Annotated in this window: 52 protein-coding genes (1 of these 52 running past the window's edge); 31 read left to right on the forward strand and 21 right to left on the reverse strand. The window is 65.8% G+C overall.

Annotated features, from left to right (window positions below; translation table 11 throughout):
• Window positions 1-463, reverse strand: partial view of a TonB-dependent receptor gene (locus AC3WOS_RS10240; protein ID WP_492715825.1) — the 5' portion only. The gene continues 1,982 nt to the left of window position 1, outside the view; only the first 463 of its 2,445 coding nucleotides appear in the window; it begins with the start codon at window positions 461-463; the stop codon falls past the left edge of the window.
• Window positions 464-645: 182 nt separating this feature from the next.
• Here AC3WOS_RS10240 and AC3WOS_RS10245 point away from each other — a divergent pair, with 182 nt between their 5' ends.
• A complete protein-coding gene (locus tag AC3WOS_RS10245; protein ID WP_492715826.1) occupies window positions 646-969 on the forward strand; it encodes a hypothetical protein in 324 nt (107 codons plus the stop codon).
• A gap of 165 nt (window positions 970-1,134) precedes the next feature.
• On the opposite strand, the gene hslO is transcribed toward AC3WOS_RS10245, so the two are convergent.
• Window positions 1,135-2,097 (reverse strand): Hsp33 family molecular chaperone HslO, encoded by a 963-nt coding sequence (hslO, locus tag AC3WOS_RS10250; protein ID WP_492715827.1) that lies wholly within the window; start codon window positions 2,095-2,097, stop codon window positions 1,135-1,137.
• 5 nt (window positions 2,098-2,102) lie between these two features.
• Window positions 2,103-2,627 (reverse strand): gamma carbonic anhydrase family protein, encoded by a 525-nt coding sequence (locus tag AC3WOS_RS10255; RefSeq protein ID WP_492715829.1) that lies wholly within the window; start codon window positions 2,625-2,627, stop codon window positions 2,103-2,105.
• 190 nt (window positions 2,628-2,817) lie between these two features.
• On the opposite strand from AC3WOS_RS10255, the gene AC3WOS_RS10260 reads away from it, so the two are divergent.
• The 9 genes from AC3WOS_RS10260 to bamC all read left to right on the forward strand — a co-directional run bounded on the left by AC3WOS_RS10260 (window position 2,818) and on the right by bamC (window position 10,959).
• Window positions 2,818-3,696: an alpha/beta fold hydrolase gene (locus AC3WOS_RS10260; RefSeq protein ID WP_492715830.1), complete on the forward strand. Its 879-nt coding sequence runs from the start codon at window positions 2,818-2,820 to the stop codon at window positions 3,694-3,696.
• A 98-nt stretch (window positions 3,697-3,794) separates the two neighbouring features.
• Window positions 3,795-4,628: a 3',5'-nucleoside bisphosphate phosphatase gene (locus tag AC3WOS_RS10265; RefSeq protein ID WP_492715831.1), complete on the forward strand. Its 834-nt coding sequence runs from the start codon at window positions 3,795-3,797 to the stop codon at window positions 4,626-4,628.
• A gap of 79 nt (window positions 4,629-4,707) precedes the next feature.
• Window positions 4,708-5,589 (forward strand): protease HtpX, encoded by an 882-nt coding sequence (gene htpX, locus AC3WOS_RS10270; RefSeq protein ID WP_492715832.1) that lies wholly within the window; start codon window positions 4,708-4,710, stop codon window positions 5,587-5,589.
• Between the two features lie 43 nt (window positions 5,590-5,632).
• Window positions 5,633-6,256, forward strand: a complete 624-nt coding sequence (locus AC3WOS_RS10275) for an L-threonylcarbamoyladenylate synthase (protein WP_492715833.1) — start codon at window positions 5,633-5,635, stop codon at window positions 6,254-6,256.
• 95 nt (window positions 6,257-6,351) lie between these two features.
• Window positions 6,352-7,008 (forward strand): site-2 protease family protein, encoded by a 657-nt coding sequence (locus AC3WOS_RS10280; protein WP_492715834.1) that lies wholly within the window; start codon window positions 6,352-6,354, stop codon window positions 7,006-7,008.
• A gap of 6 nt (window positions 7,009-7,014) precedes the next feature.
• Window positions 7,015-8,214, forward strand: coding sequence for a tryptophan--tRNA ligase (locus tag AC3WOS_RS10285; protein WP_492715835.1), 1,200 nt, complete (start codon window positions 7,015-7,017; stop codon window positions 8,212-8,214).
• Entirely contained in the window at window positions 8,214-8,762 is a 549-nt protein-coding gene (locus AC3WOS_RS10290) for a class I SAM-dependent methyltransferase (RefSeq protein ID WP_492715836.1), read from the forward strand. Before AC3WOS_RS10285 ends, AC3WOS_RS10290 begins: the two co-directional genes overlap by 1 nt.
• An 85-nt stretch (window positions 8,763-8,847) precedes the next feature.
• Window positions 8,848-9,726 carry a 4-hydroxy-tetrahydrodipicolinate synthase gene (dapA, locus tag AC3WOS_RS10295; RefSeq protein WP_492715837.1) on the forward strand — a complete coding sequence of 293 codons (879 nt, stop codon included), beginning with the start codon at window positions 8,848-8,850 and terminating at the stop codon, window positions 9,724-9,726.
• Window positions 9,727-9,801: 75 nt separating this feature from the next.
• On the forward strand, window positions 9,802-10,959 hold the full coding sequence (bamC, locus tag AC3WOS_RS10300) for an NlpB/DapX family lipoprotein (protein ID WP_492715838.1): 1,158 nt from the start codon (window positions 9,802-9,804) through the stop codon (window positions 10,957-10,959).
• 259 nt (window positions 10,960-11,218) lie between these two features.
• On the opposite strand, the gene AC3WOS_RS10305 is transcribed toward bamC, so the two are convergent.
• The 3 genes from AC3WOS_RS10305 to AC3WOS_RS10315 all read right to left on the reverse strand — a co-directional run bounded on the left by AC3WOS_RS10305 (window position 11,219) and on the right by AC3WOS_RS10315 (window position 13,401).
• Complete coding sequence (locus AC3WOS_RS10305; RefSeq protein ID WP_492715839.1) at window positions 11,219-11,467, reverse strand: hypothetical protein; 249 nt, start codon at window positions 11,465-11,467, stop codon at window positions 11,219-11,221.
• A 296-nt stretch (window positions 11,468-11,763) separates the two neighbouring features.
• The gene (locus AC3WOS_RS10310) at window positions 11,764-12,252 is read right to left on the reverse strand and encodes a DUF7931 domain-containing protein (protein ID WP_492715840.1); all 489 of its coding nucleotides are present in this window, start codon (window positions 12,250-12,252) and stop codon (window positions 11,764-11,766) included.
• A 27-nt stretch (window positions 12,253-12,279) separates the two neighbouring features.
• Window positions 12,280-13,401 (reverse strand): JmjC domain-containing protein, encoded by a 1,122-nt coding sequence (locus AC3WOS_RS10315; protein ID WP_492715841.1) that lies wholly within the window; start codon window positions 13,399-13,401, stop codon window positions 12,280-12,282.
• Window positions 13,402-13,525: 124 nt separating this feature from the next.
• On the opposite strand from AC3WOS_RS10315, the gene AC3WOS_RS10320 reads away from it, so the two are divergent.
• Window positions 13,526-14,065 (forward strand): FKBP-type peptidyl-prolyl cis-trans isomerase, encoded by a 540-nt coding sequence (locus tag AC3WOS_RS10320; RefSeq protein WP_492715842.1) that lies wholly within the window; start codon window positions 13,526-13,528, stop codon window positions 14,063-14,065.
• A 54-nt stretch (window positions 14,066-14,119) separates the two neighbouring features.
• Here AC3WOS_RS10320 and AC3WOS_RS10325 read toward each other — a convergent pair whose 3' ends face one another.
• Both AC3WOS_RS10325 and mutS read right to left on the reverse strand, forming a co-directional pair.
• On the reverse strand, window positions 14,120-15,112 hold the full coding sequence (locus tag AC3WOS_RS10325; RefSeq protein WP_492715843.1) for a hypothetical protein: 993 nt from the start codon (window positions 15,110-15,112) through the stop codon (window positions 14,120-14,122).
• Window positions 15,113-15,153: 41 nt separating this feature from the next.
• Window positions 15,154-17,844, reverse strand: a complete 2,691-nt coding sequence (mutS, locus tag AC3WOS_RS10330; protein WP_492715844.1) for a DNA mismatch repair protein MutS — start codon at window positions 17,842-17,844, stop codon at window positions 15,154-15,156.
• A 225-nt stretch (window positions 17,845-18,069) separates the two neighbouring features.
• On the opposite strand from mutS, the gene AC3WOS_RS10335 reads away from it, so the two are divergent.
• Entirely contained in the window at window positions 18,070-18,399 is a 330-nt protein-coding gene (locus AC3WOS_RS10335) for a helix-turn-helix domain-containing protein (protein WP_492715845.1), read from the forward strand.
• 330 nt (window positions 18,400-18,729) lie between these two features.
• Here AC3WOS_RS10335 and AC3WOS_RS10340 read toward each other — a convergent pair whose 3' ends face one another.
• Window positions 18,730-19,590: an aldo/keto reductase family oxidoreductase gene (locus tag AC3WOS_RS10340; protein WP_492715846.1), complete on the reverse strand. Its 861-nt coding sequence runs from the start codon at window positions 19,588-19,590 to the stop codon at window positions 18,730-18,732.
• A 96-nt stretch (window positions 19,591-19,686) separates the two neighbouring features.
• On the opposite strand from AC3WOS_RS10340, the gene AC3WOS_RS10345 reads away from it, so the two are divergent.
• Complete coding sequence (locus AC3WOS_RS10345) at window positions 19,687-20,592, forward strand: LysR family transcriptional regulator (protein ID WP_492715847.1); 906 nt, start codon at window positions 19,687-19,689, stop codon at window positions 20,590-20,592.
• Between the two features lie 158 nt (window positions 20,593-20,750).
• A complete protein-coding gene (locus AC3WOS_RS10350) occupies window positions 20,751-21,044 on the forward strand; it encodes a hypothetical protein (RefSeq protein ID WP_492715848.1) in 294 nt (97 codons plus the stop codon).
• Between the two features lie 205 nt (window positions 21,045-21,249).
• Here AC3WOS_RS10350 and AC3WOS_RS10355 read toward each other — a convergent pair whose 3' ends face one another.
• Genes AC3WOS_RS10355 through AC3WOS_RS10365 form a run of 3 tightly spaced genes read right to left on the reverse strand, consistent with a single transcriptional unit; the run spans window position 21,250 to window position 24,867 of the window.
• Window positions 21,250-22,845 carry a sensor histidine kinase gene (locus tag AC3WOS_RS10355; protein ID WP_492715849.1) on the reverse strand — a complete coding sequence of 532 codons (1,596 nt, stop codon included), beginning with the start codon at window positions 22,843-22,845 and terminating at the stop codon, window positions 21,250-21,252.
• Between the two features lie 21 nt (window positions 22,846-22,866).
• Window positions 22,867-23,070, reverse strand: coding sequence for a hypothetical protein (locus AC3WOS_RS10360; RefSeq protein ID WP_492715850.1), 204 nt, complete (start codon window positions 23,068-23,070; stop codon window positions 22,867-22,869).
• Complete coding sequence (locus tag AC3WOS_RS10365; RefSeq protein ID WP_492715851.1) at window positions 23,071-24,867, reverse strand: methyl-accepting chemotaxis protein; 1,797 nt, start codon at window positions 24,865-24,867, stop codon at window positions 23,071-23,073.
• Between the two features lie 349 nt (window positions 24,868-25,216).
• Between AC3WOS_RS10365 and AC3WOS_RS10370 the strand changes: the two genes are divergently transcribed.
• The gene (locus AC3WOS_RS10370; protein WP_492715852.1) at window positions 25,217-25,921 is read left to right on the forward strand and encodes a Crp/Fnr family transcriptional regulator; all 705 of its coding nucleotides are present in this window, start codon (window positions 25,217-25,219) and stop codon (window positions 25,919-25,921) included.
• Window positions 25,922-25,991: 70 nt separating this feature from the next.
• On the opposite strand, the gene AC3WOS_RS10375 is transcribed toward AC3WOS_RS10370, so the two are convergent.
• The 5 genes from AC3WOS_RS10375 to AC3WOS_RS10395 form a co-directional block, all read right to left on the reverse strand.
• On the reverse strand, window positions 25,992-27,350 hold the full coding sequence (locus tag AC3WOS_RS10375) for a 3-oxoacyl-ACP reductase (protein WP_492715853.1): 1,359 nt from the start codon (window positions 27,348-27,350) through the stop codon (window positions 25,992-25,994).
• A gap of 50 nt (window positions 27,351-27,400) precedes the next feature.
• Entirely contained in the window at window positions 27,401-28,951 is a 1,551-nt protein-coding gene (locus AC3WOS_RS10380; protein ID WP_492715854.1) for a methyl-accepting chemotaxis protein, read from the reverse strand.
• Between the two features lie 73 nt (window positions 28,952-29,024).
• A complete protein-coding gene (locus AC3WOS_RS10385; protein WP_492715855.1) occupies window positions 29,025-30,179 on the reverse strand; it encodes a porin in 1,155 nt (384 codons plus the stop codon).
• Between the two features lie 36 nt (window positions 30,180-30,215).
• Window positions 30,216-31,637, reverse strand: coding sequence for a DUF1254 domain-containing protein (locus AC3WOS_RS10390; protein ID WP_492715856.1), 1,422 nt, complete (start codon window positions 31,635-31,637; stop codon window positions 30,216-30,218).
• Window positions 31,638-31,836: 199 nt separating this feature from the next.
• Entirely contained in the window at window positions 31,837-33,117 is a 1,281-nt protein-coding gene (locus tag AC3WOS_RS10395; RefSeq protein WP_492715857.1) for an MFS transporter, read from the reverse strand.
• A 201-nt stretch (window positions 33,118-33,318) separates the two neighbouring features.
• Between AC3WOS_RS10395 and AC3WOS_RS10400 the strand changes: the two genes are divergently transcribed.
• On the forward strand, window positions 33,319-34,653 hold the full coding sequence (locus tag AC3WOS_RS10400; RefSeq protein WP_492715858.1) for an amidohydrolase: 1,335 nt from the start codon (window positions 33,319-33,321) through the stop codon (window positions 34,651-34,653).
• A 59-nt stretch (window positions 34,654-34,712) separates the two neighbouring features.
• Entirely contained in the window at window positions 34,713-35,435 is a 723-nt protein-coding gene (locus tag AC3WOS_RS10405) for a TetR family transcriptional regulator (RefSeq protein WP_492715859.1), read from the forward strand.
• A gap of 61 nt (window positions 35,436-35,496) precedes the next feature.
• Here AC3WOS_RS10405 and AC3WOS_RS10410 read toward each other — a convergent pair whose 3' ends face one another.
• On the reverse strand, window positions 35,497-37,068 hold the full coding sequence (locus tag AC3WOS_RS10410) for a winged helix-turn-helix domain-containing tetratricopeptide repeat protein (protein WP_492715860.1): 1,572 nt from the start codon (window positions 37,066-37,068) through the stop codon (window positions 35,497-35,499).
• 166 nt (window positions 37,069-37,234) lie between these two features.
• Between AC3WOS_RS10410 and AC3WOS_RS10415 the strand changes: the two genes are divergently transcribed.
• The 3 genes from AC3WOS_RS10415 (at window position 37,235) to AC3WOS_RS10425 (ending at window position 39,001) form a co-directional block, all read left to right on the forward strand.
• On the forward strand, window positions 37,235-37,990 hold the full coding sequence (locus AC3WOS_RS10415) for an SDR family oxidoreductase (protein ID WP_492715861.1): 756 nt from the start codon (window positions 37,235-37,237) through the stop codon (window positions 37,988-37,990).
• 46 nt (window positions 37,991-38,036) lie between these two features.
• Window positions 38,037-38,516 carry a carboxymuconolactone decarboxylase family protein gene (locus tag AC3WOS_RS10420; RefSeq protein ID WP_492715862.1) on the forward strand — a complete coding sequence of 160 codons (480 nt, stop codon included), beginning with the start codon at window positions 38,037-38,039 and terminating at the stop codon, window positions 38,514-38,516.
• An 83-nt stretch (window positions 38,517-38,599) separates the two neighbouring features.
• Window positions 38,600-39,001: a cupin domain-containing protein gene (locus AC3WOS_RS10425; RefSeq protein ID WP_492715863.1), complete on the forward strand. Its 402-nt coding sequence runs from the start codon at window positions 38,600-38,602 to the stop codon at window positions 38,999-39,001.
• A 49-nt stretch (window positions 39,002-39,050) separates the two neighbouring features.
• On the opposite strand, the gene AC3WOS_RS10430 is transcribed toward AC3WOS_RS10425, so the two are convergent.
• Window positions 39,051-40,058 (reverse strand): NAD-dependent epimerase/dehydratase family protein, encoded by a 1,008-nt coding sequence (locus AC3WOS_RS10430; RefSeq protein ID WP_492715906.1) that lies wholly within the window; start codon window positions 40,056-40,058, stop codon window positions 39,051-39,053.
• Window positions 40,059-40,166: 108 nt separating this feature from the next.
• Here AC3WOS_RS10430 and AC3WOS_RS10435 point away from each other — a divergent pair, with 108 nt between their 5' ends.
• From AC3WOS_RS10435 to AC3WOS_RS10475, 9 genes are all read left to right on the forward strand, one after another.
• A complete protein-coding gene (locus AC3WOS_RS10435) occupies window positions 40,167-41,096 on the forward strand; it encodes a LysR family transcriptional regulator (RefSeq protein WP_492715864.1) in 930 nt (309 codons plus the stop codon).
• A gap of 167 nt (window positions 41,097-41,263) precedes the next feature.
• A complete protein-coding gene (locus tag AC3WOS_RS10440; RefSeq protein ID WP_492715865.1) occupies window positions 41,264-42,457 on the forward strand; it encodes a fumarylacetoacetate hydrolase family protein in 1,194 nt (397 codons plus the stop codon).
• A 139-nt stretch (window positions 42,458-42,596) separates the two neighbouring features.
• Window positions 42,597-43,364, forward strand: coding sequence for a D-xylose 1-dehydrogenase (gene xylB / locus AC3WOS_RS10445; RefSeq protein ID WP_492715866.1), 768 nt, complete (start codon window positions 42,597-42,599; stop codon window positions 43,362-43,364).
• Window positions 43,365-43,376: 12 nt separating this feature from the next.
• On the forward strand, window positions 43,377-45,212 hold the full coding sequence (locus tag AC3WOS_RS10450) for an IlvD/Edd family dehydratase (RefSeq protein WP_492715867.1): 1,836 nt from the start codon (window positions 43,377-43,379) through the stop codon (window positions 45,210-45,212).
• 104 nt (window positions 45,213-45,316) lie between these two features.
• Window positions 45,317-46,294 carry a D-xylose ABC transporter substrate-binding protein gene (xylF, locus tag AC3WOS_RS10455; protein WP_492715907.1) on the forward strand — a complete coding sequence of 326 codons (978 nt, stop codon included), beginning with the start codon at window positions 45,317-45,319 and terminating at the stop codon, window positions 46,292-46,294.
• 98 nt (window positions 46,295-46,392) lie between these two features.
• Entirely contained in the window at window positions 46,393-47,946 is a 1,554-nt protein-coding gene (gene xylG / locus AC3WOS_RS10460) for a D-xylose ABC transporter ATP-binding protein (protein WP_492715868.1), read from the forward strand.
• A complete protein-coding gene (locus AC3WOS_RS10465; protein WP_492715869.1) occupies window positions 47,943-49,085 on the forward strand; it encodes a sugar ABC transporter permease in 1,143 nt (380 codons plus the stop codon). Before xylG ends, AC3WOS_RS10465 begins: the two co-directional genes overlap by 4 nt.
• 33 nt (window positions 49,086-49,118) lie before the next feature.
• Window positions 49,119-50,327: a XylR family transcriptional regulator gene (locus AC3WOS_RS10470; RefSeq protein ID WP_492715870.1), complete on the forward strand. Its 1,209-nt coding sequence runs from the start codon at window positions 49,119-49,121 to the stop codon at window positions 50,325-50,327.
• A gap of 9 nt (window positions 50,328-50,336) precedes the next feature.
• On the forward strand, window positions 50,337-51,347 hold the full coding sequence (locus AC3WOS_RS10475) for an aldose epimerase family protein (protein WP_492715871.1): 1,011 nt from the start codon (window positions 50,337-50,339) through the stop codon (window positions 51,345-51,347).
• 10 nt (window positions 51,348-51,357) lie between these two features.
• Here the strand turns inward: AC3WOS_RS10475 and AC3WOS_RS10480 are convergent, their stop codons facing one another.
• Window positions 51,358-52,692 carry an MFS transporter gene (locus tag AC3WOS_RS10480; RefSeq protein ID WP_492715872.1) on the reverse strand — a complete coding sequence of 445 codons (1,335 nt, stop codon included), beginning with the start codon at window positions 52,690-52,692 and terminating at the stop codon, window positions 51,358-51,360.
• Window positions 52,689-53,573 (reverse strand): LysR substrate-binding domain-containing protein, encoded by an 885-nt coding sequence (locus tag AC3WOS_RS10485; protein WP_492715873.1) that lies wholly within the window; start codon window positions 53,571-53,573, stop codon window positions 52,689-52,691. Before AC3WOS_RS10485 ends, AC3WOS_RS10480 begins: the two co-directional genes overlap by 4 nt.
• A gap of 128 nt (window positions 53,574-53,701) precedes the next feature.
• Here AC3WOS_RS10485 and speB point away from each other — a divergent pair, with 128 nt between their 5' ends.
• On the forward strand, window positions 53,702-54,670 hold the full coding sequence (speB, locus tag AC3WOS_RS10490; RefSeq protein WP_492715874.1) for an agmatinase: 969 nt from the start codon (window positions 53,702-53,704) through the stop codon (window positions 54,668-54,670).
• 53 nt (window positions 54,671-54,723) lie between these two features.
• On the forward strand, window positions 54,724-55,869 hold the full coding sequence (locus tag AC3WOS_RS10495) for a polyamine ABC transporter substrate-binding protein (protein WP_492715875.1): 1,146 nt from the start codon (window positions 54,724-54,726) through the stop codon (window positions 55,867-55,869).
• Window positions 55,870-55,930: the final 61 nt, after the last annotated feature.

A 55,930-nucleotide genomic window follows, 5' to 3' on the forward strand; every position in this document is an offset into this window, starting at 1 on the left:
TGTAGTTGCCGTACTGCTGGTCGCCCAGCGGCACGCCATCCATCGTGTAGCCCAGCTGCTGGCCGCTGAAGCCGTGCACGAACAGCGACAGGTTCTGCTCGTTGTTGCCCCACGGGTCGGCCGTCTGGAAGCTCACGCCAGGCAGCGTATGCAGCGCCTTCAACGGATTCACGCCGGGCAGGATCTTCTGCATGTCGGCCTTGCCCAGGGCGACCGAGGAGCGGGTCTTGCGGGTGGCGATTTCGACCGTCGTGATGGGGCCGACGGTGGCGGCCGCCTCGGTGGCATAGTCGGCGGCGGCGGCCGAGCTGTCGGCGGCGATCAGGGCGGCGCTGTCGGGCGCGCCCATGTCGGCCACGGCGGCGGCCACGTTGGCGGCCATCGGCGCCAGCGGGAAACTGAGGATTGCCAGGCAGGCGGCCATGGCACTGTAGCGGGCGCGGGGAGTCGTGCGTATCATCATCAAGCCTTGAGTGGAATTCCGTTAGAGGGGGAACTGCGACGCGGCGGATGATAGGCAGTCTGTGTGACGCCTTGATGACGGGCGCTGGAGGCGGCATTCCAATCGGCGGTGCGCCCGGCTGGACAAGCGGGCAGGGCGCTCGTACACTGCCCTGACTACTATGCATGCGAGGCGGGGAAACGATGGGCAGACTGGGAATGACGGCAGCGGCGGTGGCAATGGCGGTTGCGCTGGCGGGTTGCTACACCGTCGACCAGAACCGTTTTTCCAGCTTCGTGGCCAGCACGGTGGCGCCCGGCATGCCGATGGAGCAGGCGCTGGTGCGCATGGCGGCCGAGGGATTCTATTGCGACAGCAAGACGGAAGCGCCAGCCATCGTCTGCACGCGCAGCCAGCAGCGGGTATTTCCCGGCAGCTGCATCGAGCGAGTAGACCTGAGGCGCAGCGGCTCAGGCAAGACGCTAGGCGCGGTCGACATCGCGCCCATCAAATGCGTGCACTGGTAAAACAGGCCCGCAAGTAGCCCCCACAAAAAAATGGGGACGTACCCCATTTCCGGGCCTGCGAGCCGACACAAGAGAAAATGCAGAAAATGGGGTACGTCCCCATTTTTGATGCAGAAAATGGGGTACGTCCCCATTTTTGGCCCCCCAATTTTCGGGGCCGGTGCCTTAGTGCTTGGCGTCGCCCACGGGGATCAGTACTTCGACCGGCACGTCGCTGGTGAACAGCTGGGCGCAATCGACTTTGTCGTAGTCGTAGTGCTGGCCGCAGAAGTCGCAGTTCACACCTACGTGGCCCAGCTCGGCGAGCACGCTGTCGACTTCCGCGCGGCCCAGCATCTTGAGCATGTTGCCCACTTTTTCGCGCGTGCAGGTGCAGTGGAACGAGGGGTGCACGGGGTCGAACACGCGTATCGTCTCTTCCCAGAACAGGCGCTGCATCAGTACGTCGATTTCCGTGTCCAGCAATTCCTGCTGTTTCAGGGTGGAGCCGAGGATGACGGCGCGGTTCCACGTTTCCAGCGCGTCTTCCTGCGACAGGGGCACCGCTTCCGCCTTGCCGCCATGGTAGGGCAGCTTTTGCAGCAGCAGGCCGCGCGCCACGTCGTCGCTGGCGGCCAGCCACAGCTTGGTGTCGAGCTGTTCGGAACGCAGCATGTAGTTCTCGATCACGGTCGAGACGTCGTCGCCGTCCAGCGGCACGATGCCCTGGTAGGGCTGCTGGCCCGGCACTTTGTCGGCCGGGTCCAGCGTGATGATGAAGCGGCCCTTGCCGTGCTCGTTGAGCAGCGCCATCAGGCCGGCGTCGTCGGCGATGGCGGCGTCCGGCGCCACCTTGGCCGTCGCCCGCAGGCGCAGTTCGGCGTCGCACTCGACCACCAGCAGGCGCACGGGACCGTCGCCATGGATCTGCATGATGATGGAGCCGTTGAACTTCAGGTTGGCCGACAGCAGGGCGGCGGCAGCCACCATTTCGCCCAGCACTTTCTTGACGGCGGCCGGGTAGTGGTGACGCGACAACACCTCGCGCCAGGTGGCGGAAACGTCGATGAACTCGCCGCGCACGGCGGCGTTTTCAAAGATGAATTTCTGCAGGGTGTCCGGGGTAGTGTTCATCGGGGTAGTGCTCATATTCCTTATCCGATCTTGTTAAGTTGCGTCTTGAACATCTGGCCGCGCTGGACATAGTTGTCCGCGTTGCCTTGCAGACGCTCGATTTCTTCCGCCGTCAGCGTGCGCACGGCCTTGGCCGGCGTGCCGATGATCAGCGAGTAATCCGGGAATTGCTTGCCTTCCGTGACGAGGGCGCCGGCGCCCACCAGGCAGCCCTTGCCGATCACGGCGCCGTTCAGGATCACGGCCTGGATGCCGATCAGGGCGCCGTCGCCGATGGTGCAGCCGTGCAGCATGGCCTGGTGGCCGATGGTGACGTTGCGGCCCACCGTCAGCGGATAGCCCATGTCCGTGTGCATCACGGTCGATTCCTGTACATTGCTGTTTTCACCTATCGTGATGCGCTCGTTGTCACCCCGTATCGTCACGCCGAACCAGACGGAAGCGTGGTCGTGCACGGTGACCTTGCCGATCACGTTGGCGGTGTCGGCAATGAAAGCGGATGCGGCGATGTCAGGCGCGTGTTCGCCCAGTTGGTAGATAGTCATGGGATACCTTGGTTGTGAGCAACGGGATGGCGCTATTTTACGCCCTGGCCGCCATTGCCTGCCATTGCCCGCCAAAAACGGCCGCCGCAGGTCAGTCGCACATTAATCGAACGGTCGTGCTATTATTTTGCTTTCTGGCCGGCAAGCCGCCTATATTGCGCCAAGCGCACCCATTTCAAGGCAGACCATCATGCATACAGCATCGCGTTCCGAATTCCTCACCGTGCGCGGCCTGCGCTATCACGTGCGCCACTGGGGCCGGGTGGGCGCGCCCAAGATCGTCATGGTGCATGGCTGGATGGATGTGTCGGCCTCGTTCCAGTTCGTGGTCGACGCGCTGCAGGGCGACTGGCACGTGATCGCACCGGACTGGCGCGGTTTCGGCCTGTCCGAACGCGCCGGCACCGATACCTACTGGTTCCCCGACTACCTGGCCGACCTGGACGCCATCCTGCGCCATTACGCGCCCGATGAAGCGATCAACCTGCTCGGCCACAGCATGGGCGGCAACGTGGTGGGGCTGTATGCGGGGGCGCGGCCGGAACGCATCCGCCGCCTGATCAATCTGGAAGGCTTCGGCCTGCGTGCCAACCGGCCCGAACAGGCCCCGCGCCGCTACGCCAAGTGGATGGATGAGCTGCAAGATCCGCCCACCATGCGCGGCTACCCCTCGCTGGAGGCGGTGGCGGCCCGCCTGCAAAAGACCAACCCGCGCCTGACGGACGCCCGCGCCGCCTTCCTGGCCCGGCACTGGTCGGCCCAGAATGCAGCGGGGCAATGGGAAATCCTGGGCGACCCGGCCCACAAACGCATGGGGCCGCTGCTGTACCACGTGGAGGAAGTCATGGCGTGCTGGAAGGCCATCACGGCGCCCGTGCTGTGGGTGGAGGCGGTCCACACCAATATGTGGGACTGGATGGGCCCCAAGCCGGAAGCGCGCCTCGAGATCGACCGCCGGCTGGGCCATCTGGCCGACGTACAGTGCAAGATGATGGACGATGCGGGCCATATGCTGCACCACGATCAGCCCGAGTTACTGGCCCGCATGATCGAGGAATTCCTGGGCTGACGCACAAGCTGGCAAGACTTAAGCCAGCTCTAACGGCTTGCAGGCAAGCAGCGTACAATGAACCTTTCCGTACTGCTGAAGCAAGGCCTGATTTGCGTATGTTAAAAGTCGATCTACACTGCCATTCCAATGTTTCCGACGGCGTGCTCGCGCCGCCCGTCGTGGCGCAGCATGCGCGTAAGGCGGGGGTGGATGTGTGGGCCCTGACCGACCATGACGAGGTGGGCGGGGTGGCCGCTGCCCGTGCCGCGGCCCGGGAGCTGGGCATGCAGTTCGTGTCGGGGGTCGAGATTTCCATTACCTGGGCCAAGGAGACGGTGCACATCGTCGGCCTGCAACTGGACGAAACCAATCCCGCCCTGCTGGCCGGCCTGGCCCGCACCCGTTCCGGGCGCGATGCCCGCGGGCGCGAAATGGCGGCCCAGCTGGCCGCTGTCGGCATTCCGGACGCCTACGAAGGGGCGCTCAAGTACGTGGGCAACCCGGACCTGATGTCGCGCACCCATTTCGCCCGCTACCTGATCGAAATCGGCGCCTGCGCCAACGTGCCCGACGTGTTCAAGAAATACCTGACCGAAGGCAAGCCGGGCTATGTGCCGCACAGCTGGGCCAGCCTGGCGGACGCCGTGGGCTGGATACGGGGCGCCGGCGGCATCGCCGTGATCGCCCACCCGGGCCGCTACAAGTTCAACCAGCTGGCCCAGGACGCGTTGTTCGATGAATTCAAGCAGCTGGGCGGCACGGCCATCGAAGTGGTGACGGGCAGCCACACGCCGGACCAGTATGCCGTCTATGCCCAGCTGGCCAACCAGTACGGCTTCCTGGCCTCGCGCGGCACGGACTTCCATGCGCCGGGCGAGGCGCGGGTCGATTTCGCGCTGCTGCCAGCGCTGCCGGCCAATGTGACACCGGTCTGGCACGACTGGTTCTGACTGCGCAACGCTCCTTGCTTGTAATTCCCGGCCGTTGCCCTTATCTTATGATTTCGGCATTGGCCTTTGGGAAACCTTCATGAAACGCATCTTCCTGTTTATCGCCACCAACCTCGCAGTGATGTTGGTGCTGTCCATCGTGCTGTCCGTGCTGGGCATCGGCCGTCCCGGCGTGAACGGCGGACTGGACCTGGGCAACCTGCTGGCGTTCTCGCTGGTGGTGGGCTTTACGGGCGCCATCATTTCCCTCTTGATCAGCAAGCCCATGGCCAAGTGGAGCACGGGCGCGCGCGTGATCGACACGCCATCCAATTCCACCGAGCTATGGCTGGTTAACACCGTCAAGGCGCTGGCCGAGCGGGCCGGGGTGGCCATGCCGGAAGTGGCCATCTACCAGGGCGAGCCGAACGCCTTCGCCACGGGCGCGTTCAAGAACTCGGCCCTGGTGGCCGTTTCCACCGGCCTGCTCGAGAGCATGAACCGGGACGAGGTGGAAGCCGTGCTGGGCCACGAACTGGCCCACGTGGCCAATGGCGACATGGTGACCATGACCCTGATCCAGGGCGTGGTCAACACCTTCGTCGTATTCCTGGCGCGGGTGGTGGGCTATTTCGTCGACCGCGTGCTGCTCAAGGGCGATGGCGAGCGGCGCGGCCCCGGCATTGGCTACACGGTCACCGTGTTCGCCTGCGAAATCGTGTTCGGCCTGGCCGCCTCGCTGATCGTGGCCTGGTTCTCGCGCCAGCGCGAATTCCGTGCCGACGCCGGTTCGGCCCGCCTGCTCGGTTCCAGCCTGCCCATGCAACATGCGCTGGCCCGCCTGGGCGGCCTGGAGCCGGGCGCCTTGCCGCAGTCGCTGTCGGCGTCCGGCATCACGGCCGGCGGCGGCTGGGGCGCCCTGTTTTCCACCCACCCGCCGTTCGAGCAGCGGATCGCGGCCTTGCGTAGCGTACAATTGTGAGCAATCTAACAGCGGGGCGCCTGGCCGCCCCAGCCATGGGCTTATGAGTCAATTCTTCCAGATCCACCCCGACAATCCCCAGCAGCGCCTGATCAAGCAGGCCGTCCAGATCATCCACGGCGGCGGCATCGTCGCGCTGCCCACGGATTCCTGCTACGCGCTGGTGTGCCATCTGGACGACAAGTCGGCCGTGGAACGGTTGCGCCGTATCCGCGACATCGACGAGAAGCACCACCTGACCCTGCTGTGCCGCGACCTGAGCGAGATCGGGGTCTATGCCCGGGTCGACAACCGCCAGTTCCGCCTGCTCAAGGCGGCCACGCCGGGGCCGTTCACCTTCATCCTGGAGGCGACCAAGTGCGTGCCGCGCCGCCTGAGCCACCCGTCGCGCAAGACCATCGGCCTGCGGGTGCCGGAAAACGCCATCGTGCAGGCGCTGCTGGAGGAACTGCAGCAGCCGCTGCTGGGCACCACGCTGATCCTGCCCGGCGACGACGATACGCTGACGGACGCCGACCACATCCGCGAACGGCTGGAAAAGCAGATCGAGCTGATCGTGGACGGCGGCGCCTGCAGCCTGGAGCCCACCACCGTGATCGATCTGAGCGGCACCGAACCCGAACTGGTGCGCCAGGGCCGGGGCGACGCCAGCGCGTTCGGCCTGTAAGTGCGCCCCCATTCCACCCGCCGCGGCGGGCTTAACCCAGCTTTAAGCGGCGGCCGCTCCAATGGCCACTTCGCCGCTCTGATAAAATCGCCCCCATGAACGATTACCAAACCATCCTGGTCTACGCCCTCCCGGTGCTGTTCGCCATTACCCTGCACGAAGCGGCCCACGCCTACGCGGCCCGCTATTTCGGCGACAACACGGCCTTCCTGGCCGGGCGCATGAGCATGAACCCCATCAAGCATATCGACCTGCTGGGCACCATCATCATTCCCATCATGCTGTACCTGGCCACGGAAGGTAAATTCGTGTTCGGCTACGCCAAGCCGGTGCCGGTGGACTTTTCCGCCCTGCGCAACCCGAAAAAGCAGATGGCCTGGGTGGCCCTGGCCGGCCCGGCCGCCAACTTCGTGATGGCGCTGGGCTGGATGCTGCTGGCCCTGGTCGAAGCGGCCGCCGGGGTGACGGAACCGTTCTTCATCCGCATGGCCCAGGCCGGCATCCTGACCAACATCCTGATGTTCGCCTTCAACCTGGTGCCCATACCGCCGCTGGACGGCGGCCGCATCCTCACCAGCGCGCTGCCCCATGCGATGGCCTACAAGTTCGCCCGCATTGAGCCCTATGGTTTTTACATCGTGCTGGCCTTGATATACTTCAAAATTCTCAATTTCTTCGTCGTGCCGCTGGCCATGCTGACGGAATTCGTGCTCCGCATGCTGCTCACGCCGCTTACCTTACTTTTAAGCTGACCTATTATGTATCCCGATCGCGTAGTTTCCGGCATGCGCCCCACCGGCGCCATGCACCTTGGCCATTACCATGGTGCACTGAAGAACTGGATCAAGATGCAGTCCGAACTGCCTTGCCTGTTCTTCGTGGCCGACTGGCATGCCCTGACCACCCATTACGACGATCCCTCCATCATCGAGCGCAGCACCTGGGACATGCTGGTGGACTGGCTGGCGGCCGGCATCGACCCCTCGCAGTCCACCCTGTTCATCCAGTCCAAGGTGCCCGAGCATGCCGAGCTGCACCTGCTGCTGTCCATGGCCACGCCGCTGGGCTGGCTCGAGCGCGTGCCCACCTACAAGGACCAGATCGAGAACCTGGCCAACAAGGACCTGGCCACCTACGGCTTCCTCGGCTATCCGCTGCTGCAGGCGGCCGACGTGCTGATCTACCGCGCCAGCCAGGTGCCGGTGGGCGAGGACCAGGTGCCCCACATCGAGATGATGCGCGAAATTGCCCGCCGTTTTAACCACTTGTACGGCAAAGAGAAGGGTTTCGAGGAAAAGGCGCAGGAAGCGGTGAAGAAGCTGGGCAGCAAGCGCGCCAAGCTGTACAACGAATTGCGCACGGAATACCAGCAGGACGGCAAGGACGATGCACTCGAGCAGGCCAAGGCCATGCTGGACGACGCCCAGAGCCTGTCCATGATAGACCGCGAGCGCCTGTTCGGCTACCTGGAAGGCAGCCGCAAGCTGATCCTGGTGGAGCCCCAGGCCCGCCTGACGAGCGCTTCGCGCCTGCCGGGCCTGGATGGCCGCAAGATGTCCAAGAGCTACGGCAACGCCATCGCCCTGCGCGAGGACAAGGAAGTCGTCACCAAGAAAGTGCGCACCATGCCCACCGACCCGGCCCGCGTGCGCCGCACGGACGTGGGCGACCCGGCCAAGTGCCCGGTCTGGCAATTCCACGAAGTCTATTCCGACACGGCCACCAAGGAATGGGTGGTCAAGGGCTGCAAGTCGGCCGGCATCGGTTGCATCGAATGCAAGCAACCGGTGATCGACGCCATCGTCAAGGAACAGGAACCGATGCACGAGCGCGCCCAGCAGTACCTGGACGACCCGTCGCTGGTGCGCGCCATCGTGGCCGACGGCAACGACGTGGCCCGCAAGCTGGCCCAGGAAACCATGCGCGACGTGCGTGAAGCGATGGGCCTGGCCTACTGATGGACGATCTCATCTCTCCCTGGGTGCGCCGCTTCGCGCCCCTGATTCCGGGCGGCGAAGTGCTGGACCTGGCCTGCGGCAGCGGCCGCCATGCGCGCCACCTGGCCGCGCTCGACCATGCCGTGGTGGCCGTGGACCGCGACCCGGCGGCGCTGGCCGCCGCGGCCGGCCCCGGCATCGTCACCTCGGAAATCGACCTGGAAGGCGAGGGCGCCGCGTGGCCGTTCGGCCCCCGGCGCTTTGCCGGCATCGTCGTCACCAATTATTTGCACCGCCCCCTGCTCGCTGCCATGCTGGACAGCCTGGCGCCGGACGGTGTGCTGATTTACGAAACCTTCGCCGACGGGAACGCCCAGTTCGGCAAGCCATCCAATCCCGCCTTTCTGTTGCAGGCGGGCGAACTGCTGACCTGGGCGCTCAACCACGAGTTGCGCGTCGTCGCGTTCGAGGATGGCGTCGTAGAAGCGCCAAAACCTGCGATGGTGCAACGTATCTGCGCCGTCAAGCAGGACTTCCCCCGTGTGGCGGCCCTGTTGCCGCCATTTTGAACAGTGATTTGTAGGTGGCGATGCACCACTGGCGCGGGCTATCGTCTACAATCGTTGTTTTAATACTTTATGCAATTGGTTTCCTATGATTAAGGGCAGCATAGTAGCAATCGTCACCCCGATGCATGCAGACGGCAGTCTGGACTTCCCGGGTTTGAACAAGCTGATCGACTGGCATATCGCGGAAGGCACGGACGGCATCGTGATCGTCGGCACCACCGGCGAATCGGCCACCGTCACCGTGGAAGAGCACTGCGCGCTGATCAAGGCCGCGGTCGAGCACACCAAGGGCCGCATCCCCATCATCGCCGGCACCGGCGGCAACTCGACCGCCGAAGCGATCGAGCTGACCCGCTTTGCCAAAGAGGCTGGCGCCGACGCCGCCCTGCTGGTGGTGCCTTACTACAACCGTCCTACCCAGGAAGGCATGTACCAGCACTTCAAGGCCATCGCCGAAGCGGTGGACTTGCCCATCATCCTGTACAACGTGCCGGGCCGTACCGTTGCCGACATGAGCAACGAAACCATCCTGCGCCTGACGGCCATCCCCAACATCGTGGGCGTCAAGGATGCGACCGGCAACATCGGCCGCGGCCTGGACCTGCTGCGCCTGGCACCGAAGTCGTTCGCCGTCTATTCGGGCGACGATCCTTCGGCCATGGCTTTGATGCTGGCTGGCGGCAAGGGCAATATTTCCGTGACGGCCAACGTGGCCCCGCGCGCCATGCACGAGATGTGCAAGGCCGCCATGGAAGGCGACATCGCCAAGGCCGTGGAGCTCAACAACAAGGTGTTCCCGCTGCACCAGAAGCTGTTCATCGAACCGAACCCGGTACCCGTCAAATGGGCGCTGGCCGAAATGGGCATGATGCCGGCCGGCATACGCCTGCCGCTGGTGCCGCTGGCTGGCGAGTACCACAACGCCGTGCGCGCGGCGCTGCGCGAAGCGGGCATCCTGCCGTAAGCAGGCTGCCTGGTTCGCCCGGTCCGTACCCCATTCTGATTCCAGCTGTCATCCAGCTTCTTATCCAGTAACGACATGACTATTCGCAAGACAGCATCTATTTCCTCGCAGCGCGCCCTGATCGTGGGCGCCTTGATGGCCAGTTTGACCGGTTGCGGCATGATCGGTTCCGTTGTCGGCAATGACAAGGTGGATTACAAGTCCGCCAAAAAGGCCAGCACGCTCGACGTGCCGCCGGATCTGACGCAATTGCAGAAAGATAACCGCTACTCGCTGCCCGATTCGAGCAACGGCATCGCCACCGCTTCCGGCTACAACGCGCAAAAGGGCAGCGGCCCGGTGGCGTCGGTGCAGGCCGGCACGGCCGTGGCGCCGGCCGCGATGAACGACATCCGCGTGGAACGGGCCGGCAACCAGCGCTGGCTGGTCGTCAAGCAGGCGCCGGAACAGCTGTGGCCGCAATTGAAGCAGTTCTGGGAAGATGCCGGCTTCACGCTGGCGCTGGACATGCCCACGGCCGGCATCATGGAAACGGAATGGAACGAGAACCGGGCCAAGATTCCGCAGGACTTCATCCGCAACACGGTGGGCAAGGTGTTCGATTCGCTGTATTCGAGCGGCGAGCGCGACAAGTTCCGCACCCGTCTCGAGCGTAACGCCGACGGCAGCACCGAGATCTACATCAGCCACCGCGGCGCCCAGGAAGTGGTGACGGGCGCCCAGAAGGAATCGACGATGTGGACCGCCCGTCCCAACGATCCTGGCCTGGAAGCGCAATTCCTGGCGCGCTTGATGACCAAGCTGGGCAGCACGGAAGATGCGCAGGCCAAGACGGCTGTCGCGTCCGCCATCGTCCAGCCGCAGCACGCCACGCTGGTGGGCGCCGGCGCCGAGCGCGCCGTGTCCGTGGACGAAGGTTTCGACCGCGCCTGGCGCCGTGTGGGCCTGGCGCTGGACCGGGCCGGCTTCACGGTGGAAGACCGCGACCGCACCCAGGGCACTTACTTCGTGCGCTATGTGAACCAGGAAGCGGGCGAAACCAAGGGCTTCTTCAGCAAGCTGTTCAGCTGGGGCGAGTCCGAGTCGGACAAGGAAGCGCAGCGCTACCGCATCGCCGTCAAGGCCGGCGCGGGCAGCGACAGCCTGGTCACGGTGCTCAACAATACCGGCAAGCCGGAAACGGGTCCGGTGGCCGAAAAGATCCTGACCCTGCTGCACGAGCAACTGAAGTAAGGGAACTATCGTCGCGGCATGCACCGCGACTGCACGCCCGGCGCGCCCGCGCGGTGGCGTCATCCGAAACCGGCCGCTGGCCGGTTTTTTTTACGCCTTGTGGCGGAACTGGTCTTGATTATGAAACTGGCTGAACTATGATGGGTGATGTACGGCAATGACTTTTGTAGGGACGAAAAAAAAACCGGCGCAGGGCCGGTTTCTTGAAGTTCAGGCGTAAAAAAACCGGCCCGTAGACCGGTTTCTTTACGCAAGCTGATTACTTCGAAGCAGCGGAAGCAGCCGAAGCAGCCGAAGCGGCAGGAGCAGCAGCAGCGTCCGAAGCTGCAGGAGCAGCAGCCGAAGCGGCAGGAGCAGCAGCGTCAGCAGCAGGAGCGGCTGGAGCAGCAGCAGGAGCAGCGGCTTCAGGAGCGGCTACTGGAGCTGGAGCAGCAGGAGCTTCTTCTTTTTTCGAGCAAGCAGCCAGAGCAACAGCCAGCAGGGAGACGATCAGCAGGGATTTTTTCATGGGGTTTTCCTTAATTAATTCAAAATTAAAAACAACATTGTTGCGATGAATAATTACCGGTAATTATCGCTCATTAGGTCGTCTTCGAAGGCTTTTCGTACCATAGGGTGCCTGCCAGACAACGGAAACTTCCTAACCGAATATTATAGCGATTTTTGGTGCGTCGCAATAGCGCTAACAGTCGTTTTTATAACTATTTTGCGATATCGCAACATTTCGTTTCAAACCCCGTGGAACGGAATTTCACCAAAATACCGGCGTTCAAGCGCGCACTTCGCATTTTACCTTGATCTGGCTCATAATCCAGCCGTACTTACATGTAAACCGGGTGAGGATTCCTTCCAGATGGCAATAAATCGTTCCGTGCAGACTTGCGTGTCCGCTGGCGAGTCGAAAACGGCTTCGCCGCGCAAGTGATCGGCATGGAAACGGCGCACCAGGTCGCGCCCGTCGCCGATGCAGAACGAGTCCGTCAGCTGGCGCAGGTTCTGGTGGGTGAGCCGGCACTCGATGGCGTGGCCGTAATCTTGCAGCAGGCGCAGGAAGCGCGGCGCGTTGCGTTCCAGGTGGGCGTTGCTGTGGGCGACCAGTTGCAGCTGCCCGCCGCCGGCAAGAAACGGGCGCAGGATGGCGTCCGTCGCGCTGCTGCCCAGCTGCCACAGGGCGAAATCGGGATCGAACAGTTGCAGCCGCAGGTGGGCCCGGGACAGGCACAGCTGCAGCAGCTGCTCGAATTCCCGGCGGCTGGAAAACGCTTGCACTTGCTTGTCCACTTGCTTGTCCACGTAACCTCCTCCTTAGCCCCGGGCCGTTCAGGCCAGTTCGATCCAGCCGTCCTGATACCACGTATAGAGTGCGTCCATCACATCGTCCGAGGCGCCGGCGATGGCGGCGCCGTCCAGCGCGCGCTGGTTGGCCAGCGCTTCCAGCGTGACCTTGTCGGCGCGGCCGATGGCGAACGATTCGCCGTTGATGAACACATGCTTGCCACGGTACAGCATCTGCGTCTTGCGCGACAGCACCAGGCCCTTTTTGGCGGCCGTTTCAGCGAACTTGCCCACCGTTAGCGGCTTGGCCGGGCCCTTGAAGAACACATTGTGCTTCGGCTCGGACAGGTGCTCGCCCAGGAAGATGGTGACGTCGTCTTCCGTGAAGCGCACCTTGTTCAGTTCGTCGGCGATGGTGCTCAGCATGTGGCGGGGGATTTCCGCCGGCTTGGCCGTCGTTTCCAGCCCGGGATCGGCGTAGCGGCCCGGCAGGTCGATGGAATCGGCCATGAATTGCAGGAACGCTTCGCCCAGCTCCTGGTAGGACGGCGAACGGAAGCCGATGGAATAGGTCTGGCAGTCGCCGATGGCCACGCCGTCGTGGGCGTAGTGGGGCGGCAGGTACAGCATGTCGCCCGGCTCCAGCACGAATTCCTCGTTCGGCTTGAACTTGGACAGTATCTTGAGCGGCAAGCCTTCCACCAGGCTCAGGTCCTTCTGCGGGCCGATGCGCCAGCAGCGCTGGCCCTGGGCTTGCAGCAGGAACACGTCGTACGAGTCGAAATGGGGACCGACACCGCCGCCGTCCGTGGCGAAGCTGATCATCAGGTCGTCCAGGCGGGCATCGGGGATGAAGCGGAACTGGCGCAGCAGCTCGTCGGCCTTGGCGTCGTGCAGGTTGACGCCCTGGACCAGCAGCGTCCATTCCTTCTGGCTGCGCGGGGGCAGGTGTTCCAGCGGGCCGTGCTGCATGTTCCAGTGGCCGCCGGTGGCCGTCACCAGGCGCGATTCCACGTGGTCCTGGGTGGCCATGGTTTGCAGCGCATCGAGGCTGACCAGCGGCTTGAAGCCGGGGATGGCCTGGCGGATCAGCAGGGGTTTTTTGTGCCAGTATTCGCTCAGGAACTGGGCGGGCGTGATATTGCCGAGGAGAGGTAATTTTTTCATGCCCCATTATAACAATCGCGCCTGCGGCCCGGCAGCCTCGCGGCGCGGCTTTTTCCGGGCCTGGCGGGGGATAAATGGCGGCAGGCTGTATAATTTGCCTGCTCATTAAAGAAAGGATACAACAATGAAGATTGCCAAGAACACGGTCGTGACTGTGAATTACAAGCTGTCCGATGCCCAGGACAATCTGATCGAAGACGGCCGCGAGCCCATGGTCTACCTGCACGGTGGCTACGAGAACACCTTGCCCAAGATCGAGGAAGAGCTCGACGGCAAGGAAGTGGGCTACTCGTCCATCATCCAGATCGAGCCGGAAGATGCGTTCGGCGACTACGATCCGGCGCTGGTCAAGGTCGAAGAGCGCAACCGCCTGCCCGAGCCGCTGGAAGTGGGCATGCAGTTCGAAGGCATGCCTGACGGTGACGACGAGGAAGCCATGATCTTCACCGTGACCGACATCGCCGACGACAAGGTCGTACTGGACGGTAACCACCCGCTGGCCGGCATGGCGCTGCGCTTCTCGCTGAACGTGGCCGGCGTGCGTGCTGCCACCGACGAGGAAATCGCCCATGAACACGTGCATGGCGCCCATGGCCATCACCACGGCGACGACGGTGACGAAGGCGAAGACGGCGATCACGTCGCCATTCACCCCATCCACTAAGTCCTGACGCCGCGCCGTCCACGGCCGCAGCGCGCGGCCGTGGACGGCGCGTGTCTATTGCGGCGCCACGTCGGCGTTGCCGCCCCTGACCATGAACAGGGCGGCGGCGCCCGGCGTGACCCGTACCTCGGCCCATTCCGCGGCCAGGCTCAAATGTCCCACCCTGCCGTGCCAGTTGATGGCCGGTTCGCTGCCGGCCCCGCCCTGGGCGTCCACCAGCAGCACCGTTCCCTTGTATTGTTCCGCCATGGTGCGGATCTGGCGCCGCGGTTCGGCAAAGCCATCCTGCCTGGGCAGAAAGCCCGACAGCAGCGAAAAGCCTGTTTCCGCCTGCAGGCCGATGTCGCCGTCCGAGAACAGCACCAGCCCATCGAGCTTGCGATGCTCGGCCAGCGTGAACAGCCGGTGCAGCCAGGCCCGGTTGGCCACCAGCCGGTCTTCGTATTCGCTGTTGCGGCCCGCCTCGGGGCGGAAGTGGTTGTTCTTGGCCGGCAGGTTGATGGTGGCGAACAGCACGTTGCCGTACTCCCAGTGCGCGTTCTCCGCGTAGCTGCGGAACTTGGCCGTGGCCGACTGGCGCGTGAGGAGCAGGCGGCGCGTGCCCAGCGACTGGCTGTCGGCGAAGAACAGCTCGCGCAGCCGGTTCAGGCGTTCGATGGCGTTGGAGCGGCCGGCCGAGTTGAGACAATCGGCCCAGTCGCTGCCGGCCAGCGAGACGATCAGCGGCACTTCCGCTTCGTCGAGCAGCTGGCGGCGCTGGGCGTACAGCTTGTCGCTGCACGGCTCGGCGCCGGCCTTGACGCCGGTGGCCACGATGAACGCCGGCCCGGCGGCGCCCGCATCGGCAATGGCGCGCCGCTGCGCCGCCTCGTCGCCGCCGCTGCCCAGGGTGTGGCCGATCACGTTGAACTGGAACGGCGCGCCGCGCGCGGCGGCGGATGCGAGGGCCGGGCTGGATGCCGTCTTGGCCGCGCCATGGCTGCCGCGCGTGCGGGCCGGGCCGGCAGCCATGGCGGCCGGCGACAGCAGCAGGACCAGCGCCGCCAACGCGGCGGCTAACTGGCGGAGCGGTCGGCCGGCGCGGCGCATCATGCCAGGGCCGGTTGCGCCAGGCGTTTGATTTCGTACAGCCGTTCCAGCGCTTCGCGCGGCGACAGCGCGTCCGGGTCGAGCGCATCGAGCGCGCCCAGCAGGGCCTGCACGGCCGGATTGTCGGCCGCACTGGTCGTAGCGGCGGGCGCCACCGCTTCGTCGTCCGCGTCCGCCGTCGGCATGGCGAACAGGTCCAGCTGCGGCGTGGCGTCCAGCGCCTGCGCCTCCAGCCGCGCCAGGTGCTTGCGGGCGGCCCGGATCACGGGCTGCGGCACGCCGGCCAGCTGCGCCACCTGCAAGCCGTAGCTTTGCGAGGCCGGGCCGTCCTGCACCGCGTGCAGGAACACGATGCTGTCCTTGTGTTCGACGGCCGACAGGTGGACGTTGGCCGCCGTCGGATGGCTCTCGGGCAGCTGGGTCAGCTCGAAGTAGTGGGTGGCGAACAGCGAGAAGCTGCGGCTGCTGTCGATCAGGTGGCGGGCAATGGCCCAGGCCAGCGCCAGGCCGTCGAAGGTGGACGTGCCGCGGCCCACTTCATCCATCAGCACCAGCGAATGCTCGGTGGCGCCGTTCAGGATGGCGGCCGCCTCCGTCATCTCCACCATGAAGGTGGAACGGCCGCCGGCCAGGTCGTCGGTGGCGCCGATGCGGGTGAAGATGCGGTCGATGGGGCCGATTACGGCGCTGGCGGCCGGCACGTAGCTGCCCACGTAGGCCAGCAGCGTGATCAGCGCCACCTGGCGCATGAAGGTCGACTTACCGCCCATGTTGGGGCCGGTGATCAGCAGCAGCCGGCGTTCGTTGACGAAGCGGCAGTCGTTGGCGATGAAGCGCTCGATCTGGTTTTCCACCACCGGGTGGCGGCCCTCGGCGATGTTGATGCACGGTTCGGCCACCAGCTGCGGCGCGCACCAGTTGTGGCGTAGCGCGTGCTGGGTCAGGGCGGTCAGCGCATCGAGCCGCGCCAGCGCCTGCGAGATGGTCTGCAGCGTGCCGATGTGCGGCGCCAGGTCGGCCAGCAGCTGGTCGTACAAGAGCTTCTCGCGCGCCAGCGCGCGGTCCTGCGCCGACAGTGCCTTGTCTTCGAAGGCCTTCAGTTCCGGCGTGATGTAGCGCTCGGCGTTCTTGAGCGTCTGGCGGCGGCGGTAGTCGTCCGGCACCTTGGTGGTCTGGCCGTGCGTGACTTCGATGTAGAAGCCGTGCACCTTGTTGTACTCCACGCGCAGGTTGGCGATGCCGGTACGGGCCCGTTCGCGCGTCTCCAGGTCGACCAGGAACTGGCCGGCGTTTTCCGACAGGGCGCGCAGCTCGTCGAGTTCAGCGTCGTAGCCGCGCGCGAACACGCCGCCGTCGCGCACCATGGCCGCCGGTTCCGGCGCCACGGCGCGCACCAGCAGGTCCAGGCAGTCTTCCGGCGTGGAGAGGGACGCATGGGTTTGCGCCAGCAGGCCGTCGGTGCCGCCGGCCAGGCTGCGCTCCATGCTGTGGCGCAGGGCCGGCAGCTGCTGCAAACCGTCGCGCAGGCTGGCCAGGTCGCGCGGCCGGGCCGACAGCAGGGCGATGCGGGTGGTGATGCGTTCGATGTCGGGCACCTGGGCCAGCGTGGCCGACAGCGTGCCCGTCACGTCGCTGGCGGCCAGCGCGCCGATCGCCGCGTGCCGCGCGCGCGCGATGTGCTGCGCGCGCTGCGCGTGGTGCAGCCAGTAGCGCAGCAGGCGCGAACCCATGGCCGTGCGGCAGTGGTCCAGCAGCGAGAACAGGGTGGGCGACTCCTGGCCGCGGATGGTCTCGGTCAGTTCCAGGTTGCGGCGGGTGGCCGCGTCCAGGCCGATGAATTCGTTTTCCGTTTCCGTCGTCAGGCTGCGCACGTGCTGCAGGCCGCGGCCCTGGGTCGATTGCGCATAACGCAGCAGCGCGCCGGCCGCGCCGAAGGCCGCGCCCAGGCCGTCGGCGCCAAAGCCCGTCAGCGTGGCCACGCCCAGCTGGTCGAGCAGTGCCTTGTGGCCGCTGACCACGTCGAAGTGCCAGTCCGGCACGCGGTTGACGTGGCAGGTGGTCGCTTCCTCGAACAGGTCCGCGTTATCGCCGCGCAGGATCTCGGCCGGCGCGATGCGCTCCAGCTCCTGCAGCATGCGGGTGCTGACGGTGCGGCTGTCGCCCGAGAACTCCATCAGCTTGAGCGCGCCGCTGGCCAGCGACAGCCACGCCAGGCCGGCCGTGACCACCTTGCGCTGGCTGATCAGGCACATGGCCAGCAGCGGGCGCTCGGCCTTTTCCGGCAGCAGGTCGGCGTCCGTCAGGGTGCCGGGCGTGACCACCCGCATCACCTTGCGTTCGACCGGGCCCTTGCTGGTGGCCGGGTCGCCGATCTGCTCGCAGATGGCGCACGACTCGCCGATCTTGACCAGCTTGGCCAGATAGCCTTCCAGCGAATGGAACGGCACGCCGCACATCTTGATCGGCTGGCCGCCCGAACTGCCGCGCGCCGTCAGCGTGATGCCGAGCAGGCGCGCCGCCTTTTCCGCATCCTCGTGGAACAGCTCGTAGAAGTCGCCCATGCGGTAGAACACCAGCATCGTCGGATGCTCGGCCTTGATGCGCAGGTACTGCTGCATCATCGGGGTCACTTTTTCGGTGGGGCTGTTCTTGACGGCGGCGGCGTTGATTTCGTTCGGGACGGTGGTCATTGGTTCTTTTTCGGCGGTGCGATGAGTCTGGTTTTGCGCGGGCACAAACGGCCCGCGCGCTGAACCCGTCATTTTACCGCTTTCGGGGGGGATATTACGTACAACGGTGGTGGTGGGCGGCGCGGGCGGTGCGGATGGCGTGCTTGGTTCGCCAGAGACTGATTATTGTGGCACCTGGTGCTATAGTGGGGCAGGCATGGGCAATACGTGTGGAGGAGACGGCCAATGAAAGATAACGTGGTGGAGAATCGGCGTGTCTTGCTTGAATTGTTGGAGACTGCGACAGAGTTGAGCCAGTACGGATTGTTATCCAAGACCGATTTGAGATCGCTTAAAGGATTGTGCGAGACGCCGCCACAATATACGGCCAGCCATGTCGTCGCGATCCGAACTGGTAAGGCGAAAATGAGCCAGTCCGTTTTTGCATCGCTGCTGAACGTCAGCGTCTCGACGGTACAGAAATGGGAGTCCGAGAGCTCCGGTAAACGACCCGGCGGGGCTGCCGCGAAATTACTCCATTTGCTGGAAACAAAGGGCATAGAAGCGTTAATTTAGATCGGTTGCAGGCATTTGTAAGGGGGAGTAATTGACGTGGCATTATCGCCGTCAGCAAGGATTTTCCATTGCAGTCACCTCTACCAATGGCCCAGCAGGTGCTCATAAGTTCTCCCGTGCTCAAACTTGTCAAAAGACCGGTTATGGCGCGTCCGTGCCACCGCATTTCAGGAACCGCCGTGCGTGGGGCGCCGTAGTACGAAAGCTGGTTCATTTAATGTACGCAATCGTCCGATCTGCTATCCCATTCAGAGCGGACCATCTTGATCAACTAATCAAAAAGCAAGAAAGTACATCCTGGAAAGACTTCCTTGCCGCCTGATTTTGGCGCTAGCGCACCATGCCATCCAGTTCTGCGCAGACATCGTCTGGCAGGTAGAGCGTTCGCGCCGCAAGGTTTTCCTTGAGGTGGGCGATTGATGTCGTCCCCGGAATGAGAAGGATATTCGGGGCCCGATGAAGGAGCCAGGCCAGTGCCACCTGATTTGGTGAGGTGTGCAGGCGGGCGGCCACGTTTGACAACGTAGCAGACTGTAGGGGAGAGAACCCTCCTAATGGGAAGAACGGGACATACGCGATGCCATCGCGGGCCAGTTCATCAATCAAAGCGTCGTCAGTCCGATGAGCCAGGTTGTAGTGGTTTTGCACACATGCGATGTCGCATAGGCGCCGTCCTTCCGCCACTTGGGCATGGGTCGCGTTACTCAGCCCGATATGGCGAATCAGGCCCTTGTTCCGCAACTCGGCCAGCGCGATGAGCGATTCTTCGATTGAACCCTCGGCCGGCCGCATAGGATCAATCATCATCCTGAGATTGACCACATCCAGCCGCTCGATGCCCAGGTTGCGCAAATTGTCGTGCACCGCCTGCTCCAGTTCGGCCGGCGACGAGGCCGGCAGCCAGGACGCGTCGGCCCCACGCCGGGCGCCGACCTTGGTGGCGATGACCAGGCCATCGCGGTAGGGGTGCAATGCCTCGCGGATCAATTGGTTGGTGACATGCGGGCCATAGAAATCACTGGTGTCGATATGGTTTACGCCGGATTCGACCGCGGTTCGCAGAACGGCGAGCGCCGCTGCCTTATCGGCAGGGGGGCCGAAGACGCGCGGCCCCGCAAGGCGCATGGCGCCGTAACCAACGCGATTGATTGCCAAGTCGCCGAGGCGATAAGTAGTAGGTTGCTTAGACATAGTGGACCTCCTTGGGGATGGGGAGGCTAGTGTAGATAAGGAAGTGTCGTTCGATAAGCCGCTATAATTGGTACAACCTGTACGAAAATCCGCACAATGAAAGTTGACCTTTCCGACCTGAACGCTTTCATTGCCGTGGCACGCGCCAACGGTTTCCGCGACGGCGCCCGCTCGACAGGCCTCAGCGCCTCCGGTTTGAGCGAGGCGGTACGCCGGCTGGAGGCGCAGCTAGGCGTGCGACTGCTGAACCGCACGACACGAAGCGTGGTTCCCACTGAAGCGGGCAAGCGCCTTCTGGCGCGCCTCGGCCCTGCACTGACCGAGGTCGAAGCCGCGCTGGGCGAAGTGAATGATTTCCGTACCCGTCCCGCCGGCACGTTGAAGTTGAACGTACCTGTCAGCGCGGCACGGCTGGTGCTGCCGGCCATCGTACCGGCTTTCCTGGCCGCCTATCCCGAAATACAGCTGGAAATTATCGCGGAAGAAAGCTTCGTCGATGTGCTGGCCGCAGGCTGCGATGCCGGTATTCGTTATGACGAGCGCCTCGAACAGGACATGATAGCGGTGCCTATTGGACCTCGAGTGCAGCGTTTCGCTGCCGCTGCTGCGCCTTCCTACCTCGATAAACGCGGGCGTCCCGAACATCCCAGCGAACTGCTCCAGCACGATTGCCTGCGCATGCGTTTTGGCGGCCGCGCCGTGCAACCATGGGAATTCAAGCGCAACGAAGAAACAATGAAGGTGAATGTCGATGGTCCGTTGTTGGTCGAACGTGCCGGTGCCGCCGATTTGCTCGTGGACGCGGCCAAGGCAGGAAGCGGCATTGTCTATCTATTCGAAGACTGGCTGCGCCAGCATCTGGAGAGTGGCGTCCTCGAAGCAGTGCTGGAACCATGGTGGCTATCCTTCTCAGGCCCTTTCCTTTACTATCCCGGACACCGCCTCGTCCCGCCACCACTGCGCGCTTTCATCGACTTCATCAAGCATGGCGCCCCCACATAAAATCCACCCGAAGGCCGCGTTCGCCGGAATACGAGCGAGGGCAGGTCCGCACCGAGGCCAGGGATAGGGGGAAGTTAAAGCGAGACATCAAAGAAAGAACATATTGTGACTGACGAGCGGTTGCGCGCTGCGCATTTGGGGGAGACAGGAGCGAGTGGATGATGGAGCCCAAGTTGTTCCATGGGACCCTTGGCGCGGATGGCCGGGATGTCGACGTGAAGTTCACCGCAGGATGGGACCAAGCCGGCGCGCTGCAGATCGGGTTCGAACGGTTCCCATTGGATGTGAGCTCCGCCTTCGTCCTTGAACATTGCCATGTCAAAGGCACGAAGTTCCCCAAGTTCATGCTGCTTGGCGCATCCTCTGACGGGCCGCGTTTCGAGCGCGACAATTTTTTTGGGGGGGGGCGGCGCGGGCGGTGCGGATGGCGTGGCAGGTTCGCCAGAGCGTGATTGTCGTCGCACCTGGCGCTACCGTGATGAGGGGCACGGGCCACACGCATATTCTTTAGACGAAGGCCTTTGAGCGCTGGGCAACAATGCGTGGGGATAATGCGGCGTTCGCACGTGGCATGTTGACGGAATTGTGCGATGAACGATGTCCCTCTTGCGCATCGTTGCTTTCGCCTGACACGGGATTGCAATAGAACTGGCTTGGTTATTGCGTGAACGATGGCGGAGTGGGCATGCGGAAAGCTTGTGCCAACGGCGCCGTGCGCGGCAGGTGCAGCTCGAAGCTGCTGCCTTGGCGCGGATGCGATCGCAATTCCACCATGCCGCCCAACACCGAGTACACCAGTTGGCGTACCATGAACAGTCCCAGGCCCGGACCGCCCTGTCCCGGCCTTGCCGTGAAAAACGGCTGGAAGGCGCGATCGGCCACGTCCGGCGCCATCCCGGCGCCGTCATCGCTGACCTTTAAATTGATCAAGCCGTCAGCACGGGCGGCCGCGCTGATTTCGACGGTCAGCATGCCGTCCGGCGGCAATGCATGTCGCACGGCGTTGTCGATCAGATCGGCAAGCACTCGCTCCAGCGGTCCTGGAAAGCTGTCCAAGTCGATCCCGTCCGGAATCTCGCAGCGCAGTGCCACGGCCTTGTTCCGGTACAGGGGGATACGGGCTTGCAAGACCTGCTGCACCAGTGTTTTCAAGTCAAAGTGATGGCGGCACATGCTGGCCGGGTCGATCGACGCTTCCTTGAACGAGCAAATCAAATCGGCTGCGCGACCAACGTTGCGCTCAAGCAGAACGCAGGCGGTGGTTGCCGCCGCAACATAATCGGCAACGACCGATTTGCGCAGGCTCTGGTTGTCAAAGGCGCCGCGAAATTGCGCCAACCGGTCCGACAGCGTGCTGGCGGCCATGCCGGCGTTGCCCAGCGGCGTATTCAGTTCATGCGCGATGCCGGCGATCAGCGCCCCTTGCGCTGCCATCGTCTCGGTGCGCACCAGTTGCTCCATCACGCGGCGCAGCTCCGTGCTGCGCACCTGAACTTGCTGCTCCAGGCTTTCCCTGTCGGCCATCAGTTCCCGCAAGCGCTGCGCGGTCAGATGTACATGGTTCAGTACGCTGCCAGCGTCGCCCTTGCCAGCCGTCGCCAAAGCCTCGGTACGGCCTTCGGCAATGCCGGCCAGCAGTTGCTCCAGATGGTAAGGCGTGGTGCCCAATTGCGACAGGGTACGGCGCCGCTCGCGCCAGATCAGGGTCGCCGCGATCAGAACCAGGCCCAGCACGTGGCAGGCGAAAACGGCCGCCGCCAGACGCAGCCTGGCCTCGGCGCTGGCGACCTCGGCGGCGGTGCGTCGCTCAACCAACACAAAGAAATCGTCCAAGGGCTGCATGATGGCACGCTTGGCGTCCTGGTAACGCGGATCGTGCAAGCTTAATGCGCCCCGGCCTACGGCGGCGGCCGGCAACGCCGCCATCATGCTCAGTTCAAATTTCGCCAATCGGTCCGATTGCGTTTGCGCCTGCCGCAGTTTGTCGAATTCGGCCGCGCTGAAGCCGGCTTGGCGCATCAATGTTTCCAGCGCTACTGCCGGACCGTCTGGTCGACGCTTGCGCAAGCGCCGAAAATAAGCGCCCGTGTCCAAGGCCGCGGGCACCGGTCCCGGGTTGTCGGCATCGACGAGATCCCAGTAGATCCGGTCATAGTCGCACGGGCGTGGCAATATCCCCTGGCGTATCGCCAGCACGATGTCATAGAAGCGCCGGTAGCGCGTATCGCCGGTGACGGCGTACAGGCGCACCATGCGAGTCAGGTCATCCGAACTTTAGCGCAACTCCACCGCCAGCCGGTACGACTGCATGCGTCGGTCCGCGATGGTGGTGCGCGCGTCGCCGGCTGCCCGCATGCTGATGAATGCGGCCACGCAGCCCATGCTGGCGACGACGATCAGCAACTGCAGCGCAAGCGTGAAATAGCGATGCCGCAGCACGCCCGCCAGTCCGGTGCACGGGGCGACAGAGTTGGCCAATTAGTATTCTTCCCACTCGTCGCGTGAGGTGGCGGCGCTCGCCTTGAGCGACGCCGGGCCGCCGGCCACCGCCCGCGCGCGCGGCGGGGGTAATGCGGGCGCGGCGACGCTCGGCGCCACGCGCGCCGCATCGCCCCGCAGCTTGAAGATGCCGACCGCATCGGCCAGTTGCGTCGCCTGCTCGCGCATGCTTTGCGCGGCGGCGGCGGCTTGTTCCACCAGCGCGGCGTTCTGCTGGGTCGCGCCATCCATTTCGACGATGGCTTGATTGACCTGTTCTATACCCTGGCTTTGCTCATTGGTGGCGGCGGCGATTTCCTTCATGATGTCGGCCACGTGCTGGACGGAATCGACCATCTGTTCCATCGTGGCGCCAGTCTCGTCCACTAATTTGCTGCCGGTGTCGACTTTGAGTACGGAATCGTTAATCAAGTCCTTGATTTCCTTGGCGGCCGATGCCGCGCGCTGCGCCAGGCTGCGCACCTCGGACGCCACCACGGCGAAACCACGGCCCTGTTCGCCCGCGCGGGCCGCCTCCACCGCGGCGTTCAGCGCCAAAATGTTGGTCTGGAACGCGATGCCGTCGATCACGCCGATGATGTCGACGATGCGGTTCGAGCTGTCCTTGATCGAACCCATCGTCAGTACCACCTGGCCGACCACCGCGCCGCCCTTGCGCGCGTAGTCAGAGGCCGAGACCGCCAATTGATTGGCCCGGCGCGCGTTGTCCGCGTTCTGCCTGACGGTGCCGGTCAGCTCCTCCATCGACGCGGCGGTTTGTTCCAGTGCGCTCGCCTGTGATTCGGTGCGCGCCGACAAGTCCAGGTTGCCGGCCGCGATCTCGGCCGACGCTGTCGTGATCGTATCGACGCTGCGGCGCACGGTGCCTATCACGCGGGACAGGCCGTCGCTGATGCCGTTCATCGCGCGCATCAGCCGGCCGAGCTCGTCGTCGCGGTCCACCCGCTGTTCGACGCTCAAGTCGCCAACGGCGAGCTTTTCGGCCACCGCCACACCACGGTCCAGTTCCCGTTTCAGCAGGCGGTAGATGAACCACAGTGCCGAGGCGGTGACGACGAAGGTGACTACCACGGTCAACACCATCAGCCAGTACGCGCGGCGCCCGGCCTGCTCGGCGCGCGCCACTGTGGCGGCCGTGCGCTCGTCGAGCAGCGTGAGGAATTCGTTGAGCGGCTTCATGATCCTGGCCTTGGCCATGTGGTAGCGCTTGTCATGCGTGAGCGTGCGCGCCAGCTCGAGGTCGGGCGCATCATGGCGGGTGAAGTGGCCTCTGCCATCATCGTACAGCCCCTTCACGGCATTCATTGCTATCGTTTCCGCTTTCACCAGGTCGTCCGAGGACGCCTGCGCCTCGTTCAACTTGGCAAACTCCTGGTCCGTAAAGCCAGCTCTTTTCATCAAGTCCTGCAACGCGACGGTGGCGCCGTCCGGCGTCGGCTTGGGGATGCCGGCCGCCACGAAGTCCCAGTAGATGCGCTCATAGTGCTGGGGGCGGGGCTGGTTGCCGTTGCGGATATCGAGGATGTCAAAATACTGTTTTTCATAGGATGGATCGGTGGTGACCACGTAGGTGCGGGCCAGACGCGTCAGGGCGTCCGAACTGAGCCGCAATTCCTGCGCCAGCAGGAAAGACTGGTAACGCGATTCGTTAGCCTGGTTGATCCTGTCGTCGGTTGCGGCAATCTGATACGCCGCCAGCAAGATCAGGCCGGACAGGACGGCGATAAGAGCCAGGAACCATTTGAACAGCGCCTTGAGCGACAAACTTTTGACCATGGGGACTACCTATCTGACGAGTGTTGATATAGAAGACGCCCCGGACCACGGCCAGCCATAGGATCGGGGCATACATCCCGCGTGGCAGACGGTGTTCGGGGCAAGGCGGCGCATGCCGGCGACCAGCGAGCCATCCGGGCCGGCCGGCATTAATTGCCGGTCGGAAAAAGATCTTAGCAAGCGTCCGGTACGCTGTCTGTCGCTTCAGTTACGTTGGCGCCGGCGGGATTGTCCGCGCGGCGACAGACGGGAACGCCGGCCGACTGTTATAGTGGAAAGCTTGGCCTCGCCCCTCCCTCGAACGGCGCCTGCGCCGCGCTTTCGCCGTCTGATCGGCGGCGTACTCGAGATGGATGCCGCTCAACTTCGCTTGATGAATATGTCGCCTTTCCTGTCCAATCCCTGGTTTGCCGCCCTGTCCGAATCGGACCGGCGCGCGCTGATGGCCGCGGCAACACCGGTCCTGCTGCGCCGTGGCGGCGTACTGCTGCGTAAAGGCGACGCGCCGGACGGTCCCTGCGGGAGTTTTTTTGGCGTCGAACGGGGCCACCTGAAAGCGTCGGTGGTCGATGCCAACGGACGCGAATTTATCCTCAGCAAGGTCGAGCCGGGCCAATGGTTCGGCGAGCCGTCGTTGCTCGACGGCACGCCACGGCGGCTGGACGTCACGGCCATGGCCGAGTCCACGGTCCATGTGGTGCAGGCGGCCCCGTTCAATGCGCTGATGGACAGCAATAGCTTTGCCCGCGCCATCGCGCGGCTGACGGCCACGCGGCTGAGGTTACACTACCGATGGATGGAAGATCTGATATTCCTCGCCCCGCGCCAACGTATCGCCAGCCGATTGCGTCTGCTGGCGCGGGAAGACGCGGCCCAGCTGCCCTTGCCGCGCCTGCGGATCGCCATATCGCAGGAAACGCTGGCGATGATGCTCGGCCTGACGCGTCAGACGCTCAACCGTGAACTGAAAAAGCTCGCGGCCGAGGGCCTCATTGCCCTCGGCCGCGGCCACATTGACGTGCTCGACGGGGCGTGGTTGCGTACGGCCGGTTAAGCGTGGCCCGGCCGGCACGTGGCGTCTTCCTGCCGCGCCATCGCCGTCGCCCCGCCAGGCGGGACCGCCGTCAAGCGCCGAGCAAGCCCTGGCCGCAAACCCGCACCGTGTTGCCGCTGATACCGGACGCGGCCGGGCCGCTCATGAACACGATCAGCTCGGCAACGTCGCGCGGCAGGCCGCCTTGTTTGAGTGAATTCAAACGCCGCCCCAGTTCGCGCGGCAGGAACGGCATCTGCCCGGTCATCGCCGTTTCGATAAAGCCGGGCGCGACGGCGTTGATGCAGATGCCGCGCGGCGCCAACAGGGGCGCCTGGGCGGCCACGTAGCCGATCAGTGCGGCCTTGCTGGTGGCGTAGTTGGTCTGGCCGAAGTTGCCGGCCACGCCGCTGACGGAGGACAGGCAGACGATGCGCCCGTCCCGTCTGACGATGCCGTCGGCCAGCAGTTGCGCGTCTATCGCCATCACGGCCGCCAGGTTGATCCGCAGGACCAGGTCCCATTGCCGCGCCTGCATGTTGGCCAGCGTCTTGTCGCGCGTGATGCCGGCGTTATGGACCACGACGTCCACGCCGCCGTAGCGCCCGGCCAGGAAATGGGCCAGTTCCGCCGGCGCCGTGTCGGCCGCGATATCCATCGCCAGCGGCACGCCGCCGAACTGCGCGCAGACGCGCTGCAACTCATCGGCGGCGGCCGGCACATCCAGCGCCACCACGGTGGCGCCTTCCTGCGTCAACCGCTCGGCGGTGGCCAGGCCGATGCCGCGGGCCGCGCCCGTGACCAGCGCCACCTTGCCGGCCAAGCTGTTGCGGAACGGCGTGGTCGCCGGCGCGCTCACTTGCGCCGACACGTGCAGCGCCTGGCCCGTCACGTAGGTCGATTGCACGCCGCAGAAAAAGCGCAACGGCCCGTCCAGCCGGTCCAGCGCGCCGCGCGCCAGGTACAGCAGGTTGACGGTGACGCCTCGCGGTCCCAGTTCCTTGGCCAGGCTGCGGACAAAGCCTTCCATGCCGCGGCTGACGGCTGCCGCGGCCGGCGTGGCGCATTCGGCCGCACTGGCGGCCAGCAGCAGTACCCGGCCGTTGCGGGCGATGCGCCGCAGGATGGGATGGAACGCGTCGTACAGCGCACGGGCATCGGTGGGCGAGGCGCAGCCCGTGGCATCCATCGCCACCAGTTCCGGACGCCACGCGGCGTCGGCCGGCGGCCGTTCCATGACGGCGGCCCCGGCTGCGGCCAGGCCGCGGCGCAGGGCGTCGGCCCCGTAGCCGCCGACGCCGCGGCACAGCAGGGCGGGCTTGCCGTCAAACGGTCGCGTAACATAGCCGCCGTCGGACCGCGCCAGCACGACGGGATTGGGCAGGCCCAACGCCTTGACGAGGCGGGAGGTGAGGTGACTGCGGTGCAACTTCATCAATAGGTCGGACATACATTTCTCAAGTTCGTTGGTGGTGGACTGGTCTTGCTCCCGCGCTCGGGCTAACCGGCCAGCTGGAATGCGCTGACCGCCCGCCGCAACGCGCCGGCCTGGTCCTGCATGGACTGCGCGGCCGCCGCCGCTTGCTCCACCAGCGCCGCGTTCTGCTGCGTGACCTCGTCCATCTGTCCGATGGCCTGGTTGACCTGTTCGATGCCGTTGGCCTGCTCGTTGGTGGCGATGGTGATCGACGTCATGATATCGCTGACGCGCTGCACGCTGCTCACGATCTCTTCCATGGTGGCGCCGGCTTCGTCGGCCAACTGGCTGCCCGCGTCGATCCGGCCCACCGAGGCCTGTATCAGCAGCTTGATGTCGCGCGCCGCGCTGGCCGAGCGTTGCGCCAGGTTGCGTACTTCGCTGGCCACCACGGCAAAGCCGCGGCCCTGTTCGCCGGCACGCGCCGCTTCGACCGCCGCGTTGAGCGCCAGGATGTTGGTCTGGAAGGCGATGCCGTCGATCACGCCGATGATTTCCACCACCTGCCTGGACGAGGCGTGGATCTCCCCCATGGTCTGCACCACGCGCCGCACCACGCCGCCGCCGCGCCCGGCCACACCGGCGGCGGAACTGGCCAGCGCGCTGGCCTGGTGCGCATGCTCGGCATTCTGGCGCACGGTGCCGGTCAGTTCCTCCATCGAAGCGGCGGTCTGCTCCAGCGCGCTGGCCTGGGCTTCCGTGCGGGCCGACAGGTCGGCGTTGCCGGTGGCGATTTCCCCGGCCGCCAGCGCCATGGCGTCGGTCCCGCTGCGCACTTCGGCGACGATGGCCGACAGGCTGCGGTTCATGTCGCCCAGGGCGCGCATCAACTGTCCCGTTTCGTCGGCCGCGCCGGCCGCGATCCGGCTACGCAAGTCGCCCGCCGCCACCGTCCTGGCGATGTCGACAGCAACGTTGAGCGGGCGCGCCACCAGGCGCGCCATCCATAGCGCCAGCGCCACGCCGAGCAAAATACAGGCCGCGACCACGGCCATGATCCAGTTGCGGGCCCGCATATAGGTTTGGGCGCCGTGTTCACGCGCCGCCAGTCCGCCGCTGGAATTGAAACGACCCAGCTTTTCGGCATTCGCGGCAATGGCGATCGCGGTCTGCGCCGACTTGCCGATCAGTAGCGCCCGCGCCTCGTCCGTGCGGTCGTGGCCCGACGCTTCCAGCACCGGGCCGTCCAGGGCCACCATGTCGTTCCAGTCATGCTCCAGCTCGCCGATCAGTGTCAATTCCGTGTCGGTCAGCGCCACCGCGCGGTAGCTGTCGATATCCTTGCGCACCGCCTGGCGCGCCGTGCCGATGATGCCCAGCCACTTGCGCTTGTCCGCGTCGCCATTGGCCAGCAGGTGTTGCAGCATCGACGTGCGCAGCCGGACCAGGTCGAAGCGCAGCGCGTTGGCCGCGTGGCTGTTGGGCATCCAGCGGCCCCCAAGTTCGCCCGCGGCCTGATCCACCTGCGCCAGTTCGACGATGGCGAACGCGCCGGTCAGCGCCGTCAGCAGCAGCACGACCGCGAACGCGGCCAGCAGCTTGCTGCCGATCTTCAAATTCAAGAAATGCTTCATGCCGTATCTCGCAAAAAAACGGAGAGGGAACTTCGCGCCTGCGTCGTTCCCTCTCCCGAAAACCAGTCGGAGACTAGAACTGGTGGGAGATGCCCAGGTACAGGCTGTTCTGGGTCACGCCGCCGTTGGCGGCGGTGGGCAGGAACTGGATACCCTTGCTCCACTTCTGGTGACCGATGGTGGCGTAGACGCTGGTGCGACGCGACAGCAGGTAGCGTGCCTCCAGCAGCTGCACGTCCCAGCCGGCACGCCCGTCCGGCCCCGTCACGCGCACGGCGCCGGCGCCGGTGCCGGCCGGCCCCCGCAAGGCGTGGTGATACCAGGCGCCCGTCAGCTTGACTTGTGGCAGCGCCAGCCAGCTGGCGCCGGCCCAGGTTTGTTCGAACGTGCTGTCGCCGCCGATGGTGGCGGTACGGTCAAGCACCCGGCCAGCCGCGAAGCGCAGCCCGCCTTGCGCGTACGCCGCTCCCACGGTGTAGTTGCTGCGTGCCGCGTTGGCCGGGGTGCCCGGATAGGTGGCGGTCGTGGGGACGGCCGGCGTGTCCTGGCGCATATAGGCCGCGCCCACGGTCAACGGCCCCATCACGTAGACGGCGCCCAGCGTCTTGCTGGTGCCGGTGCGGCTGTCGCCGGCCGTCTCGCCCAGCGCCACCTCGGCCCGCACGGTCAGGCCGCCCACCACCTTGGTGTACTGCGCGTCGTTGTTGAAGCGCACGCAGCCGGCGGTGACGGGGAAGCAGCCGCCGACGTTGCCCGAACCGGGGGCGGCCACCGAGGTGATCTGGTAGGCGCCGGAGAACGGATCGTAGGCCACCAGCGTCTTGTAGGACGCGCTGTACTGGCGGCCCAGATCGAGATTGCCCCATGGCCCGCGCAGGCCCACATACAGTTGGCGGTTGAACAGGGAGTTGGCGTCATTTTGCATGCCGGTGTCGCCGTCGAAGCCGCTCTCGAGCAGGAAGTGGGCTTGGTTGCCATCGCCCAGCTCTTCCGTGCCCTTGAACCCGAGCCGGCTGGCGTTGGCGACGCTCTTGCCCTCCAGCGAATTGAGGGTGCCCTGGGGCGTGCCGCTGATTTGCGAACCGGCCGCGTTGGTCGGCGCGGTATTGGTCTGGTGGCGGACCGCGGCGTCGAAGCTGCCGAAGACGGTCAGCTGCGATTGCGCCGCGGCGCCGCCTGCCAGGGTGGCCAGCACGGCCAGGGCGATGCCCGAATTATGGAATTGCATTGTTTAGGTTCTCCGTTGTGGTTGTTATAGTGCGATTCAGGCCAGCCGGGTGACCAGCGGACCTTGCCAACTCAAGTCCTTGAGCGATCCCTTCGGCTCGTAGCCGCGGGTGACCAGGAAAAAGCCCGTGCCTGGCATGACCGGCAACCAATTGGCGCTGTTGGCGCCGCCCGGATCGGCGGCCTGGACATACACCCGCAAGCCGCCATCGGCGTCAAAACGCAGGCCGGGCGTGCGGGCGCTGATGGCGTAGCGCCGGATCGGATTGGGGATCACGGTGTAGCCCTGGTAGCGGTAGGCGTGCAGTGACCAGAACGCGTCGCAATCGGGCAGCTGGCCGGGCGCGAAATACAGTTCGTAGCGCCGGTCGCCGCTGTAGGCCACGCCTTCGGCATCTCGCTGGCCTACGTAATAGACGTTCTCGTCGACCGGGGTGGCGACCGTGCCAATCAGCGCCACCGAGGCGCGGTAGTGGTAGTCCTTGTCGGCATAGGTGCCGATGCTGGCGCGCGGCCGTATCCAGCCGTTTGCGGTGCGCACCCCGGGGAAATTGTGGGTCAATGCCAGCAGCGCCTTGCGCGAATCGGCTTCGGCCCGTTGCAGGCCGCGCCGGGCGGCCGGCGACAGGCCGGCAAAACCGTCGACCACGCCGGGCGCCAGGCCCAGGCGGGCCAGGCGCTGCAGCAGCGGTCCGTCGTCCTCCGGCGGCGGGCATTCCTGCCACATCAGCTGCATGGTCTTGAAGTCGGCCAGGGCGTCGCCGGCCGCGGCGGGCGGTTTCCATAGGGTGGAGGCGACGCCGTGCCACGGCTGGCCGGTCAGGTGGACCGACAGCGGCGCCAGCGTGAAGCGCGGTTGCACGGCGCTGGCGCGTGGCAGATCCGATTCGCTGGAGAAATAGATGCGCATCACCAGGAACGCTTGCCGCATGCGGGCCCGGTACACGCGTCCCACGTCAGGCGGAAGCTGGCCGTGCCAGTCCGGCCCGACCAATGCCACGGCGCCGCCGTCGCGGCTGTTGCGGTGGTTCAGCATCGCGAAGGTGGTGCCGAACAGGTCGCAGCACTGCACGCTCCAGTAGCGCTCCGGCAGCGCCGGTAGCCGCAGGATGTAAGGTTCCGTGCCCAGCTCCAGCCAGGCCGTTGAATACAGCGTATCGGTTTGCGGCGCGCCCGACACCTGCGGCGTCACCACGCCGTCGCGGTGCTGCCATTCGCCCCAACGCGCGCGTTGGCCCGTCACAGGGTCGCCCACCATCATGCGGGCGTAGCGCATGCGCGCGAAATACGCCAGGGGGAAGCCGTACATGTAGGCCAGGCAGCCGAGCTGGTAGCTCTGTTCCTCTTCGTCCGGCGCCAGCGCCCCCAGTGCGGAGCAGCCTGGCAGCATGGCGCCGGCGCCGGCCGCCAGCAGGGATTTGAGCCAGAACCGTCGTTGCGCCATCGGTGTTCCATCCATGTCGGTCTCCTATTAATACGTTGTATTATCGTACGTCCGATATTAGTTTAATACACTGTATTAGGTCAAGCCGAATTCGCGCGGTCGGCCATGCCCGTACCGGGGGCCGGTGCCGCGATGGGGACGATGTGCTGTTGTTGGGGAGATACGCCGGGCGCGACGGCAGGCGGAATGGGCCGCGCGGCCCAAGAGCCGGCGCTCAAGGACGGCGCCGGAGCGCGCGTGCGCAGACCGCGCCCAGCGCCAGGTACAGGCCAAGTGCGGCGAGCGTCGCGGGGGGGCCGCCGTACTGCTTGATCGGTCCCAGCAACGCCGGCCCCGCCGCGCCGCCCAGGTTGCCCAGCGAATTGACCAGGGCGATGCTGGCGGCCGCCGCGCCGGGCGGCAGGCGCGGCGTGACGCAGCCCCAGAACAACGGAAAGCTCGACAGCAGACCGGCTACGCCGACTGCCACCGCGACGACGGTCAGCGCGCCATGGCCTGCGCCGATGGCTGCCGCGAAGAATGCCGCTGCGCTGGTGCCCATGAGCGCCACCAGAATGGTGTCGCGGCGGCCGTGGTCGGCCAGCGTCCCGAACGCCAGCATGGATAACGTTCCAAGCAAGAACATCGACGCGTAAGCGGCGCCGACGCCGCGCATGCCCGTGGCCAGCAGATCTGCGAGCAGTTGCGGCCCCCAGGTGGCGAAGGCGCCGGCCGAGGCCACCAGGCAAGCGAGCGTCAGGGTGGGCGGCCGCAGGCCCGGTTGCACCAGTGCCTGCCGTAGTTCGGCCCGCCACGGCGGCAGCGGCGCGGCGGAAGCGCCGAGCTCGCGCTGCAGCAGTGTGCGCTCGGCGACGGTGAGCCAGCGGGCGTTGGCGGGGCGGTCGTCCAGCCACGCCAGCACCGCCAGGCCCAGCAACGACGCCGGCAAGCCCTGCAGGATGAACAGCCACTGCCAGCCGGCCAGTCCGGCCCGGCCATGACAGCCCAGGACGATGGCCGCCGACAGCGGACCGATCAGCACGCCGGCGACCGGCATCCCCAGCATCACCAGTGCGAAATGGCGGGTACGGCGCGCGGCTGGAAACCAATAGGTCAGCAACAGCACGATACCCGGGAACAGGCCCGCCTCACCCACGCCGAGCAGGAAGCGCAGCAAGTAGAACTGGGTGGGCGTGCGGACCCAGGCGGTGGCGGCGGCTATCGGCCCCCACAGTATCAGAATGCGGGCGATCCATCTGCGCGCGCCGACACGCGCCAGCAGCATGTTGGACGGCACTTCGAACAGGAAATAGCCGACCGAAAACGCACCGGCGCCCAGACCGTACACCACGTCGGAGAACTGCAGCGCCTGTTGCATTTGCAGCTTGGCAAAGCCGGCGTTGGCGCGGTCGACGATGGCCACGACGTAGGCAAGGAACAACAATGGCACATAGCGCCATGTCGCCTGGTTCAGCAACGCCTGTATGTCGCGCGGGCGATTCTGGGGGGAAGTCATGTTGTCTCCGGTCCGGTGGGTGCGCCCCGCCACGGGCTGGAAAAAACGTGCGGCGGCGTCTATGGGGTGCCAATTATGGTGTTAATATACAGTATTAAATGGGGGATGCCCTGCATGCCGCCGCCAACCGGATGTGCCAGTCTACGCCTTCCGTGCCGCCGGTTTCGCCACACGTGCAACCAGTTCAATGGAGACTACCCGATGCCCATACCCTTGAGTTTCAACGCCGTTCCTCCTGTGCTGCTAGCCGCGCTGCTGGGGGCCGTGGCCGCGCAGACGCCGGCCGACGATGGCGTGGCGCAGTTGCTGGAGCAGCGCGTGAGGCAAGTGGCGCCCAAGGTGGTGGCATGGCGGCGCGACATCCATCAGCATCCGGAACTGTCCGGACAGGAAGTGCGCACGGCCGGGCTGGTGGCCGGGCATTTACGCGCGCTGGGCATGGCCGTCAGCACCGGCGTCGGCGGCAACGGCGTGGTCGGTGTGCTGAGCGGCGACCTGCCGGGCAAGGTCGTGGCGTTGCGGGCCGACATGGACGCGCTGCCTGTCCAGGAGGCGACCGGCCTGCCATTCGCCTCCACGGTAACGGCGAAGAACATGGGCCGCGACAGCCCGGTAATGCACGCCTGCGGCCACGATGCGCACACGGCCATCTTGATGGGCGTGGCCGAGGCGCTGGCCGGCATGAAGAGTCAGATACACGGAACCGTCAAATTCATCTTCCAACCGGCCGAGGAGGGCTACTCGGCGCCGCCGGGCGAGGCGGCATGGGGCGCAAAGGCCATGGTGGCGGCTGGTGTCATGGATCATCCGCGGGTCGACGCCGTCTTTGCCCTGCACATGGCGGCAGCGCTGCCCGCCGGCACCATAGGATGGCGCAGTGGCCCCACGTTGGCGGGCGCCGACACGGTCCACATCACGGTGATCGGCAAGCAGAGCCATGGCGCCGCGCCGTGGTTGGGCATCGACCCCATAGTGACTGCCGCGCAGATGGTCGGTGCGCTGCAAACCGTCATTAGCCGTTCCTTGGACATCACCCGTGAACCCGTTGTGTTCAGCATCGGTGCCATCAACGGTGGCACGCGGCACAACATCGTGCCCGACAAGGTGGAAATGACGGGCACCCTGCGCACCTACGATGAGGCGATGCGGGCCAGGGCCGTGCAACGTATCGTCGCCATTGTGCAGGGAACGGCAGCCGCCAACAATGCGCAGGGGCGGGTTGACTTTGAACCGACTTACAGCGTGACCGACAACCCGGCGCCATTGACGGCGGCGATGCTGCCCACCCTGCGCTATGCCGCCGGCGGCCAAGTGGCGGCGATTCCGCGCGTCAGCGGTTCGGAAGACTTCTCCGAATATCAGAAAGTCGCGCCGGGCCTGTTTTTCATGCTGGGTGGAAAGCCGGCCAACGCGACAGTCGGCCCTAACCATTCGCCGACCTTCGACCTTGATGAAACGGCACTGCCGGTCGGGGTGCGCAGCCTGGCGCTGCTGGCGCTCGACTATCTGGCGGACCGGCGGCGCGGCGCGCGGTAGCGTCGCCAAGCCGGCGCGGGGGCATACTGCCGTATAATCCGCCATTTGCCGCAATTGCCATGGAAAGCCAGCCCACTGTGCCAAGAGTCAAAGCCGCTCCATCCCGTGCCGCTCATGTCAGCGCCGAACATGACGATGACCGGCAGATCGCCGCGCACGCGCGGCCTACCGTCATGCTGCTGTTGGAGGTGGCGGAGCGTCTGTTCGCCGAGTCCGGCGTGGAAAGCGTCACGCTCAATCGCATTGTGGAAGAGAGCGGCCAACGCAACCGCTCGGCCTTGAACTACCACTTCGGTTCGCGCGCCGATATAGTGACTCAACTGTTGATTATGCGGCTGTCGCATGTAAACCAGATCCGCCACCGCTACCTGGATCGCCTCGAACAACGGGGCCAGGGCGGCGACGTGCATGCCATCCTAACGGCCGCGATCCGGCCGTTGGGGGAGGTAATACGCCACGAGCCTTGGGGACGGCACTATGTCAAGATCCTGGCGCAAACGATGCTGAGCCCGGCGCTGCGCTCGCCGGATATCATTGATCCAACGGTGACCAGCGCCATCGCCCGCACCAATCGATTGATCGCTGCCGCGCTGCCACACGTGCCCCGCAGCGTCATGCAAATGCGCCTGAACTATTTGCAGGAGACCGTGATTTTCTCCATTGTGCGCGCGCTGCAGCAGGAAGGGCGGGAGTACCTATCGGACAAGGCGCTAAACAATCTGATCGATTTTTGCACTGCCGGCGTGATGGGGGTGGTCAGCGCCGCCTGCAAGAACGCCTGAGCTGGTCAGTGCTGGCCACTCGCCCTTACGATTCGCCAGGTGGTTCGACGCATATGGCATGTTATTCCGGCAGCCCTGCCTTGCGTAGTCCCTCCGCCAGCGTGGCAAGATGCGCCGGTTGACGGATTGGCAACCAGTCTGCGACATGGTGTATGCATAACGCCGGGTCGAACTGGCGCAAGTGAGCCATTGTGCGCTGTGCTTCGGCCAGCCGTCCGGCCAGCGCCTGGCCTGCCGCCAGAATGGCCAACGCCGGCAGAAAAGCCGGCAATTCCCGTATCGCTTGCTCTGCCCAGGACGACGCAGCATCAAATTGCCCCGTAAAGAGATGGGCGAGCGCCATGCCCGCCTGCATTCTGTACAGCTCCGGGTCGAGCGGACTCAGACGCATGGCCAGCGCCAGGTGCTCGATGGCGGTCTCGGTTTGGCCGCAAAAGATTCTGAGGAATGCGCCCAGGAACCAGGCGCCGGCCAGATTCGGATTGAGCAGGCGTGCCCGGTCCAGCAATGCGATGCCGCCCTGCAGGTCATTGGCAAGGTGGGCCAGCGCATGGCCGGCCCGGGTGAGCGCCACCGCATCGCCCTTGTCCAGTTCCACGGCACGGCGCGCCAGGCGGACCCCTTCCGCGATTTCCCGTGGCGCATCGATCATCCAGCGATTGATCTTGCGCCAGCAGTGACACCAGGCCGCCATTGCGTAGGCCGAGGCGAACTCCGGATCGAGCTCGATGGCCTGGTGGAACAGCGGCAGCGCCTGGCCGATGGTCTCCCTGGTGCCATGATGCAACTTGGCCATGCCGCGCAGGTAGTAATCGTAGGCGTCGAGGTTTTCCGTCGGCTTGTGGCGCGCACGTTCGATCTCGGCCCGCTCCAGTTCTGGCGCGATGGCGCCCACGACGTTCGCGGTAATCTGGTCCTGCAGTGCAAAGATGTCGCCCAGCACGCCCTCGAAACGGCCCGCCCAGTGCAGCGCCCCGGTGGTGGCATCGATCAGCTGCACCGTGATGCGCACGCGATTTTTTGCCTTGCGCCAACTGCCCTCCAGCACATAGCGCACCCCGAGCTCACGGCTGACCTGCTTCACGTCCACGGCGCGGGCCTTGTAGGTAAAGCTTGAGTTCCGCGCGACGACGAACAGCCAGCGACATTGCGACAGCGCCGCGATGATGTCCTCGACCACGCCGTCGGCCAGGTAGTCCTGTTCTGGCATCCCGCTCAGGTTCACGAACGGCAGCACGGCAATGGACGGCTTGGCGGGCAGGGGCGGCGCGGCGGCCGGGGCGCGAACCGGCTGGGCGGCAGGGGGCGCGTCAGCCACTGGCGTGCCTTCGGTGACGTCCAGGGCGAACCGGAATCCCTTGCGGGCGATGGTGCGTATCACGCGCTGCTGCTGGCCGCTGTCGCCGACTGCCTTGCGCACGGCGTTCATGTGGCTGGCCAGGGTCGACTCCGAGACGATACGGCCGGCCCATATGGTATTGACCAGGTCGTCCCTGCTGACGACGCGGTCGCGGTTCTCCATCAGATAGACCAGCAGGTCGAATACCTTGGGCGCGGTCGCCACGACCTGCGAGGCCCGCAGCAGCTCGCGCCGATCCAGGTCGAGTACACAGTCGTCAAACACCAATTGCATGCAGAACTCCTCGTTTCGTTCCTGGCAGCGACTTGGATTCCTGGACAAATAGCCAAGCTAAATGCAATGAAAAGCCAAGGTGTATGCGAGGTCTTCCGGAAAACGCGCAAATATACTACAGACATCAATCATCGTAGTAGAGAAGTTCAACGTTGAGGAGGGGAAAATGAAGATAGTCGTGATAGGCGGTAGCGGGCTGATTGGCGCGAACGTGGCAGGCAGGCTGCGCCTGAATGGCCATGCGGTGGTGGCGGCATCGCCCAGTACGGGCGTCAACACCCTCACCGGCGAAGGGCTGGCGGCGGCACTGGCAGGCGCGCAGGTCGTCGTCGACGTGGCCAACTCGCCCTCGTTTGAGGACCGGGCCGTATTGGAATTTTTCGAAACGTCGGGCCGCAATCTGCTGGCGGCCGAAGCTGATGCCGGCGTAGAGCATCACGTCGCGCTCTCGATAGTTGGCACGGATCGTCTGCCCGAGAGCGGCTATTTCCGGGCCAAAGTGGCCCAGGAAAAGCTGATCAAGGCGGCAAGGATTCCCTATACCATCCTGCGCGCGACCCAGTTCTTCGAATTCGTGGAAGGCATTGTCAATGCCGGTGCCGACGGCGGCACGATACGCCTGTCGCCCGCCCTCATCCAGCCCATCGCCGCGGATGACGTTTCCGCCGTGCTGGCCGATCTGGCGGTGGCGGCGCCGGTGAACGGCACGCTCGAGGTGGGCGGACCGGATCGCTTTCCGCTGGACGACCTGGCACGCAAGTTTCTTGCCGCACGCGGCGACCGGCGGCAGGTGATTGCCGATGTGCATGCGCGCTATTTCGGCAGCGAGTTGACCGATCAATCGCTGGTGGCACAGGACGACGCGCACATCGGCCCCACACGTTTCCAAAACTGGCTCAGCCGCTCTTCGGCGCAAGGCTGAGCCGACCAATCCTAGCTTCACTTGCCAACGACACCGAGGAGTCATCATGAACCAACGCATCGATTACCAAAAGCAATCTCCCGAGCTCTTCAAGAAGTTCGTCGAGTTTAGTCTTGCCATCAGGAATTCCAGCATCGAGGAAACGATCCGCGATCTGGTCGACATCAGGGCGTCGCAGATCAATGGCTGCGCCTTCTGCGTCGACATGCACGTCAAGGAAGCGACCATGCATGGCGAGCGGCCGCTGCGGCTGCATCATATCGCCATCTGGCGCGAGTCGCCGCTGTTCAGTCCGCGTGAGCGCGCGGCGCTGGCGTGGACCGAGATCCTGACCCAGATTCCCGCCCAGGGCGTGCCCGATGACGTCTATGACCGTGTTCGCGCGCAACTGTCCGAGCAGGAACTGTCCGACCTGACCTACCTGGTGATGTCGATCAATGCCTGGAATCGCATCAACGTGGGCTTCCGGCTGGTACCGGGCACGTATGACAAGGCATTCGGCGTCGACAAGGCCGGCCTGGCCTGACCCGGCCGCGGCGCGGTGGCGCACAGACGCCGCGCCGCATTCACTCAAGATCGCGATGGCGATCCGATAACGAGGAACAAGCAATGAACATTATCCGAACCTTTACCATACCGCTGCTGCTGTTCGCCGCCAGCGCCGGCGCGCAGCAGGTGGCGCCGGAGGCGCACGTGACGCCGCTGATGGCCAAGGCGCTGGCCGACTATCCTGGCAAGGAGGCGCTGGTCTTCACGGTGGAGTATCCGCCGGGCGCGGTAGACCCTGTGCACCGGCACGATGCGCACGGCTTCATCTACGTGCTGGAAGGATCGATCGTGATGGGCGTGCGCGGTGGCAAAACCGTCACACTGACGCCAGGCCAGACCTTTTACGAAGGCCCGAACGATATCCACACGGTCGGACGCAACGCCAGCCAGACCAAACCGGCGAAGTTTCTGGTGATGCTGTTGAAGAGCCACGGCGCGCCGATCCTGACACCGGTGCCTTGACCGCTGCGCCTGGGCATTGCTGGCCCCTTGGCTGGGCACAGCCAGCGGCTCACGCCTGGCGCAGCGTGATGCCGTCCGCGGCCGCGCCGCCCAGGCACCCCAGCCCCGCCAGCGTGGCGCCCACCGCCGCGTCCAGCGGCGTATGGGGCTCGCTACCCAGCACTGCCAACAAGGCGCGGTTGTCCAGCCGCAGCGGCTGCTGCCACAAATAGCGCATCTCCCGCATTTCACGCAAGGTCGTCACGAACGGCGCCAGCGCCGCCAACAGCCACCAGGCCAGCGGGTTGACGCGCACCTTGCACCCGCCTGCCGCCGCGGCGACTCGCGCGACCGCTGCCGCCATCTGCGTGCCGTCCGCATCCCAGTGCCCCTCCATATGGAAGCGGGCGAAATCGTCCAGCCGGTGTTCCCTCTCCAGCAGGCGGCACATGGTTTCGGCCACGTCCGGCAGGTAGGCCCACTGGTGGCCGATGCCGGCGCGGCCGGGATTGTTCACCACCTTCACCGGCTGGCCGGGCCGCACCAGCGCCTGCGAGAACCAGTTGTTGGCGGCGCCGGGGCCGAAGAAGTCGCCGGCGCGCACGATCAGGCTGCGCACGCCGTCGGTGGCCGCCTGTTCCAGCCGCCGCTCCATCTCCGCCCGCAGCGTACCCTTGCGGGTCAATGGCCGCTGGGGTGCCTCGACGCCGATGTCGGGAAAGGCGTCCGGGCCGTAGTTGTACACGGTGCCCGGCAGGACGATGCGCGCGCCGCTGTGGCGGGCGGCGGCGATGGTGTGGTCCAGCATGGGCAGCACCAGCTGCTGCCAGTGGCGATAACCGGGCGGGTTGACGGCGTGGACGATCAGCGCGGCGCCGGCGGCGGCCCGCAGCACGTCGCCGGCCTGCATGGCGTCGCCCTGTATCCATTCGTACTGGCCGGCCTGCGCCTGGCGGGCGGCGGCATCACGGTGCAGGGCCTTGATGTGCCAGCCGGCCTGGTGCAGCCGGCGCGCCAATGCGCCGCCGATGCCGCCGGTGGCGCCGAGGATGAGTGCTGTGCGTTGCTGTTGCATGATCGTCTCCTTGCGGTGATGAGAAAGTGACTGCATTTTCAGGCTTTGCCGCTCAAAACGAAATCGTCTGGAATAGAATGGCTGCCATACATTTTTGAATGGATGGCGAAGATGCAGATCGAACCGGACTGGCAGTGGTACCGTTCCTTCCTCGGCGTGCTGGTGGAGGGCTCGCTGTCCGGCGCCGCCCGAGCATTGGGGCTGACGCAACCAACGGTGGGGCGCCACATCGAGGCGCTGGAGACGGCGCTCGGCCTGACGCTGTTCACCCGCTCGCACGACGGCTTCGCGCCCACGGAAGCGGCGCTGCAACTGGAACCGTATGCGCAATCGCTGGCCGCCACGGCCGCCGCGTTGCGCCGGGTGGCCAGCGGGCAGGGCGAAGGCGTGCGCGGCGCCGTGCGCATCACGGCCAGCGAAGTGATCGGCGTGGAAGTGCTGCCGCCCATCCTGGCCCGGCTGCGCGCCGACCATCCGGCGCTGACGATAGAGTTGAAGCTGTCGAACCGGCTCGACGACCTGCTGCTGCGCGAAGCCGACATCGCCGTGCGCATGGTGCGCCCGGCCCAGGAGGCGCTGGTGGCGCGCCGCATCGGTACGGTGGAACTGGGGCTGCACGCGCGGCGCGATTATCTGGACCGGCACGGCGTGCCGGCCAGCCTGGACGAGCTGGCTGCGCATAGCCTGATCGGCTACGACCACGAGACTGACTACCTGCGCCGGCTGCGCAAGCAGTTCCCCATCATGGCGCGCTCGCGCTTCGCCATGCGCACCGACAGCGACCTGGCGCAGCTGGCCGCGATCCGGGCCGGCTACGGCATTGGCGTGTGCCAGGCCGCGCTGGCGGCGCGCGACGGCCAGCTGGTGCGCCTGCTGCCCAAGGCCTTTGCCATCGAACTCGATACCTGGCTGGCCATGCATGAAGACCTGCGCGACAGCCCGCGCTGCGCGGTGACCTTTGCCGCGCTGGCCGAGGGGCTGTCGGCTTGCGTCGCAGGTCCATCAGGATCAGGTCCTCGTCGTCTCGTTCAGCGGAATTAGTCTTCGGGTGCCTTCGGCCGCCCTCGTCATGGCCCGCAGGTCGCCAATAATCATGACGCCGATTGGTGAATTTCATAATTGCGGCACCCCCGCCCCGCGGGCAGAATCGTTCCGGTCCGTGCATACAGCGCGCTTACTTTACCTTTTATCTGCCTACCGGGATGACGATGAAAAAACTCTCTGCCGCCGCCTTGCTCCCCACCGATGCGCACGACGCCGTCCTCGTCGGACGCATCTGGCGCGGCGGCCCGGTGCAGGGCCCCTGCGTGGTCGCGGTACGCGGCGGCGAGGTGTTCGACATCACGGCAGCGGTGCCCACCATGTCCGATCTGCTCGACAGCCCGGACCCGCTGGCGCTGGCCCGCCACGCCCCCGGTGAGGCGCTCGGCCCGGTGCTGGCGCTGCTCGACGATGCCCTGGCGGCGCAGCCTGAACCCGGCGCGTCACGCTTGCTGGCGCCTTGCGATCTGCAGGCGATCAAGGCTTGCGGCGTGACATTTGCCGTCAGCCTGCTCGAACGCGTCATCGAGGAACAGGCCGGCGGCGATGCGGCCCGCGCCGCCGCGTTGCGCGCCGCCCTGCAGCAGACGCTGGGAGCGGACCTGTCGGCGCTGCGCCCCGGTTCGGACGCCGCGCTGCAATTGAAGCGCGAACTGCAGCGGCGCGGCGCCTGGTCGCAGTACATGGAAGTGGGCATAGGCGTGGACGCCGAAGTGTTCACCAAGTCGCAGCCGATGTCGGCGGTGGGTTGTGGCGCCGACGTCGGCCTGCATCCGGATTCGCAATGGAACAATCCGGAGCCGGAAATCGTGCTGGCAGTGAGCAGCGCCGGCCGCGTGCTGGGCGCCACGCTGGGCAACGACGTCAACCTGCGCGACATCGAGGGCCGCAGCGCGCTGTTGCTCGGCAAGGCCAAGGACAACAACGGTTCCTGCGCGATCGGCCCCTTCATCCGCCTGTTCGACGATACCTTCACGCTCGACACCATACGTGCCGCCGAAGTGAGCCTGGTGATCGAAGGCGCCGACGACGATTTCCGTCTCGAGGGCGCCAGCTTCATGCGCGAGATCAGCCGCGATCCGCTCGACCTGGTGCGCCAGGTTATGGGGCGCCATCATCAATATCCGGATGGTTTTATGCTCTTCCTCGGCACCATGTTCTCGCCGATCCAGGACCGCGCCGCCAGCGGCGCCGGTTTCACCCACCACCTTGGCGACCGGGTCACCATCGCCACTGCGTCGCTGGGCGCACTGGTCAACCATGTGCAGCGCAGCGACGCCATCGCGCCATGGACCGATGGCGTTCGTGCGCTGTACGGCAGCCTGGCGCGGCGCGGCCTGGCGCTCTCCGTTTGCCAGTAACGGGGCAAATAAGCCGGCAAATACGCCAGCAAATACGCCAGCAAATACGTCCGCAAAAGTGCCGACACAAGAGCCAGCACAAAAGCCAGCACAAATACCAGCACAAATACCAGCACATCACCTGTCACGAAAGAGAGCAATGATTTACGCTAGTTACCCCAGCCTGGCGCGCAAGCGCGTCGTCATTACCGGTGGCGGCACCGGTATCGGTTCGGCCATCGTCGAAGCCTTCGTCGCGCAGGGCGCCGAGGTGGTCTTCCTCGACATCGCCGACGCGCCCTCGCGCGCGTTGGCCTCCCGCCTGGCCGATGCCGCCTGCGCGCCGCGTTTCTTGCACTGCAACCTGATGGACCTCGACGAGCTGGCCGCCACCTTCGCCGCCATCGAACGCGACGTCGGCACTATCGATGTGTTGATCAACAACGCCGCCAACGACGACCGCCACCAGATCGCCGACGTCACGCCGGCCTATTGGGACGAGCGCATGGCCGTCAACCTGCGCCACCAGTTCTTTTGCGCGCAGGCCGTGGCGCCGGGCATGCAGCGGGCCGGCGGTGGCGCCATCCTGAACCTGGGCTCGATCTCCTGGCACCTGGCGCAAGCGCGGCTGGCGCTGTACATGACGGCCAAAGCCGGCATCGAGGGCCTCACCCACGGCCTGGCGCGCGACCTGGGCGTACACAACATCCGCGTCAACTGCATCATCCCGGGCGCGGTGCGCACGCCGCGCCAGACCGAGTTGTGGCACACACCGGAAGCCGAGCAGCTGATCCTGGCCGGCCAGTGCCTGCCGCAGCGGGTCGAACCGGAAGACGTGGCGGCGCTGGCGCTGTTTCTCGCCTCGGACAATGCCGCCCGCTGCACCGGCCGCAATTACTTCGTCGATGCCGGCTGGTACGGCGCATAGAGGACAGCGATGATGCAGGACAAAGACCAAACGACGCACGCCGGCCAGGACGGCAACCGGACCACGGCCACCGGCCCGGCCGCGCCGCGGCGCTACCGCTCACAGGACTGGTTCGACAATCCCGAGCATATCGACCTGACGGCGCTGTACCTGGAACGGTTCATGAACTACGGCGTCACGGCGGCGGAGCTGCGTTCGGGCCGGCCCGTCATCGGCATCGCCCAGAGCGGCAGCGACCTCAGTCCCTGCAACCGCATCCATCTGGAGCTGGCTAAACGGGTGCGCGACGGCATCCGCGACGCGGGCGGCATTCCGATGGAATTCCCGCTCCATCCCATCTTCGAGAACTGCCGCCGTCCGACGGCCGCGCTGGACCGCAACCTGTCCTATCTCGGCCTGGTCGAGATCCTGCACGGCTATCCGATCGACGCCGTGGTGCTCACCACCGGCTGCGACAAGACCACCCCGGCCCAACTGATGGCCGCCGCCACGGTCGACATTCCCGCCATCGTGCTGTCGGGTGGCCCCATGCTCGACGGCTGGCTCGATGGTGAACTGGTCGGCTCCGGCGCCGCGATCTGGAAGGGCCGGCGCCAGATGGCGGCCGGCGAGATCGACGGCGAAAAATTCCTGGACATCGCGGCCGCTTCGGCGCCGTCGGCCGGCCACTGCAACACCATGGGCACGGCCTCCACCATGAACGCGCTGGCCGAGGTGCTGGGCATGTCGCTGACCGGCTGCGCCGCGATCCCTGCGCCTTACCGCGAACGGGGCCAGATCGCCTACGAGACAGGACGGCGCATCGTCGAAATGGCGCGCTGCGACCTGCGCCCGTCGGCGATCCTGACGCGCGACGCCTTCCTCGACGCCATCGTCGTCAACGCCGCCATCGGCGGCTCCACCAACGCCCAGCCGCATCTGATGGCGATGGCCCGCCACGCCGGCGTGGCGCTGCATGCGGACGACTGGATGGAATACGGCTACCACGTGCCGCTGCTGCTGAACATGCAGCCGGCCGGCAAATACCTGGGCGAGCGCTTCCACCGCGCCGGCGGCGTGCCGGCCGTGATGTGGGAGCTGCTGCAGGCCGGCCGCCTGCGCGCCGAGCGGCCCACCGTCACCGGCCGGACCATGGCCGCCAACCTGGCCGGCCGCGAAAGCGGCGACCGCGACATGGTGCGCCACTACGCGGCGCCGTTGCAGGAACGGGCCGGCTTCCTGGCGCTGCACGGCAACCTGTTCGATTTCGCCATCATGAAGACCAGCGTCATCTCCGGCCAGTTCCGGGCCCGTTATCTGAGTACGCCGGGCAGCGAGGGGGTGTTCGAGGCGCGCGCCGTGGTGTTCGAAGGTTCGGCCGACTACCACGCCCGCATCAACGATCCGGCGCTCGCCATCGATGAAAACTGCATCCTCGTGATGCGCGGCGCCGGCCCGCTCGGCTGGCCCGGCTCGGCCGAGGTGGTCAACATGCAGCCGCCGGACGCGCTGGTGAAACGCGGCGTGATGAACCTGCCGACGCTGGGCGACGGCCGCCAGTCCGGCACCTCGGACAGCCCGTCGATCCTGAACGCTTCGCCCGAGAGTGCCGCCGGCGGCGGCCTGGCTTACCTGCGCAGCGGCGACATCATCCGCGTCGACCTGAACCGGGGCCGCTGCGACATGCTGGTCGACGAGGCCGAACTGGCCCGCCGCCGCAGCGAGCCGGCGCCGCCGGTGCCGCCGAGCCAGACGCCGTGGCAGGAGATCTACCGCGCCACGGTCGGCCAGCTGGAAAGCGGCGCCTGTCTTGAACTGGCCTTGCAGTACCGCGCGGTGGGGCAGCACCTGCCGCGCCATAACCATTGAGCTTACGCACCCGTTTTTCGCTTTACCCGCAGCACCCGTAGTCAATAAAAACCTCCAGGAGACAAGCAATGAACAAGTTATTGAGCACCGCCATCATGTCCGCCATGACCGTCCTGATGGCCTGCGCCAGCGGCGGCGCCAGCGCCGACGCCAAGAATCCCAAGATCGGCTTTTCGATCGACGACCTGCGCGTCGAGCGCTGGACGCGCGACCGCGATTTCTTCATCGCCTCGGCCGAGAAGCTGGGCGCCAAGGTGTATGTGCAGTCGGCCGACGCCAGCGAGCAGCGCCAGATTTCGCAGATCGAGAACCTGATCTCGCGCGGCGTGGACGTGCTGGTGATCGTGCCCTTCAACGCCACGGTGCTCAACAACACCGTCAAGGAAGCGAAGAAGGCCGGCATCAAGGTGCTGTCGTACGACCGCCTGATCCTGAATGCCGACATCGATGCCTACATCTCCTTCGACAATGAAAAGGTCGGCGAAATGCAGGCCGAGGGCGTGACGAAGGTCCAGCCGAAAGGCAATTACTACCTGCTGGGCGGTGCGCCGACCGACAACAACGCCAAGATGCTGCGCGAAGGCCAGATGAAGGTGCTGAAGCCCTTTATCGACAAGGGCGACATCAAGATCGTCGGCCAGCAGTGGGTCAAGGACTGGAGCGCCACGGAGGCGCTGTCCATCGTCGAGAACGCGCTCACGGCCAACAATAACAAGATCGACGCCATCGTTGCCTCCAACGACGGCACGGCCGGCGGCGCGATCCAGGCACTGGCCGCGCAAAAGCTGAGCGGCAAGGTGCCCGTGTCGGGCCAGGATGCGGATCTGGCGGCGGTCAAGCGCGTCATCGCCGGCACCCAGGCGATGACGGTCTACAAACCGCTGAAGACCATCGCGTCGGAGGCGGCCAAGCTGGCCGTGCAACTGGCGCGCAGCGAAAAGCCGGGCTACAACTCGAGCTATGACAATGGCTTGAAGCAGGTCAGCACCGTGCTGCTCAAGCCTACGCCGCTGACCAAGGCCAACATCAACCTGCTGGTGGACGACGGCTTCTACACCAAGGCCCAGATCAGCGCCCAATAAGCGTCCGCGGCGCGCCGTTCCCCCTCGTCCGGATGGCCCGGCGGCGGCATAGTCGCGCCGCCGCGTCGCCGCGTCCACGTATTTCTACGAGAGTCAGCATGTCCGATTATTTGCTCGAAATGAAGGGCATCGTCAAGCAGTTTGGCGGCGTCCGCGCGCTCAACGGGATCGACATCCAGGTCCGGCCCGGCGAGTGCATCGGCTTGTGCGGCGAGAACGGCGCCGGCAAGTCGACCCTGATGAAAGTGCTGTCCGGCGTCTACCCGCACGGCAGCTGGGACGGCGAGATCCTGTGGCGCGGCCAGCCGCTGCGCGCGCAATCGATCCGCGACACCGAGGCGGCCGGCATCGTCATCATCCACCAGGAGCTGATGCTGGTGCCGCAGTTGTCCGTGGCCGAAAACATTTTTATGGGCCGCGAACTGACGCTGCCGGGCGGCCGCATGGATTATCCGGCCATGTACCGCCGCGCCGACGAACTGCTGCGCGAATTGAAGATCCCCGACATGAATGTGGCGCTGCCGGTGATGCACTACGGCGGCGGCCACCAGCAGCTGGTCGAAATCGCCAAGGCGCTCAACAAGGACGCCAGGCTGCTGATCCTGGACGAACCCTCGTCGTCGCTAACGGCGTCCGAGATCGCCGTGCTGCTGGAATTGATCGCGGCGCTCAAGGCCAAGGGCGTGACCTGCATCTACATCTCGCACAAGCTCGACGAGGTGGCGGCCATTTGCGACACCATCGTCGTCATCCGCGACGGCCAGCATATCGCCACCACGCCGATGCGCGAGATGAACGTGGAGCGCATCATCGCCCAGATGGTCGGGCGTGAAATGAGCCAGATGTATCCGCCGGCGCGCCACACGCCGGGCGAGCTGCTGTTCGAGGCGCGCAACGTGACCTGCTACGACGTGGACAATCCGCGCCGCAAGCGGGTGGACGACGTGTCGTTCTCGCTGCGCCGCGGCGAGATCCTGGGCGTGGCCGGCCTGGTGGGGGCCGGCCGCACCGAACTGGTGTCGGCGCTGTTCGGCGCCTATCCGGGGCGCTGCGAGGCGCAGGTGTGGCTGGACGGGCGCCAGATCGACAGCAGCACGCCCATGAAGGCGATCCGCGCCGGCCTGGCGCTGGTGCCGGAAGACCGCAAGCAGCACGGCATCGTGGCCGATCTCGACGTCGGCCAGAACATCACGCTGGCGGTGCTGGGGCGCTTTGCCCGCGCCACCCGGATCGATGCCAACGCCGAGGGCGGCGCCGTGCGCGAGCAGATCGCGCAGCTGGGGCTGAAGACGGCCAGTCCCGCCTTGCCGATCACCAGCCTGTCGGGCGGCAACCAGCAAAAGGCCGTGCTGGCCAAGATGCTGTTGACGCGGCCGCGGGTGCTGATCCTCGACGAGCCCACGCGCGGGGTCGACGTGGGCGCCAAGTACGAAATCTACAAGCTGATGCTGGAACTGGCGGCGCAAGGGGTGGCCATCATCATGGTCTCGTCCGAGCTGGCCGAGGTGCTGGGCGTGTCGGACCGCGTGCTGGTGATGGGCGAGGGCCGCCTGCGGGGCGATTTCATCAATCAGGACTTAACGCAGGAAATGGTGCTGGCCGCCGCGCTGGACCAGGCGCCCGGCAACGACCAAATGGGAACGGTGGCATGAAAAACAACAACATCAAACAATTGTTCAGCCAGTACAAGATGCTGGCGCTGGGGATCGCCATCGCGCTGATCTGGGCCTTCTTTTACACCAGGACGGAGGGCGGATTCGTCTCGCCGCGCAACCTGTCCAACCTGCTGCGGCAAATGTCGGTCACCGGCATCCTGGCCTGCGGCATGGTGCTGGTGATTATCGCCGGCGAGATCGACCTGTCGGTCGGCTCCCTGCTGGGGCTGCTGGGCGGCGTGGCCGCCGTGCTCGACGTCAGCCAGCATTTGCCGCTGGCCTTGAACCTGGTGCTGGTGCTGGCCTGCGGCTTGTTGTTGGGCCTGTTCAACGGCTACCTGACGGCCTACCGCGGCATCCCCTCGTTCATCGTCGGCCTGGGCGGCATGCTGACCTACCGCGGCGTGCTGCTGGGCGTGACGGGCGGCATCACGGTGGCGCCCGTCTCTAACGGCCTGGTGCAACTGGGCCAGGCCTATCTGCCGGCAGCGGCGGGCGTTGCGCTGGGTTGGGCCCTGTTCGCGCTGGCCGGCGTGCTGGCGTGGCACCAGCGCGCCGGGCGCGCCCTGCACGGGCTGGCGCAGCCGCCGCTGTGGCGCGACGCGGCCCGCGTGCTGTTGACGGGCGCGCTGCTGTTCGTCTTCGTGCGCACCCTCAACGGTTACGAAGGCATACCGCTGCCGGTGCTGCTGTTGCTGGCGCTGCTGGGCGGCTTTACCTACATGACGACGCAGACCGTGTTCGGCCGCCGCATTTACGCCGTCGGCAGCAATATGGAGGCGACCCGCCTGTCGGGTATCGACGTGCGCGCAGTCAAGCTGTGGATCTTCGGCATCATGGGGCTGATGTGCGCGCTGGCCGGCTTGATCAATACCGGCCGGCTGGCGGCCGGTTCGCCGTCGGCCGGCACCTTCAGCGAACTCGATGCCATCGCCGCCTGCTTCATCGGCGGCACCTCGATGCGGGGCGGCGCCGGCACCGTGTATGGCGCCCTGATCGGCGCCCTCGTCATGGCCAGCCTGGATAACGGCATGTCGATGCTGGACGTCGATACTTACTGGCAGATGATCGTCAAAGGCAGTATTCTCACGATCGCGGTATGGGTCGACGTCAGTACCAGGACGGCCCGCCGCTGACCTGCCGCCAGGCCGCCACCGGGAGAGACGCTGATGAAGATGCCCACCGCGCACACGATCGCCTTGCTGTTTAACGGCAACAAGATCTATGACCGCGAAATTATCGCCGGCATCGCTGCCTATTTGAACAGCACGCGCGTGTCGTGGGACTTGTACCTGGAGGAGGATTTCCGCTGCCGCCTGCCGGGCATCGAACGTTGGCGCGGCGACGGCATCATCGCCGACTTCGACGACCCGGCCGTGTGCGCGGCGCTCGAACGCACGGCGCTGCCGGTGGTGGCCGTGGGCGGCTCCTACCAGGACGAGGCGGACTATCCGGCGCGGGTGCCCTATGTGGCGACCGACAACTTCAAACTGATCAAGCTGGCCTACGAGCACCTGATCGAGGCGGGGCTGAGCCGCTTTGCCTGCTTCAGCCTGCCCGAGGCGGCCGTCAACCGCTGGGCCCAGCAGCGCGAACAAGCGTTTTGCGCCCTGATGCGGCGCGACCGCATCGCCCCGCTGGTGTACCGCGGCGTGAGCACCAGCGCGCCGTCGTGGGACGAGGCGGTCGAGGGCCAGATCGCGTGGCTGCACAGCCTGCCCAAGCCGATCGGCATCATCGCCGTCAGCGACGCGCGGGCGCGCCAGCTGATGCAGGCCTGCATGCGGGCCGGCATCGCCGTGCCCGAGCAGGTGGCCGTAATCGGCATCGACAACGACCCGATGGCGCGCATGCTGACCCGCATCCCGCTCAGTTCCGTGATCCAGGGCACCCACGAAATGGGGCGCACGGCCGCCCACCTGCTGCACCAGATGCTGAACGGCGCGCGGCTGGACGGCACCCGCATCCTGGTGCCCCCGGCCGGCCTCAACGTGCTGGCCTCCAGCAACCACCAGCCTTGCCAGCACCCGCACGTGATGCAGGCGCGCCACTTCATCCGCCAGTACGCCTGCCAGGGCATCAAGACCGGGCAGGTGGCCGATTACGTGGGCGTGTCGCGCTCCTCGCTGGAGTCGCATTTTCGCCAGGAGCTGGGGCGCAGCGTGCACGATGAAATCCTGCACTTCAAGCTCGACGCGGCCAAGGCCATGCTGGCACACGAAGGCGGTAACATCGCCGACATCGCCGTCCGCTGCGGCTTCACCACGGTGCAATACCTGCACGCCGTATTCAAGCGCGAGCTCGGATGCACGCCGCGCGAATACCAGGAGCGCGCCGCCGCCGCGCTCGTCCAGACTTCCCTTGTCCCCTCCGCCTGAAGAACGCCCATGACCATCTCCCCCGACCTGTACACCTTGCGCAATGCGGCCGGCATGCGCGTGACCATCAGCGCGCTGGGCGGCACCTTGCGTTCCTGGCACGCGCCCGACCGCTACGGCAAGGTGGCCGATGTCTTGTTGGGCTTCCCGGACGAGCAGGGCTACGCGGCCAACGCGCCCTATTTCGGTGCGCTGCTGGGGCGCTGCGCCAACCGCATCGCCGGCGCCGCCTTCACGCTCGACGGCGAACTGTATCCGCTCGACCGCAACGACGGCGACCATCACCTGCACGGCGGCCGGGTGGGGCTGCACCTGGCGCACTGGCAGGCGGAGCCGGACGACGGCGGCCTGCTGCTGCGCCACCTGTCGCCGGACGGTGCGGGCGGCTACCCGGGCAACCTCGACGTGCAGGTGGGCTACCGGCTGGACGACGACGGCAGCCTGCGTATCGACTACACGGCCCGTACGGATGCGCCGACCCCGGTCAGCCTCACGTCGCACGGCTACTTCAACCTGAACGGCGGCGTGGCGGGCATCGGCGACCATTTGCTACGCATCGCCGCCGACCACTATCTGCCCGTCGACGGCGGGCTCATTCCGCTTGGCCAGCCGGCATCCGTGGCCGGCAGCGCCTTCGACTTCCGCCACGCGGCACCCATAGGCGCGCGGCTGGACTGGCCGGAGCCGCAGCTGGCGCAATACCGCGGTTTCGACCATTGCTATTGCCTGGAACCGGGCGGCGGCTTGCGCGAGGTGGCCTGGGTGTACGACCCGGCGTCGGGACGCGAACTGACGGTCAGCACTACCGAGTCGGGCCTGCAGTTCTACAGCGGGAATTTCCTGGCCGGCGTGCCGGGCAAGGCGGGGCGGCCGTACGCTATCCATGACGGCTTCTGCCTGGAAGCGCATGCCTATCCGAACCAGATCAACGGACCGGCCATGCAGGCGGTGGTGCTGCGGCCCGGCCAGCAGTACCGGCAAACGACGGTGTACCGGCTGGGCGTGCAGGCGGGAGGCTGAGCGCGCGCCGTTACGACGCTTCGGGCGCCGTGCGGATTTTGCGGAAGCTGCGCCAGATCGTCACGTCGTAGGCGATCTTCAGCACGCCGCAGGCGACCAGCGGTGCGGCAAGCAGGCCGGCCGCGAGCAGGGCGCCGCCGATGGTGGGCGCGGCGGCCGAGGCCAGGCTCTTGGGCACCAGCGTGAAGCTGGCTGCCGCCGCCCGCTCGCCGGGCGTGACTACCGACATGACGAACGCGCTGCGCGCCGGGACGTCCATCTGCGACAGCAGCGAGCGCACGATCAACAGTCCCAGCGCCATACCGAGGCCGGGTGTGAAGGCCGCCGCGATCAGGCAGATGCTGGCCGGGATATGGGTGTAGACCATGGTGTTGAGCAGCCCGATGCGCTTTGCCAGGCGGGGCGCGGCAAGCTGGGATGCGGCCGAGCAGAGGCCGGACCAGAAGAAGAACTGGCCCGCCGCCGCCACCGACATGTCAAAGCGCTTGAACAGCCACAGGGCGAGCAATGCGTTGACCACCAGGCCGCCGGCGAACGAGTCGACCGAGAACAGCGCGGCCAGCCGGATCACGATGGCGCGCGAGGGACCGAGCGGCGCCGGCGCCTTGCGCACTTCCTCATGCGCCTTGGGCAGGCGGCGGTAGAGCAGCCATACCAGCGCGCCGATCAGGCCATACAGCACGAACATGCAGCGCAGGGCGGCCAGCGGCGACCAGCCGGCCCATGCCGACAGTTGGCCCGGCAGCGCCGCGGCCAGCGCACCGCAGGCCGACAGCAGGGAGCCCAGCAGGCTGTAACGGGCGAACAAGGCCGTGCGGCTGTCGCCGTCGGCCGCCTCGGCGATCCTGGCATGTTCCAGCGGCAGGAACAGGCTCACATCGCCCGAGCTGGGATTGAGCGTGCCGAGGAAGGCGACCAGCAGCAGCGGCCAGAAGGTCGAGCAGGCCGCGAAGGTGAAGCCGGTCGCCGTCATGAGGACGGCCGCCGCCAGCAGCAGGCGGCCGTGATGGAAACGGTGGCCCCAGGCGCCGATGGCCAGCGTGGCCAATGCCGAGCCAAGCAGGGTGGCGGTGGCCAGCAAGCCCACTTGCCATGTGCCCAGCCCGAGCGCGATCAGGTAGGCCGGCAGCAGCACGGCGACATAGCCGTCGGCAAACGCCCGCAGCGCGCGGCCTTGCAGCAGGGGCAGGGCGGAGGCGCTGGCGCCGGCCGGCAGCAGCAGGCGGCCGGGCAGCGTTGTGCCGGCGCGGGGGGCGGACGCCTCGTCGGCATCGTGTATCGACTCGCCTGCCCGGGTGGCGGCCGGCTCGTCGGCCCCGGCCTGGTCTTTTTCGTGCCCGGTCATTTTGCCACGCTCCCGCTGATGTCGCGCAGCCAGTCGAACGCCAGCTGCACGGCCGGCGTGCGCGGCGCCAGCGTGGATTTGGTCAGCCACAGGCCGGGCAGGGCCATGCCCGGCACTTGCGCCAGTGCGCACACGTCACCGCGCCGCAGGGCGCCGTCGGCCACCAGGCGCGACACCATGGCGATACCCAGTTCGTCGCGCGCCGCGTCCAGCTGCAACCGGGCGTCGTCCAGCGTGATGGCGCGCGCCGTCGCCAGTTTATGGTCGGCCAGCCAGGGCGCCCATTGCGGGTAATGCTCGTCGATGATGAGGGGCGCGGCCGCCAGCACGTCGGGAAAGGGCAGCCGGTCCAGCCGCTGTGCCAGCTGCGGGCCGCACACGGCCAGGGCGTGGTCGTCCAGCAGCGGCACGGAGCGCATCTGTTCACTGCTTAAGTCTTCGTTTGAAATAATCAGGTCGACGTCGATGCGGTCGATCTCGCGCAGCTCGTCCTTGGTGATCAGCCACACTTCCAGCGCCGGATGCCGCTCGCGCAGTTGGCGCAGGCGCGGCGTCAGCCAGCCGGCCGCGAAATCGGCGCCGCAGGCCAGCAGCACGGAGTCGGGATTGCGATAGGGCTCGATCCGCTCGCGCCCGTCGCGCAGTGTCTTGAGCGCGTTGCGCACGGTCTGGCTGAACAGCTCTCCGGCCGCCGTCAGTTTCACGCCCCGTCCCAGCCGGCTGAACAGGGCCTGGCCCACCCACTGCTCCAGGTTCTGGATCTGGTGGCTGATGGCGGACTGGGTCAGCGCCAGTTCCAGCGCCGCCTTGGAAAAACTGCCCAGGCGGGCGGTGGCTTCGAAGGCCAGCAGGCTTTGCAGCGGGGGCAGGCGTTTTTTCATAAGGTATGAAAAAAACTAATGAGTTGAACAATATCGTTCATTTTACACGGCAGGGCATCCCTTGCAGAATGGATGTCAGAGAAACACCGCTACACCATCCATTTCAACAATTCATAACAGGAGCATTCATGAGTGCAGAAATCAAGGGCGACGGCGCCATTCGCCGCCAGTCGCTGTACGGCAGCAATCCGGAAAACACCTATGCCGGCGTACTCAGTTTCATGCGCCGCAACTACAGCCGCAATCTCGACGGCGTGGACGTGGCCATCTCCGGCATTCCACTCGACCTGTCGACCACCTTCCGCCCCGGCGCGCGCCTGGGACCGGCCGCCGTGCGTGCCGCCAGCGTGCAGCTGGCCGAGCTGATGCCGTTCCCGTGGGGCTTCGATCCCTTCGAGGACCTGGCCGTGATCGATTACGGCGATTGCTGGTTCGACGCCCACAACCCGCTGACCATCGTGCCGGCCATCGTGGAGCATGCCCGCACGATTCTCGCCAGCGGCGCCAAGATGCTGACCTTCGGCGGCGACCATTTCATCACCTATCCGCTTCTGAAGGCCCATGCGGAAAAGTACGGCAAGCCGCTGTCGCTGATCCATTTCGACGCCCACTGCGACACCTGGGCCGACGACAATCCTGATTCGCTCAACCACGGCACCATGTTCTACAAGGCCGTCAAGGAAGGGCTGGTCGATCCGGCCACGTCGGTGCAGGTGGGCATCCGCACCTGGAACGAGGACTTCATGGGCTTTAACGTGATCGATGCGCCGTGGGTCCACGCCAACGGCACGGCCGCCACCATGGAACGCATCCTGTCCATCGTCGGCCAGCGCCCGGCCTACCTGACGTTCGATATCGACTGTCTCGATCCGGCCTATGCGCCCGGCACGGGTACGCCGGTGCCGGGCGGCCTGACGTCGGCCCAGGCGCTGGCGCTGGTGCGCGCCATGGGGCCGCTCAACCTGGTGGGCATGGACGTGGTGGAAGTGGCGCCGCCGTTCGACCACAGCGAGATCACGGCGCTGGCCGCCGCGCACCTGGCGGCGGACATGCTGTGCGTGCTGCGCAACCAGAAGGTCGCGGCCAAGGGCGCTTGAGCGCGGCGTTATTGCGCAAGCACTGTCAATCTATCTGGGCGAGGGAGGACGGCATGGGGAAGCAAACAAGAGGTGAGCGTGCAGGGCGCTTGGGCCGGCGCGCCGCAGTGGCGGCGCTGTGGGGTGCGCTGGCTGCTGCCGGTGTAGCAGTGCCGGCGCAGGCGCAGGAGGACAAGGTTCTCAACATCTACAACTGGGCCGAGTACATGGCCGACGACACGGTGAAGAACTTCGAGAAGGAAACCGGCATCAAGGTCCGCCTCGACTACTTCGACGGCAACGAGACGTTGCACGCCAAGCTGGTGGCGGGCCGCTCCGGCTACGACATCGTGGTGCCGTCGGCGCTGTGGGCCGGGATGCAGATCCAGGGCGGCCTGCTGCGCAAGCTTGATAAGAGCAAGCTGCCCAACCTGGCCAATATGGATCCGGCGCTGCAGGCGCGCCTGGCCCGGCTCGATCCCGGCAACGAGCACCTGGTGAGCTGGCTGTGGGGTTACACGACGGTCGGCATCAACGTGGACAAGGTGGCGGCGGCGCTGGCCGGCATGCCCATGCCGGACAACCCCTGGGACCTGGTGTTCGATCCCAAGTACATGGCCAGGCTCAAGTCGTGCGGGGTGTCGTTCGTCGATGCGCCGTCCGACGTGATGCCGCCGGCGCTGGCCTACCTGGGCAAGCCGCCATATTCGCGCAACAGCGCCGATTACCAGGACGCGGCCCGCATGCTCAAGCAGGTGCGGCCCTACATTGCGCTATTCAGTTCGGTCGGCTATATCAACGACCTGGCCAACGGCGCCATCTGCGTGGCGCTGGGCTGGTCGGGCGACATCAACATCGCCCGCCAGCGCGCCATCGACGGCAAGACCGGCAACCGGATCGAAGCGCTGGTGCCGCGCCACGGCGCCATGCTGGTGCTCGACACGCTGGCCATCCCGGCCGACGCGCCCCATCCCGGCAATGCGCTGCTGTTCATGAATTTCATCATGCGGCCGGAGGTGCATGCCAGCCAGACCAACAAGGTGTTCTACGCGAACGCCAACCTGGCCAGCATCAAGTACGTGAAGAAGGAAATCGCCGACAACCGCACGGTGTTCCTGCCGCCGGCCGATATGGAACGCATGGCCATGCCGGAGTTGCTCAACAATGATGTACGGCGGGCCATGGTGCGGGCTTACACCAGCTTCAAGAGCGGCTTGTAGGGCCGGCACGCAGGCAGGCGGACGGATGGCGGACGGAGCGCGGCGCGACGACACAAGGCGG

Source organism: Rugamonas sp. FW305-51 (assembly GCF_058786935.1).

Excerpts from the sequence above, each read along its gene's own strand:
- AC3WOS_RS10440 (WP_492715865.1), top strand. The coding sequence starts at position 41,264 with ATGAAAAAACTCTCTGCCGCCGCCTTGCTCCCCACCGATGCGCACGAC.
- AC3WOS_RS10400 (WP_492715858.1), top strand. The coding sequence starts at position 33,319 with ATGCCCATACCCTTGAGTTTCAACGCCGTTCCTCCTGTGCTGCTAGCC.
- AC3WOS_RS10380 (WP_492715854.1), bottom strand. The coding sequence starts at position 28,951 with ATGAAGCATTTCTTGAATTTGAAGATCGGCAGCAAGCTGCTGGCCGCG.
- AC3WOS_RS10285 (WP_492715835.1), top strand. The coding sequence starts at position 7,015 with ATGTATCCCGATCGCGTAGTTTCCGGCATGCGCCCCACCGGCGCCATG.
- xylG (WP_492715868.1), top strand. The coding sequence starts at position 46,393 with ATGTCCGATTATTTGCTCGAAATGAAGGGCATCGTCAAGCAGTTTGGC.
- AC3WOS_RS10485 (WP_492715873.1), bottom strand. The coding sequence starts at position 53,573 with ATGAAAAAACGCCTGCCCCCGCTGCAAAGCCTGCTGGCCTTCGAAGCC.
- AC3WOS_RS10340 (WP_492715846.1), bottom strand. The coding sequence starts at position 19,590 with ATGTCTAAGCAACCTACTACTTATCGCCTCGGCGACTTGGCAATCAAT.
- AC3WOS_RS10405 (WP_492715859.1), top strand. The coding sequence starts at position 34,713 with ATGGAAAGCCAGCCCACTGTGCCAAGAGTCAAAGCCGCTCCATCCCGT.
- AC3WOS_RS10280 (WP_492715834.1), top strand. The coding sequence starts at position 6,352 with ATGAACGATTACCAAACCATCCTGGTCTACGCCCTCCCGGTGCTGTTC.
- AC3WOS_RS10305 (WP_492715839.1), bottom strand. The coding sequence starts at position 11,467 with ATGAAAAAATCCCTGCTGATCGTCTCCCTGCTGGCTGTTGCTCTGGCT.
- AC3WOS_RS10335 (WP_492715845.1), top strand. The coding sequence starts at position 18,070 with ATGAAAGATAACGTGGTGGAGAATCGGCGTGTCTTGCTTGAATTGTTG.
- AC3WOS_RS10450 (WP_492715867.1), top strand. The coding sequence starts at position 43,377 with ATGCAGGACAAAGACCAAACGACGCACGCCGGCCAGGACGGCAACCGG.
- AC3WOS_RS10390 (WP_492715856.1), bottom strand. The coding sequence starts at position 31,637 with ATGGATGGAACACCGATGGCGCAACGACGGTTCTGGCTCAAATCCCTG.
- AC3WOS_RS10420 (WP_492715862.1), top strand. The coding sequence starts at position 38,037 with ATGAACCAACGCATCGATTACCAAAAGCAATCTCCCGAGCTCTTCAAG.
- htpX (WP_492715832.1), top strand. The coding sequence starts at position 4,708 with ATGAAACGCATCTTCCTGTTTATCGCCACCAACCTCGCAGTGATGTTG.
- hslO (WP_492715827.1), bottom strand. The coding sequence starts at position 2,097 with ATGAGCACTACCCCGATGAACACTACCCCGGACACCCTGCAGAAATTC.
- AC3WOS_RS10315 (WP_492715841.1), bottom strand. The coding sequence starts at position 13,401 with ATGAAAAAATTACCTCTCCTCGGCAATATCACGCCCGCCCAGTTCCTG.
- xylB (WP_492715866.1), top strand. The coding sequence starts at position 42,597 with ATGATTTACGCTAGTTACCCCAGCCTGGCGCGCAAGCGCGTCGTCATT.
- AC3WOS_RS10480 (WP_492715872.1), bottom strand. The coding sequence starts at position 52,692 with ATGACCGGGCACGAAAAAGACCAGGCCGGGGCCGACGAGCCGGCCGCC.
- AC3WOS_RS10465 (WP_492715869.1), top strand. The coding sequence starts at position 47,943 with ATGAAAAACAACAACATCAAACAATTGTTCAGCCAGTACAAGATGCTG.
- AC3WOS_RS10255 (WP_492715829.1), bottom strand. The coding sequence starts at position 2,627 with ATGACTATCTACCAACTGGGCGAACACGCGCCTGACATCGCCGCATCC.
- mutS (WP_492715844.1), bottom strand. The coding sequence starts at position 17,844 with ATGACCACCGTCCCGAACGAAATCAACGCCGCCGCCGTCAAGAACAGC.
- bamC (WP_492715838.1), top strand. The coding sequence starts at position 9,802 with ATGACTATTCGCAAGACAGCATCTATTTCCTCGCAGCGCGCCCTGATC.
- xylF (WP_492715907.1), top strand. The coding sequence starts at position 45,317 with ATGACCGTCCTGATGGCCTGCGCCAGCGGCGGCGCCAGCGCCGACGCC.
- AC3WOS_RS10470 (WP_492715870.1), top strand. The coding sequence starts at position 49,119 with ATGAAGATGCCCACCGCGCACACGATCGCCTTGCTGTTTAACGGCAAC.
- AC3WOS_RS10385 (WP_492715855.1), bottom strand. The coding sequence starts at position 30,179 with ATGCAATTCCATAATTCGGGCATCGCCCTGGCCGTGCTGGCCACCCTG.
- AC3WOS_RS10345 (WP_492715847.1), top strand. The coding sequence starts at position 19,687 with ATGAAAGTTGACCTTTCCGACCTGAACGCTTTCATTGCCGTGGCACGC.
- AC3WOS_RS10245 (WP_492715826.1), top strand. The coding sequence starts at position 646 with ATGGGCAGACTGGGAATGACGGCAGCGGCGGTGGCAATGGCGGTTGCG.
- AC3WOS_RS10265 (WP_492715831.1), top strand. The coding sequence starts at position 3,795 with ATGTTAAAAGTCGATCTACACTGCCATTCCAATGTTTCCGACGGCGTG.
- speB (WP_492715874.1), top strand. The coding sequence starts at position 53,702 with ATGAGTGCAGAAATCAAGGGCGACGGCGCCATTCGCCGCCAGTCGCTG.
- AC3WOS_RS10260 (WP_492715830.1), top strand. The coding sequence starts at position 2,818 with ATGCATACAGCATCGCGTTCCGAATTCCTCACCGTGCGCGGCCTGCGC.
- AC3WOS_RS10290 (WP_492715836.1), top strand. The coding sequence starts at position 8,214 with ATGGACGATCTCATCTCTCCCTGGGTGCGCCGCTTCGCGCCCCTGATT.
- AC3WOS_RS10495 (WP_492715875.1), top strand. The coding sequence starts at position 54,724 with ATGGGGAAGCAAACAAGAGGTGAGCGTGCAGGGCGCTTGGGCCGGCGC.
- AC3WOS_RS10425 (WP_492715863.1), top strand. The coding sequence starts at position 38,600 with ATGAACATTATCCGAACCTTTACCATACCGCTGCTGCTGTTCGCCGCC.
- dapA (WP_492715837.1), top strand. The coding sequence starts at position 8,848 with ATGATTAAGGGCAGCATAGTAGCAATCGTCACCCCGATGCATGCAGAC.
- AC3WOS_RS10320 (WP_492715842.1), top strand. The coding sequence starts at position 13,526 with ATGAAGATTGCCAAGAACACGGTCGTGACTGTGAATTACAAGCTGTCC.
- AC3WOS_RS10370 (WP_492715852.1), top strand. The coding sequence starts at position 25,217 with ATGGATGCCGCTCAACTTCGCTTGATGAATATGTCGCCTTTCCTGTCC.
- AC3WOS_RS10475 (WP_492715871.1), top strand. The coding sequence starts at position 50,337 with ATGACCATCTCCCCCGACCTGTACACCTTGCGCAATGCGGCCGGCATG.
- AC3WOS_RS10435 (WP_492715864.1), top strand. The coding sequence starts at position 40,167 with ATGCAGATCGAACCGGACTGGCAGTGGTACCGTTCCTTCCTCGGCGTG.
- AC3WOS_RS10365 (WP_492715851.1), bottom strand. The coding sequence starts at position 24,867 with ATGGTCAAAAGTTTGTCGCTCAAGGCGCTGTTCAAATGGTTCCTGGCT.
- AC3WOS_RS10410 (WP_492715860.1), bottom strand. The coding sequence starts at position 37,068 with ATGCAATTGGTGTTTGACGACTGTGTACTCGACCTGGATCGGCGCGAG.
- AC3WOS_RS10350 (WP_492715848.1), top strand. The coding sequence starts at position 20,751 with ATGATGGAGCCCAAGTTGTTCCATGGGACCCTTGGCGCGGATGGCCGG.
- AC3WOS_RS10415 (WP_492715861.1), top strand. The coding sequence starts at position 37,235 with ATGAAGATAGTCGTGATAGGCGGTAGCGGGCTGATTGGCGCGAACGTG.
- AC3WOS_RS10275 (WP_492715833.1), top strand. The coding sequence starts at position 5,633 with ATGAGTCAATTCTTCCAGATCCACCCCGACAATCCCCAGCAGCGCCTG.
- AC3WOS_RS10355 (WP_492715849.1), bottom strand. The coding sequence starts at position 22,845 with ATGGTGCGCCTGTACGCCGTCACCGGCGATACGCGCTACCGGCGCTTC.
- AC3WOS_RS10395 (WP_492715857.1), bottom strand. The coding sequence starts at position 33,117 with ATGACTTCCCCCCAGAATCGCCCGCGCGACATACAGGCGTTGCTGAAC.
- AC3WOS_RS10375 (WP_492715853.1), bottom strand. The coding sequence starts at position 27,350 with ATGTCCGACCTATTGATGAAGTTGCACCGCAGTCACCTCACCTCCCGC.